Here is a 53,764-nt window from a genome sequence, read left to right as displayed (position 1 = left end):
GTCCTGGCGGGGATTGGGATGATGGTCGCGGTCGCTGGAACCGGGCTGCTCGTGGCGCGCCCAGGCAGGGGCGCGGCGCCCAGGTCTGTCGCCGCCACCGAACCATCGCCCGGACTCGCATTGGCAGCCGACCTCGCATCGCGTCGCCGCGTCAGCCTCATCGCGATCTCCGCCTTCCTCCTTCCGACGGTCGCCGTTCCGTTGCTCATGATCATCGGGCGCGCCTACGCCCCACGATTCGTCACCCTCGCCACGCCCTTTCTCGCCGCGCTCCTTGGCGTGGCGGCGACCGCTGTGCCGCGTCGCGCCGCGGTCGCCGCAGGGGTCGTGATCGCGGGCGTCAGCCTCGCCTTTCTGAGCCCCGCATACGCCGGATACATGCGCAGCGACTACGGCGCCGCGATGGCGGCGCTGAGGGCCCACGTGCAGCCCGACGACGCCATCGTGCTGAACGGCCCGTGGCAAGACCTGCTGTACCGGCGCTACGGGTGGGGACTCCCGGATCGATACATCATCGCGTCGACGGTGCCGCTCATCCCTGCTGAATCAATCGGATGGCTCGAGCGCCTGACGAGCAGCCATTCTCGCCTCTGGGTCGTCGATTCGGCGACGGACGCGGCAGACCCCACCGGCGTTGTGACGGGCTGGCTCGACGCCCATGCATATCCCGCGCCCGTGTTCCAGTTCGAGAAGGCTGTCCTTCGTCCGTACCTCGTGAGCGAAACGGACCCGCTTCGCGAACGCGTCGTCGATGCGTCGACCCTCGATCTGCGAATCCGCTCCGTGGCGAGCGACAGGTGGGCCGCGCGCCCCGGGGACTGGGCGCGTCTCCGAATTCGGGGGACTACGGTGGTTGCTGGGGACGGCGATGCGCTTCAGGGTGCGTCCGATACCGGCGGGGGCGACCGGCTATTCGTCGAGCTGGATGGGCCGGATGGAACGGACGTCTGGCATTGGGATGGACCGCTCGAAGCGCGCGCCGGGGAGACGGAGTATCGCGCGGCCATCGTCGTGCCGGAGGGGGCGGCGACCGGCGCCTACACGCTGAGCGCGGTTGCCTACCAGCAGGGCAGGAGCGGCCAGGTCGTGCGAATCGGGGACAGCGTCGCGCTGACGACCATCGACGTTCGCCGATAGCCCGTGCTCAAATCTCCGTGACGACGGGGAGGATCATCGGTCGTCGCCGCGTGTGGTGGTAGAGGAAGCCGTCGATCACTTCGCGAATCTTCGCGACCAGCACGCTGTGCTCCGGCTCGCCGTGCAGCCGAGCAAGCGCCCGAAGCACTCGCTGGCGCGCTTCGTCAAGCAGCGCGTCCTCGAGTCCCTCCTCGCCGAACACGCCCCGGGTGATGAAGCTCGGCCCAGCCACGACCCGGCCTGTCTCGGAGTCGATGGCGATGGTTACGACCAGGACGCCCTCCGCAGCGAGCTTGTGGCGATCGCGCAGGACCGCGTGGGTAACGCCGAGCGTAAGCCCGTCGACGAGCACCGCGCCGGCGGACACGCTCTCGACTTTGGACGCGCCTGTCTCCCGGAACTCGACGACGTCGCCGATGTCAGTGATGATGACGTGGTCCTGAGGGATCCCCAGCTCGCCGGCAAGGGTTCGAAACTGCATAAGGTTGCGATATTCGCCGTGCAGCGGAACGCAATACCGCGGCTGCACGAGGTGAATCATGTCGCGGATCTCGTCGCGGCTCGCGTGGCCCGAGACGTGAATATTCTCGGTGTCCGTGCCTCTCCGGCGGGTCACGACCTCCGCGCCCCGGCGGTAGAGATTGTTGATCGTCCGCGCCACCGTCGCCTCGTTGCCCGGGATCGGCGTGGCGGAGAGGATCACCGTATCGCCCGCCGCGATCTTGATGTCGCGATGGTCGTCCACGGCCATTCGGGCGAGCGCCGACGCCGGCTCTCCCTGACTTCCCGTGGTGAGGAGCACCGTCTCCGTCGGCGGTAGGTGGCGCACGTCTTTCAGGTCCACCATCACGTCGTGCATCTCGGGCATGTAGCCCATCTCGTGGGCGACCTCGATGTTGCGGATCATGCTTCGTCCCGTTACAGCAACGCGCCGGCCGAGGACGTGCGCGGCGCCCATGACCTGGCGCAGGCGGGTGATGTTGGAGGCGAAGGTGGCGAGAATGACGCGGCCCGGGGCGCGCTCGATGATGCGGGTGAGGGACTCGCCCACGACCCGCTCCGAGCCAGTCCGGCCCGGCTCCTCCACCCGCGTGGTGTCGCACAGTAGGGCCAGAACGCCCTCGCGTCCCAGCTCCGCCAGGCGCTGGGTGTCGGAGGGGTTCTCGTCGAGGGGGGTGGGGTCGAATTTGAAGTCGCCCGTGTGCACGACGACACCGGCTCCACATCGAACTGCCAGCGCCACCGCGTCCGGGACGCTATGGTTCACGTGGATGAACTCGACGGCGAAGGGGCCGAACTGATGGCGCTCGGTTGGCTCGATCTGGTGGTAGATCACGCGGTCGCGGACGCCGTATTCCGCGAGCTTCACGTCGACGAGCCCGAGGGTCAGTGGCGCTCCCGCGAGCACGACCGGGTGGGCGGCGGGGAGCTGCCGGATCAAGAAGGGCAGCGACCCGATGTGGTCCTCGTGGGCGTGCGTCAACACGATGGCGCGCAGGGCGTCCGCGCGCTCGACGACGTATTCGAAGTCCGGAATGACGAGGTCGATCCCCAGCATCTCGTCGTCCGGAAACTTGACCCCCGCGTCGACGAGCAGCAGGCTCCCCTCGTACTCGTAAACGGTTGCGTTCTTTCCGATCTCCCCGACCCCGCCCAGCAGGATCACACGCAGGGGAGATTTCGCCATACCACCTCCACGTCGGCACGACGCCGCCGGTAACCGGGTCGCGATTTTCATCATTGTGCCACATGCTCGCGCAATGCATCGGCCTCCCTTCGCATTAGCAGCCGCGCTCGTACGTGATGGAGATCCTATGGTGACAATTCCTTGACACAACGTGAGAGAAATGCCTAGTATCAGGTCAGGAGCTTGCGATGAAGTGTCCGTATTGTTCCGCGCCGACGACGAAAGTGCTCGATAAGCGCGACTCCGAAGACCTCACGGTTACCCGAAGGCGCCGTCGCTGCGCTACCTGCGGCGCGCGCTTCACGACCTACGAGCGCGCGGAGGTCGCGGGCCTGATTCTCGTGAAGAAGGACGGGCGGCGGGAGGAGTTCAGCCGCGCGAAGCTTCGGGCCGGAATCACCAAGGCCTGCGCCAAGCGGCCGGTCAGCGCCGACGCGATCGAGCAGCTCGTGAACGATATCGAGGCGGCGTTGCGCCAGCGTGAGGGCCACGAAGTCAGCCATGCCGTCGTGGGCGAGCTGGTGATGAACAAGCTTCGCGAGCTGGACAATGTTGCCTATATTCGGTTCGCATCGGTCTACCGAGCGTTCGCCGATCTCTCGTCTTTCGAAGAGGAGATCCAGCGCGCCAAGAGCACGTCGGGATCGGACCCCGTCCCGATGGATCGGGGCACCCCGACTCGTCGGGACGGGCGAAACGGCCGACGACGCGAACCCGTCGGCTGACCTGGGACGCGATTCGTGCGCCTGCTCATGTTCCACGTGGATTCGTTTACCTGTACGGTCACCGAGCGCGGCAGGTCGCCGGTAGCGGAGACGCCGACCTCCCCGAGCTGTCACATCGACGAAGGGCTGCTCGTCCTGGCAAGCGCCGAATCGGCCGATGAAGCGGACCCCGAGGCGGTGGCACGACAAACCGCGAATGAGGTCCACCGACTGGCCAGCCAGCTCAAGGCCACCGAGGTCCTGCTGCTCCCCTTTGCGCATCTCTTTGCCGAGCCATGCGCTCCCGACGCCGCGCTGGCGATGATCGATTCCGTGGCCCGGGAACTGCGGCGCCGCGGGCTCCATGTGGAGCGTCCGCCGTTTGGGTGGTTTCACTCCTGGGACCTCCGCGCCAAGGGCCACCCGCTCTCCCGCGTGGCGCGCTCGGTTCGCGCCCATGAGCCAGGCGGCTCACCGCCCGATCCCGCGGCCGAGCGGAACGACGCGGCCTCGGCGCCGTCGCCGGGGCGTCTGCCATGAGCCTGCCAGCCGAGGAGATCCCGGTGGCTCCGGAGTTGGCACCTGTCGACCCCGCGAAGCCATCTCGACGGGGCGTGTGGTTCCTTCGGGGGGCATTGGCGATCGGGTGCGCCCTGATCATTCTCGGCGTCGCCCTCGCCGTGGTGCGGCTGGCCATTCCCTCCGCGCTCGGCTTGCAGGCGCACCTTGCAGTGCTCTCCATTCCCGCCGTGATCATTGGGGCGGGAGGCGTGTGCGTGGGCATCGGCGGCTTCTTGTTCGGATGGGGTGGAGGCGCACCGCTCCTCCCGATTGGCTCGCATCAGTCTGTCATCGCGACGACGGTGCTCGCTATGGTTGTCGCCTCCCTCATCGCGGTCGGCTACCTCGTCATGCTGCCGGCCGGCTCCAGCAGCATGGCGAACGTCTTCGGCGTGGCCGCGGTGAGCTTTTACGGGACGCTCCTCGCCATGGTGTATCTCCAAGGCGTGCGCACGGGCCTTGTGACGAGGGAGACGCTGGGGCTGACGAGGTCGCAGGTCCTAAACGGCCTCGCCGTGGGATCGGCCGGCGCGGCGATCATTCTCGTGCTGGCCGCGGCCAACGGGCTGGTCCTTCAGAGCCTCGGCGTGTCGCAGCCGCAGGAGGAGAGCTTTCGGTGGCTGCAGGGGCGGCCGCCCGATCAGTACGTCATGGCGGTCTTCGCGGTCGTCATTCTGGCGCCAACCGTCGAAGAGCTCTTCTTCCGCGGGTACGTCTTCAACGCGTATCTTTCTCACAAGGGGCCCATGACGGCGTACCTGACGACGTCCGTCATCTTTTCGCTGGTTCATGCTCTGCCGTCCCTCTTTATCGCGATCTTTGGAACGGCCCTCGTTCTCTCCTACATCTACCGTCGCAGCGGCACGATCGTCGCGCCGATCCTGGCGCACATTCTGAACAATGCCGTCGCGTTCGTGACGCTCGTCGCGGGTTCCCAGCAGTAGATGCGATCGGTGCCCCGAGGCACATCGCCGCGCGGCGGGTTATCTGGCGGACTGCGGTGCGCTCGGGTGACCCTCGCCATATTCGCTGTCGTCGCGATCGTCGTTGGGATGACCGGGTGTTTTCTGGACGGGCCGCCCATCACGGCGCAGATCCTGGAAGATGCCGAGCGGCGCCGGGCCCAGGCGCGACCGCCGACGCAAACACCCACGCCATCGGTCATTCCTGCGTCGCCGACCAGCTCGCCCACGCCCACTCCACACCCCGGGCGGACGTACGCGGTGGTGCGCCGCGTGTGGGATGGGAACACGATCCTGATCGAGGGCGGCTACTCAGTGCGGTACATCGGCGTGAACACGCCGGGCGCCGGTATGTTCAATCGGCCGGTCGAGCCCTTTGGACGCGACGCGGCGGAGCGCAACGTGGAGCTCGTCGAGGGGAAGACCGTGGAGCTGGAGGCCGATGAAACGGACCTGAATCCCGGCGGGATGATGCTGCGCTACGTCTACGTCGACGGCGTGATGGTCAACGAGCTGCTGCTCGAGGAGGGTCTCGCACATCTGGCGCCCCTGGGCCGCAACGTTCGGTATGCTCGCCAGCTCCAGGCGGCGGAGGCAGAGGCGCGCAAGGCCCCGCTGAACGTGTGGACGCTCGTGACCTATACGCCGACCATTACTCCAACGCCGACCATCACCGAAACGCCGACCATCACGCTGACACCCACCATTACGTTGACCCCGACCATCACCAACACCCCGGCGCCGACGCCGACGTTCTTCTTGTTGCCGACGCCGGCCAGGCCGGGGAACCTGCCCGCCAACCCGCCCATCTTTCGCGTCTTCACGCCGGTCCCGGGGCAGCCTCCCCCGCCGCAGCGACCGCCGCCGCGGTAGCGGCCCACCGCGGCTTACTTGTGCGTCATCACGAACACGCCGTCCCAGTCAGCGTGGGGCGGGTTCTCGCGGAGCTGGACGCACCGGTCCACGTAGACTTGTGCTGGCCCGTCGTCCGGGTGCTGCGCGAGGATGTCTCGAAACGCGCCCTCGGCCAGGGAAAACTCCCGCGTCCGATAGAGGGCCATGGCACGGTCCCACGCGCCGAGGACCAGATGGACGCTTGCATCCAACTGGTCCGCAATCCCGAGCAATTCGAAGATCTCGACCGGCTCCATCTTGCCCTTCACCTCGATCAGGTCCAGGAAACGCATGACGAAGCCCCGGTCCGCGACCTGGTCGCGAGTCGATCCGCTCACGATGACGTTGGAGCCGTACTCTTTGTTCGCGCCCTCGAGCCGAGACGCCAGGTTCACCGCGTCGCCGAGCACAGTGAAGTCGAACCGCTCCAGCGATCCCGTGTTGCCGTAGACCATCGGACCGGTGTTGATCCCAACGCCCATCTCCATCTTTGGCACGCCACGGGCGGCCCATTCCTCATGGAGGGTGCGGAGCGCCCGCCGCATTTCGAGCGCCGTCATGCACGCGCGGTATGCATGGTCCGGCTGCTCCGTGGGCGCTCCCCACCACGCCATAATCGCGTCGCCCATGTACTTGTCGAGCACGCCCTCCCACCGATGGACGACGTCCGTCATAACGGTCAGGTATTCGTTCAGAATGTGGACGAGGACTTCTGGTTCGAGCCGCTCGGAGATCGACGTGAATCCCCGAATGTCGGTGAAGAGGACGGTCATCACCCGCTTTTCCCCGCCGAGGTGGAGACGGTCCGGGTCCCTGAGAACCTCGGCCAGGACCGACGGAGAAAGATACTTGCCCATCGCTCCCCGCGTGGCGCGCGCCTCCGCCTGCTCGAAGACCACGCGATAGACCGCCACGGACAGGAATGTCAGGAGAAGCGCGGCCGGCGGGTAGACGAGGTTCGGCATGGCGACGCCGAGCGGGTCATAGCTGATGCCCGCGTAGACGAGCGAGCCGAAGAAATAGCCCAGGCCCAACACGAGCGTTCCGATCGCGCTCAGAACGATGCTTAAGCGGAAGACGACGAGCCCGGTCATCAAGCACATCGCCCACACGATGGCCGTGGTGACACCGATCTGTTGTTCCGTGAAGAACCGGGCGGCGGTGGCGGTCGCGAACGCATTTGCGTGGATCTCGACCCCGGCCATCTTCCCGAAATGCGACGAAGTGGGGACCTGATAGTCATCCGCGAGACCGGTGGCGTCAAGCACGCCGATGAAGACCATCTTGTCGCGAAATACGGCCGGATCAACGCGCCCATTCATCACGTCGACGAACGAGACAACCTTGAAGGTCTGATGCGCAGGGTCGTCCACGTGGGAGGGAGGGCCCGCGTAGCTCACGACCATGTCGAGAAATGGGTCCGTGGGGATGAAGCGATTGAGCGCGTAGATGCCCTGAGCGTCCGTGGCAATTCGATATCCCCGTCCCAGCGTATTGGTGTAGGCCGCCGCGGCCGCGATCCCCAGCGACGGAAAAAGCTCGCCGCTGACCTGGATGAGGGCTGGCGTCTTGCGTACGACGCCGTCCCCATCCGGGATGACGTTGCTGTGCCCGAGCGCGGTGCTGACGTCGACGAAAACGGGGCGCGGCCGCAGGCTGTCGGGGAACGTCGTGGGCGAGCCCGCGTGCACGGTGCGCGCCGTGTTGGGGATGCCGACGATCGGAGAGATGACGCTGCGTACGCCGAGCGGCACGCCGGCGCGCTGGAGATCCTCGGGCGGTGTCTCCAGGAAACGCTTCAACGCGTCCGCGACGAGCTGATCGTCCTCGTTAGGTTCGACAAACCCGATGTCGAAGGCGATCTCGCGCGCAAATCCCTCGCGCAGCCGATCGACGACGTCGGCATAGTACCGACGGGGCCACTCCCCCAGCCGGCCCAGCTCGTGGATCGTGGGGTCGTCGATGGCGACGACGACGACGCGCTGGGACGTGTCTTTCACGCCAGTGGGCAGCCACGTCTGGAAAAAGACGTCGGACGTCGCGGCCTGGAGGGTCGCAAACGCGCCGTTCCAGAGGGCGATGGTGAGCGCGACGGCGACGACGACGGAGACCGACGTGCTGATGACGAGGCGCCGTCGATCGCGTCGGGTCATGGCGCGTCGGGGGCGTCCCGATGATTCGTGCGCGCTCGGAGCAGCGCCGCCAGCTCGGAGAGATCGGCGACGCGAAGGTCGGGGGTGACGTCGTCGGGCGGCGGGGCCGTGCCCGGGTCGACCCAGATGGTGTGAATGCCCGCTGCGCGGCCGGCGCGAATGTCCGACTCGATCTGGTCACCCACCATCGCCGCGCGCTCGGGGCTCGCACCGATCCGATTCAGGGCGACGCGGAGCAGGGTGGGCTGGGGCTTGCCGACGATCGTCGGCTGCACGCCCGTCGTCGTCACCAGAGCGGACACGATTGCTCCTGCGCCCGGCCAGAATCCCGCTTCGACGGGGAGCGCGCGGTCGGCATTCGTCGCGATGAACTGGGCGCCGCGCTGGAGCGCGATCGCCGCTCGGGCGAGATCGGCATACGTCAGATTTCGGTCCAGGCCGACGACCACGTACGTGGGCTGAGCGTCCACGATGGGAAACCCCCGGCTCGCCAGCGCCTGCCGCAGTCCCTCCTCGCCGATGACCAGGACCGTCGAATCGGACGGCGCGATCTCGCGCAGGTGGGCCGCTGTCGCCTCGGAGCTGGTCACGATGTCGTTGGGCTTGGCCGCGATCCCCATCCTCGTGAGCTTGGCGGAGAACTCATCGGTGGTCAGCGTGGCGTTGTTTGTCACGAACACGCGCGCGATGCCGAGCGCGTCGATGGTGGCCAGCGCGTCCGCCGCCCCCGGGAGCGCCATCTCGCCACGATAGACGACTCCGTCGAGGTCGATCAGGAGCGCGGAGATATTTGGTAGCATCCCGGTTCCACTCCAGCGCAGGGATTATTGAGCGTGGCTCGTCCGGCTGTCCATCCATCGGTGAGCCCGTTCAGCCTGCTCTCGTTGGTCGCGCTGCCGGCGCTCGCCCTGGGCGGGTTGCTCCTCGCTCCGGGGAGCGCGGATGCGCGCTTTGCCGCGATTCTGCACGGCATCTGTGCCCAACGCGCGTCCCATTCCATCGTCGCGGGTGGACAGCCGATGGCCCTCGAGGCACGGATGGACGGGATCTTCGTCGGATTCGTGGCTGCCGTCGTGGTCGTATGGCTCGCCGGGGGCGCGCGGCGCACGGCGCTTCCGTCGGGCTGGGCGCTTGCCGTGCTGCTGGCCGGCATCGGCGCTATGGGCGTCGACGGCGCGAACGCACTGATGTTCGACACGGGGGGGCCGTGGCTGTACGCGCCGCGGATCGATTTGCGCCTGGCAACCGGCCTGCTGTGCGGCGTCAGCGTCGCGGCGTTTATCGCCCCCTCGATCAGCCATATGCTGTGGCGGGAGCGCGAGCCGGCGCCGTTCTTCACCTCGTGGCGGGACGTCGCGATGGTCGGCGTCGTCGTCGGGGCGCTCGGATTCGCGACCCTCACGGTGGCGGTCCCCATCACGGTGCTGTCGGCGGTCGCGGTGCTCAGCGTCCTGTTCGCGTTCTGGATCGCGAACGCGCATGTGTGCGTCCTCGCGTGGGCGGGGACGGCCGACGCGGAGGGCTGGCGGGACCTGGCCGGATATGGCGCGATGGGATTCGTCCTGGCCGCGGTGGAGCTCGTCGCGCTCTCAGCGCTCCGCGACTGGATGGAGGCGGCGTTGCACGTCACCTGGGTCGCTTAGCGCGGCTTGAGGGAAAGCAGGAGCCCGAGGGCTGCGATGAGGATCGCCGCGCCAAAGCCCACCGTTTGGACGCCGATACGGATCGCCGCGTCGAAGAAGTAGCCCTCGGGGAAGAGCTGGATCAACCGGTCTCGCGACGGGTCGAGGATCCAGAGGTCGTTCGCGAAGCTCATGAAGTGGAACTGAAGGAACAGTCGGTCAAAGTCCACCACCGCCGCCGCGAAGAGCAAGCCGACCAGCACGACCGACGTTCCGCCGCCGATGGCCAGAGCCCGGAAAAGCGCCGCGGCACCGGTGCGTGGCTCGGCGACGATGATCGCGATCGCGCCCAGGGCGAGCGCGACGAGCGAGACGCCCCAGGCGAGAAACATGCGCTGGATGAGCCGCTGGACGTCCTCCATGTGCTGGATCTCGCGCTCGCCGAAGAGCGGCTCGGGACCACGCGCAGTCTCCACCGTCACGCGCATCGGACCCGGTGGGCCCTGAAAATAGCTCACGAACGCTGACGCGACCTTGCGCAGCTCGCTCTGCGACAGACCGGTCACCCGGGCCACGCCGTACCGGCCGAACTGAGACATGTACAGACCTTCGTCCAGGGCTACTGCTCGCACGCCGTTCGTGACCAGGAACACCGGGATGGCGAGGGCGATGCAGATGGTTGCGACGACCCGAACGACCGCGACGAGCGGCAGGGCGGGCGCTGTGGTCTCCACCGTCAGCGGCGCGTCACGAAGCGGCGGCCTCCGGGCGGGGAAGGGTCGTCGCGCGCTGGGCGCGCCCGAGCAGGAAGAAGATGACAGGCACGCCCACCATGAAGGTGATGAGGCTCACGACCTGCGCCTCCTTCAAGCCAAACAGGAAGTTGGCGTCCAGTCGCAGGAAGGAGATCCAGAAGCGGCCGAACGAATAGAGGCTCGCGTAGGTCCAGAACAGCACCCCGTCGGTCGAGACACGGCGGCGGAGCCACCAGATCAGACCGAACACCGCGAAGTCGTAGAGCATTTCGTAGATCTGCGTCGGGTGGCGTGGTACCCCGAAGTCCGGCACGACGGTATTCGAGTTGGTGTACTGCGTTCCCCAGGGCAGGGATGTCGGCACCCCCTGGTGGTCGCCGTTGAAGAAGCATCCGATGCGCCCGATCGCCTGGCCGGCGATCATGCCCGGCGCTGACGCGTCGGCCAGCTTCCCGATCGGGAGGCGATGGACTTTGGCGTAGACGAGCCCGGCGACGATGCCGCCGAGGAGCCCGCCATAAATTGCCATCCCGCCCTCGTTGATGGCGATGATCTTCGTCGGATTCGCCACGTAGTACGGAAGCATGTCTACCACGTGGAAAAGCCGCGCAAAGACGAACGCGACCGGTACCGCCCACGTCGCCATGTTGACCGCGTCGTCCATGGGGACCCCGCGCCGCGCCGCTTCCTTGGCTCCGACGTAGCAGCCCGCGACGATTCCGAGCCCGATCATCAGCCCGTACCAGCGAAGAACGAGCGGCCCAATCTGGGCGATGATGGGGTCGATGGGAAGAACGAAACCGGTCAACGTGAGTCCTCAGCCTGGCGTATCAAGATTGTACTGAGTCCAGAACGGGTGAGCCACGGGCGCGTGGAGATCGCCGCCAGCGATTTCCGCCGGTCACAGGGCAGACAGGACTTCGACGGCGACTTCACCGGGATCGGCGTCCATGCGCGCGCGGTCGAGATACGCCACGACGCGGTCGATGACGTCCCGCGCGTGCCCTCCGTTGTTGGATACGACCGCCATGCCGAGCACGGCCAGATTCCAGTCGTCCAACGCCTCGATCTCGGCGACCGATACGGGGAACTGATTGCGAATTCGGGTGGTCAGGGACTGAACGATGCCGCGCTTGTCTTTTAAGGAGCGGGCCGCCGGAATGTGCAGCTCTAGGCGAGAAACACCGACGAACACTTCGACCTCCGCGGGCGACCATGATGTATAATCGCGCACATCTGGGCGTGTTTTTGGGGGCGGACGGGTCCCGGTGGGTCTCGCGGTCTTCAAAACCGTTGCGCGGCACTGTAGGGTGTCGCGGGTGGGTTCGACTCCCATACGCCTCCGCCGTTGACGCGGGTTGTTGGCTGCACAGTGGAGTGCAGCATTTTTATCATACGGGCCCGTCCGCGAGATCTCGCTGGAGATCGACAGGCTCGCTGGCCCAGAGTTCCCCGTTCGCAGCGCAGCTTTCGTGGCCGTCGCGAGGAAGCGAGCCAAGGACCTAGCCGAAGGCATATGAACATGGTCGACCGGCCCCATCGGGGCGCCAGGGCCGAAGGAGCGTAGTCGTGGCCAAGCGCGTCATGCATCGTCCGTTCTCGCCACCCCTGTATGACCCGCGCATGGAGCACGACGCCTGTGGCGTGGGCTTCGTCGCGAACATCAGCGGGGAGCGGACGCACGATCTCGTCGAGACCGCCATCCAGTCGGTCGTCAACGTGACGCATCGCGGCGCGGTCTCGGCCGATGGGAAGTCGGGCGACGGCGCCGGCCTCCTTCTGCAAATTCCCCAGCGGCTCTTCGACCGGGAGCTTCACAGCCTCCGGATGCGGCTGCCGCACGGCTGGCGCCTCGGCGTCGGCATGATCTTCCTCCCCCAGTCGAGCCGAAGCCTCGACCGCTCGGTCGCCCTCATCGAGCAGGCTGTGGAGCAGTTCGGGGCGCGGGTGCTCGGTTGGCGGCCGGTTCCCGTCAATCCGGACGCGCTGGGCGAGCAGGCGCGGACCACGATGCCCAACATCCAGCAAATCCTGGTTGGATTGCCTTCGACCCTCGAGGACGACGAGACCGAGCGCCGCCTCTACCTGATCCGCAAGAGCGTCGAGAAGGCGGCGAACGCGGAGGAGATCGATGATCTGTACATCGCCTCGTTCTCTTCCCGCACCGTTGTCTACAAGGGGCTGTTCGTCGCGCCGCAGATGGGTGAGTTCTACCCCGACCTGCACGATCCCGACTTCGAGTCCGCCATCGTGGTCTTCCACCAGCGGTACAGCACCAACACGTTCCCGAACTGGTATCTGGCCCAGCCCTTCCGGATGCTGGCCCACAACGGCGAGATCAATACCCTCTGGGGCAACCGCAACTGGATGCGGGCCCGAGAGGCGGAGCTGAGCTCGGAGGTCTGGGGCGAGCACGTCGAGGTCCTCAAGCCCGTCATCGATGAGACGGCGAGCGATTCCGCCTCCCTCGACAACGCGCTCGAGCTGCTCGTGCAGTCCGGTCGAAGCCCCGCTCACGGGATGATGATGCTGGTGCCAGAGGCCTGGGAGAAGATGCCGGACATGGATCCGGACCTCCGGGCCTTTTACGAGTACCATGCGCTCCTCATGGAGCCGTGGGATGGACCCGCCGCGGTCGCCTTCACCGACGGCATCGTTGCTGGCGCGTGTCTTGACCGCAACGGCCTGCGCCCGTCTCGGTACAAGGTGACGGACTCGGGCCTCGTCGTGAGCGCCTCCGAGGTGGGCGTGTTCGAGATCGATGACGCGCACGTCGTGGAAAAGGGGCGGCTGGCGCCCGGCGAGATGCTCCTCGTCGATACCGAGCACCAGCGTCTCTACCGCAATCGCGACGTCAAGCACCGCGTTGCATCGCAGAACCCGTACGGGTACTGGCTACGCCGAAAGCTGCTCCGGCTCCCCAGCTCCGGGTTCACCATATCCGCGAACGGGTCCGCCGAGGCTCGCCACGATCTCATCCAGATGCAGCGCTCGTTCGGCTACACCAACGAGGATCTGACGCACGTCCTCCAGCCCATGGCTGCCGAGGGGCACGATGCCGTTTGGTCGATGGGGGACGATACGCCGCTCACGGTCCTCTCGCACCACACGCGCCCGTTCTATGCGTACTTCAAGCAGCGGTTCGCCCAGGTGACGAACCCGCCCATCGACTCGCTGCGCGAAGAGCTGGTGATGAGCCTCAACACGTATGCAGGGCCGCGTCTCAGCATATTGGAGGAGACCGAGGAGCACGCGGCCCTGGTGGAGTTTCCGAGCCCGGTACTGATGGAGGGCGAGCTCGAGCGCGTCAAGCACTTGCCGGAGGCGCGGTTGCAGTCGCAGGTTCTGTCGTGCCTGTTCCCGGTGGCCGATGGCAGAGGCGGTCTCGGGCAAGCCGTGGAACGGGTCTGCACAGAGGCGGAGGACGCGATCCGCGCGGGGAAGGCCCTCATCATTCTTTCAGACCGCGGCGTCGATGCCCAGCACGCCCCGATCCCCATGCTTCTGGCCACCAGCGCCGTCCATCAGCACCTGATTCGCGTAGGGCTGCGCATGCGGGCGGACATCGTCGTCGAGACGGGCGACGCCTGGGACATCCACCACTTCGCCTGTCTGACGGGATACGGCGCCAGCGCCGTCGATCCCTACCTCGCATTCGAGACCGTCCGGACGTTCGCGGGCCAGCGAGGCATGGAGTCGCTGGATCCACAACAGGCCGTCGATAACTTTCGCGCCGCCGTAGAGGCCGGGCTCTTGAAGATCATGTCCAAGATGGGGATCTCCGCCCTCTCCGGTTATCGCGGCGCTCAGATTTTTGAGGCGATTGGCCTGAATCACGATCTCGTGGACTCGCGCTTCTTTGGCACCCCGAGCCGACTGGCCGGTGTGGGAATGGAAGAGATCGCCGACGACGTCCTGCGCCGGCATGCCATGGCCTTCGGCGAGCAGAGCGCCCCAACGGGCAAGCGCGGCCTGCCGGACCTGGGGTTCGTTCGGTTCCGTGGAAGCGGCGAATACCACGGATACAACCCCTTCGTCGTGCGGGCGATGCACAAGGCAACCCACGAGGGCGATTACGGGGCGTATCAGGAATTCGTCGCGCTCACCCAGAAGCACGATCCGGCCACGCTGCGGGACCTGATCCGCTTCCGTCCCGCGAAGCCCATCCCGTTGGATGAAGTCGAGCCAATTGAACAGATTTACCGGCGCTTCTATTCGACCGCTATGTCCTTGGGCGCCCTCTCGGTGGAGGCGATCCGAACACTCGCCATCGCCATGAATACCCTGGGGGCCAAGAGCAACAGCGGCGAGGGAGGGGAGGACCCGGACTGGTATCTCCACCCGTACAACGGGGTCCAGACGCACAATCGCATCAAGCAGGTGGCGTCTGCGCGCTTCGGGGTGACCTCGTGGTACCTGTCTCAAGCCCAGGAGATCGAGATCAAGATCGCTCAAGGATCGAAGCCAGGCGAGGGCGGCCAGCTACCCAAGCACAAGGTGAATGGCTTCATCGCGCGACTGCGGCACGCGATCCCGGGCATCCCGCTCATCTCGCCGCCGCCTCACCACGACATCTACAGCATCGAGGATCTGGCCCAGCTCATCTACGACTTGAAGCAGGCCAATCCAAGCGCGTACGTGGGTGTCAAGCTCGTCTCGGAGGCGGGCGTTGGAACGATCGCAGCCGGCGTCACGAAGGCCTACGCGGACTACGTGCTGATCTCGGGTGACTCGGGAGGCACCGGCGCATCGCCGCTCTCGTCAATCAAGAACGCTGGCTGCCCTTGGGAGTTGGGCCTGGCGGAGACGCAACAGGTCCTGGTGCTCAACGACCTGCGCGGGCGCGTCCGTCTTCGGACCGACGGCGGCTTGAAGACCGGGCGTGACGTGGTCATCGCTGCGATGCTGGGCGCCGAGGAATACGGGTTCGGCACTTCCGCGGTCGTTGCGATGGGGTGCGACATGGCCCGCCAGTGCCATCTGAACACCTGCCCGACCGGTATCGCGACGCAGCGCGAGGATCTTCGCGCCAAATTCACCGGCACACCTGAGATGGTCATCAACTACTTCTCCTTCCTCGCAATGGAAGTCCGAGAAATTCTCGCCAGCCTGGGCGCTCGGAGCCTCGACGAGGTCATCGGCCGGGTCGATCTCCTCGAGCAAGTTCACGAGGTGCCGAACGTCCGTGCCGGTGAGCTGGACTTGAGCGCCATCATCGCGGCACCGGATCCGACGGGATCGCGACCGATCAAGCAGATGCAGGACCGCAACGACCCACCGGCGAAGGACCCATTCCACGATCGGATCGTGAGCGATGCCGCCACATCCTGGGAATCGGGTTCACGCCTCGCCCTCTGTTATCCCATCACCAACGCGAACCGGGCCGTGGGCGCACGCCTCTCCCACGAGATCTCGCGTCGGCACGGCGCGGATGGCCTCCCCGACGGTACCCTGGAGGTGCGCCTCAAGGGCAGCGCGGGGCAGAGCTTCGGCGCCTTTTTGACGAAAGGCGTGCGCCTCATACTCGAGGGCGAGGCGAACGACTACGTCGGGAAGGGCATGGGTGGTGGCGAAATCATCCTTTTCCCGCCGCCAGAGGCCAAGTTCCTCGCGCACGAGAACATCATCATGGGCAACACCGTCCTGTACGGCGCAACCGGTGGCAACCTCTTCGCGGCCGGCCGCGCCGGCGAACGGTTCGCCGTGCGCAATAGCGGGGCCACGACGGTGATCGAGGGCGCGGGCGACCACTGCTGCGAGTACATGACAGGCGGAATCGTTGTCGTCCTCGGTCCGGTCGGGAGGAACTTCGCAGCCGGCATGTCCGCCGGCACGGCGTACGTGCTGGACGAAGCGGGAGACTTCCCCGGTAAGGTGAATCCGGAGCTGGTCGAGCTGGAGCGCCTGTGCGAGCACGACCGAATCGAGCGGCCGGACGACGCCGACGCCTTGCGCGCCCTCATCGAGGAACACGTGGCGCTCACGGGCAGCGTCCAGGGGCGACGGGTCCTGGACCACTGGGACGAGTATCTCCCCCGATTTTGGAAGGTCGTGCCTGATCCGCCAACGGTCCAGACCCACACGCCTGCCATGGTCGGGGCGGACACCGGCACCGAAGCCCCGAACTCCGCGCCCCCCGTCCCCACAACGGCCTGAGCTGGCCAGCGCGCGCGTTATTGCGCGCGGCTTCGCACGACCGAGCCCCCTTCGGATCGCGGACGGCGCTCCATCTGGGCGACCGCGACTCGCTTCGCTGGCCAGGACGCCGCGCCGGTAACGCGTCGCGCTGTCTGCGTCGTCGCAGCCCAGTAGGCCAGCATCGGGGCCGTCGCGACGGCTATGGACATTGCGCCCAGCGCGGCCGTACCCGGGAGACCACCACTTACCGGCCTCAGCACAAATTGGACCAGGTACGTGCACATGGCTCCAAACGATAGCGCCGTCGAGAAGGCTCGTGTGCGCGCATTCCCCAGGATGGCAGCGGTCGCGACGGGCCACACCACGTACCAGGGGGAGAAGAAGGGCGAGACGACGACGAAATAGAGAACGAAGATTCGCCAGACAGCGCCCAGCGCTCTGGGTCCCTCCTGCGAGAGAGTGCGGAGCTGGCTGAAATAGTAGCCGGCAAAGCAGACGAGGAGGAGGATCTGGGTCAGCTCGACAGCGCTGGCGCGCCATTCCGGCGCCCGCGCCGTAAGAAGCGCAGCGACGACGGCTGTGGGACTGTGGAAGTATTGCTGCGTCTCCCGGAGGAACCCGGTCGTCGGTCCATTGCGAAACGGGAGCCAGGCGAGGACCGTCAGTCCGAGGACTGGGGCCGCGCTGGTCAGCATCCAGCGCCGGAACCGCCCCCTCGTGAGCGCATCACGTATACCCGCGACGAGAAACGCGGGCACCGCCACCGCCACCGTCGCCTTGACGAGGAACGATACGCAGAGCGCCCAGACCGTCGGAGCGCTCGGCCCCCGCAGCCAGAATCCGACGGCCAGGACCGTCGGAAGGAGCGCAACCGCGTCGTTGTGCCCATTGCCGACGAGCTCGATGAGCACCAGGGGATTCCAGGCAAATGCGCAGCTCGCCACGACTCGCCGACCCGGTCCGAGAGGCGCTGCGGCCCAGGCCACGGCTGGAATCGCGAGGAGATACGCGGCGCTGCTCAGCGCCTTGAACGCGAGAAGGGTTCGGCCGATATCGCCGCCGCCCGCCGAGCCGGTGAAACGCGTCAACCATGGCCAGAGCGGGCCGTACGGCAGCGGGTAGTGTCCCCAGGCCGTGTAGGGGAAAAAAGGGTCGTGGGCCGCTTGCAGCGGAGGTACGACGAAGGGATTCTCGTGGTACACGCTCCAGATCCGGTCGGCTGACATGTAGTAGAAGATGTCGAGCGAGAACAATGGGTAGGTGACGAGCAGCGCCAACGTGGAGAGCGCGCCGGCGCCCAGCACGATCGCCATGCCGCGTCGGTCCGCGCACTGGCGTGCGGTCGCGATGGCCGCGAGGTACAGGGCGAAAAGCACGAGCAAGGTGACGACGAGTCCGAGCGTTGGCCCGAGTGACGGACCAGTAATGCGGGCAAACTGCTGCAGCGGTCGGGCCAAGCCAACGGAGATGGGATAGGGGAGGGCGAACCCGAGCGTGTACGTGGCGGCGGTGGCTGCGCCGAGGAGCGCCAGACGGACGGCGGGCGGCAGGGCCACCCACGGTCGCAGAACGCGGTCAACGTTCAAAGAACCCATCCACGTCTGGATCGGTAGAGCGAACGAATCGGGCGAGGGACGGGTAGCGCTTTCGCACCTCGTCGAGCATCTGGTGGGCGATCTCTCGGTAGGAGAAATGGCCCGCCGGCTTCGATCGCGTTTCGACGATATAGATCAGCTCGGCGAGATCCATCTTGAACAGCGCGCGGCGCCGGTAGCCGAGCGGCAGCGCATACTGACCGATTCCCGGCGCGGCATCCTCGATTCGCGCGGCTACGTCGCCCGCCTCCTCCATGGCGGCGCAATAGTCGTCCGCCACGTCCGCATCCACCACGGCCGCCGGCACATCGTACCCGTACGCTGGCGTGAAATCCTTGACGATCTGGATGCAATTGCGATGCCGGTGCAGATCGCGAAAGGCGCCGTTGTCGATGCAGAGGTCGAAGATGAGCTGATGACCGACCCGAGTCTCGCGGATCGGTTCGTCGTGCGGTCCGCGTGACGCGAAGGCCGTCGCCGCGAGCCCATCGAGGCGCTCGACGGGCCAGGAGCGGATCGCGTTGAGGATCTGCTCGTATGCCAGGTTCGAGGCGCGGTAGAGGAGGGTCGCCGCAAGCTCGGTGCGCAGATCGGACGGCTGTACGAGGGTGACTCCGCGGGTGCCGTCGGGAGCTTCATCGCGCGGGAGGAGAGCGGCTTGCCGCCGGAGCTCGCCATAGGTCGCGGTGACGTAAGGGCTCGCTTCCGTGTAGCGCACGAGGGTGGGGGCCGCGGCCGCGCCGGTCGCCACGATCTCCCGCGCGCGATCGACGAAGTCTGCCGCGTTGGGATCGGGCGTACGCTGGAGAAAGGCCGCGATCTCCGCGTCCAAACGGATCGCTGGCGGGTTGTACGCTGGCTCGCTTGCGGCCGCACGCAGCTCGGCAGCGATCTCTTTTAGCTCACCAAGGGGCAGCGACGCGAGCCGCCGGATCTGGCGCTCGAGGGTCCGCGCGCTACAGATGTAGCCGAGTCCGGTGTACGTGCTCGATGGCAATAGGTACCGGGCTACGTCGAACGCCCGCGCGCGAACGGTGCGCCGATACTCATCGTCGCCCATCTCCTTCGGCCGCTGGTCGGCGTATCGGCGCTCGAAATGCTCGAGGACGGTGCGATGAACCGTCCGGTACGCGGAAAAGAGCCGATCACACGTTTGCGCGAATGCGCCCTCGAGCGGCGAGCCACGGAGCTCGGGCGGCGTGTAATAGCGACGGCGGGTGAAGTCCTGGTACCGCGTGGAGCTTTCCTGCGCGTCGACCAGCTGTTCGTCGAGGATCTCGATTGCCGCGACGATGGACACGTTTTCGGTGATCATCGTGACGTGCGCGAGGTCTGCGATGGACGAGTGCCCATAGGCAAAGTAGAACTGCTCGTAGAATCGGCTCGCGCCCTCCTGCGAAAGCTCGCTCACCCACTCCTGATACGGCCGCGCCGATCTGCTGAACTTGGCGATGGCGTAACCGCCGGGCTCGGGCAGCGTGCCGATGACCGAGAAGATTCGCCGTTCGTCGGACATCCCACGTCCTCATGCGCTCGAATGAGTCGATGATAAGGCACCTGGCTGGCCCACCGGCTTGACCGCGGTGTCCACAGCGGCTACCGGCTGGTCTTTTGGCGACCCCGATCGCAATGTGATCGATTCGTAATCTTGTTCGTTGGGCGCAACGGCTCCTATAATGGCATGCTCGGAGCGCAACGCGATTCGTAACAGATCGTAACAGCGGCTCTGAACGCCGCAACCGCTCGGAGGCAACCTGCTCGCCTCGACCTGTGCGCGCGTCCTCCTCACGTTGTGTTTTCTCGTTTCGGTCACGGCCGGGCCCGTGGAGCTGAGCCAAGCCCAGCAGCTTCACGGCTACGTCACCCCGTCCGAGACCAGGAAGGACGCCGCGGCCCCACCATCGCAATCGTCGCCTACCGCGGCTGCCGGCGCCACCACCGGCGCTGGCACGTCCACTCCACTGCCGACGGGAGACCAGACAGCGGCGTCCGATTCGTCGGGCGCGTCGACCGCGGACGATAGCGGCACCCTGGCTGGAGGGGCGGACGTGACAGCCCAGCGCGTCATTCCCCACGTGAGCGGGCCCCAATACGGCATGAACATCTTCGTGTGGGACAAGCCGCTCACCATCGACCGAGACCTGCGCAAGGTCACCAGCGCGCAGTTTGGCTGGCAGAAGACGCTCTTTCAATGGCGACTCATCGAGCCGGAGCGCGGCGTCTTCGACTGGTCCGCTGCCGATGCCGTCGTGCGCGCGTCGAACGATGCCGGCGTGAGGGTGATCGCGCGGCTGGATTTCCAGCCCGATTGGGCGCGAGCCGATGGCGCGCACAATGGACCGCCGGACAACTACGACGACTTCGGCGACTTCGTTCAGGCGCTGGTCGATCGCTACCAGAGCGGCTCCCCGTACGGCACCATCGATGCGATCGAGGTGTGGAACGAGCCGAATCTCTGGCGCGATTGGGGCGGCGCCTCGATCGGGCCGGGCAGCGCCGCCAATTACGTGCGGCTCCTCTGCACCGCGTATCGGGCGGCGAAGCAGACGTCCGCCGACATCGTGGTGATCAGCGCGGCGCTGACGCCCACGGGTACCTTGAATTCCGAGGCTGCTAATGACGTCGTCTTCACGCAGTGGATGTACGACGCGGGCGCGAAGCCCTGCTTCGACGTGCTGGGGGCCCATGGAGCGGGCTACAAAGCGCCGCCGTGGGTTGGGACCGCCGAGCTGGCGGCCAATCCGCTCTGGGGCGGGGATCAGTCGTTCGGATTTCGCCGCGTCGAGCAGCTCCGCGACGTGATGGTGCGAAATGGCGATGCCGGCAAGCAGATCTGGCTGACCGAGTTCGGATGGTCGAGCGATCCAATCCATCCGAGCTATGCGTGGCACCGAGTCTCCGAACAGGACAAGGCGGACTACGTCGTCGAGGCCTATCGATGGGCCTACCTCCACTGGCAGCCCTGGATCGGGGTTATGGTGCTCTGGAACATCGCGTCGCCGGATTGGAACGAGAGTCGCGAAGAGTACTGGTGGAGCGTCACCGATCCGGACGGGTCGACGCGGCCGGCCTACGACGCCCTCGTCGCCGCCCGAAAGAGCGGCTATCTCCCGGACATCAACTGATCGCCGCGTGAATCGAGCCCTGGCGTCGGTTCCCCGCCTGGTCCTCATCGCTGCCGTTTTCCTCATCCCATACGGCTGTGGCCCCCTCCGGCTGCCCTCGCCGCGGCCCACCGGGGCACCGGAGGCCGCGATCCACGTGTTTCTGTGGGGCAACCCGCAGACGACCGATCGAGATCTGAAGCTGGCCAGGGACGCCGGATTCACCTGGGTGAAGCAGCGCTTCGAGTGGCGCAACATCGAACGGGACGCGAAGGGTCGGTTCGAGTGGAACGAGCCCGACCGGATCGTCAACGCCGTCCGAGCCCAGGGCTTGAAGCTGGTCGCTCGGGTCGACGGACACCCTGGCTGGTCCCGAGCCGACGGCCTTTACCCCGATGACGGCCCGCCCGACCGACTTTCCGACTGGACTGACTATCTCTCCGCGCTCGCTTCGCGGTACAAGGGCCGGATTCAGGCGTATGAGATCTGGAACGAGCCGAACCTCTCCCGCGAATGGGGCGACCGCGAGCCCAGCGCCGACGAATACGTGGCGCTGCTGAAGGCGAGCTACGCGACCATCAAGCGCGCGGACCCCGACGCGCTGGTGGTGACGGCCGGCCTATCACCGACAACGGACAACAGCCCGGCCGCGCACCCCGACGCCATCTATCTCCGCGACATGTACGCCGCTGGGGCCAAGGGATCGTTCGATATTCTGGGCGTTCACGCGGCCGGCTTCAAAGCCCCGCCCGAGACGGATCCGGGCGTTGCGGCGAACGATCCCGCCCTGACCAATCACGATCCGAGCAGCCCTGAGCTTCGGCGCTCATATGTATTCCGGCACGTCGAGGACATGCGCCAGATCATGGTCCAGCAGGGCGACGGCGACCGCCGCATGGCCGTGCTGGAGATGGGATGGGACAGCGATCCGCGCCCGGGATCCCCGTACGCGTGGCACAGCGTCACCGAGCAGCAGAAGGCCGACTACCTCGTCCGCGCCTTCAAATACGCGCGCGCCAACTGGCCCTGGATGGCCTTCATGACCGTGATCTACATGCCCGACCCGACGTGGAAGGGAGATCAGGAGCAGCTTTTCTGGAGCATCTCGAACCAGGACGGAACGCCGCGCGACGCGTACCGCGAGCTGAAGTCGTATCTGACGGCGTCATGACCCGCCGCTCCCGGCGACTTTCACGGACACCTCCGTGGTGACGGGCGCGCCGAACGCGGACTGCGCGACGATGACCAGCGTGTGGTCGCCGGCGCGAATTCCCCGCGGCGTCCATTCGAAGGCAAAGCCGCTGGCCGTCCAGTCGGGGTGCTGGAAGATGCCCGCCACGTCCGGCCGCGTCGTGCCGTAGTCCGCCGCGCCCAGATACCGCCCGCTGCCCGGCCCACCGTCCAGGAAGACGTCTACGGCGGTGATCGACGTTCCGACACCGCGCGGATCGACCGCCCAACCGCCGATGGTCATCGGCTCGCCGTTGGAGATCGTTTCTCCGTCATTCACGGTGTCGATCGACACAACGGGATCGGTTGGAGGGGTCATGGTCGCGTAATGGACGGGCTCGGCGGTCGCCGTCGTCACGGAGCCGACGGCCGGGGTAGGGGTGATGGGAATAGGCGCGGTCGGGGTTGTGAGCTGCAACGACGGCGCCAGGCCGCCCGTCGTTGGCGTTATCGCCGCCCCGCTTCCGGTCGGAAGCGGGGTCGTGGCGAGGGACGTCGGGAGCGCAGGGACGCCGCCCGGGATCGTCATCGCGGTTGGCAGAGATGTGAGCAGCTGGTTGAAGTTGCTCAGGCCCGTCATCGTTGATAGCGCGCCGGCGGGGATCGTCGGCTGGGAGCTGCTCCGCTGGTTCGAAGCGCCGATGAGGGTCGGCGTGGACGCTGCGCCATTCTGCGCTGGCGGCTGCGTGCTGGCGCCGAGAAGGATGGCCGCCGCTGACCCCAGGGCCACGACGCCAACGAGCCAGGGAACGCGCGACGCAAAACGATGCATGGGAACCTCTCCATGGATTGGGGGATTCAGCGCCGTGATGGGCGCTGGAGGAACGGGATGGCGGATGTTCCAGCCGCTGCGGGTGCATGCCGCGGCGACCCATCGCCACTCGGAACGGGTGTCTTTATGCGGCGTGGGCGGAGATAACGTGGTTGCCTTGGGTGAACTCCGGGTTAACAGGAGCCGGACCGTGCATAATAGTGACCACCACCATGATGCGTGACGAAATCCGGACCATCGTCGCCGAGGCCGTGCGGCGCGCTCAGGCGGACGAGCAGCTTCCCGCCGTCGGGGTTCCCGAGATCGCCATCGAGCGGCCGGCCAACCCTGGCCACGGCGACTATGCGTCGTCCCTGGCGCTGCGCATGGCGCGCGCCGCGCGGCTTCCGCCCATGACGATCGCGAGCACGGTTGCCACCCACGTCACGCTGCCGCCATCGGTCGCCTCGGTGCGGGTCGAGCCACCGGGCTTCATGAACTTCTTCCTCTCGTCCGACTGGCTCACCTCCCAGGTCGATGCGATTCTGGCCGAGGGCCCGCGGTACGGGGCCATTGATCTGGGCAGGAAGCAGCGGGTGCTCGTCGAGTACGTGAGCGCCAACCCGACGGGGCCGTTGCACGTGGGGACCGGACGCGGCGCCGCGTTGGGGGACAGCCTCGCGCGTGTCCTCACATGGGCCGGCTACGACGTGAGCCGCGAGTACTACGTGAACGACGCCGGATCGCGCATGGAGGCGTTCAACGGCAGCGTCTTCGCCCGGTACGCGCAACACTTTGGCTTGAACGTTCCCATTCCAGAAGATGGGTACCCTGGCGATTACGTGCGGGATCTGGCCGCGGCCATCGCCAGCACAGACGGGCGACGGTTTCTGGAGATGGAGCGCCAGCAGGCCGAGGCGGAGATCGGGCGGAAGGGAATGGACCTCATCCTGGGCCAGATCCGCGAAGACCTGGAGCGGCTCAACGTTCGGTTCGATCGGTGGTTTTCCGAGCAGTCGCTGTACGACGACGGCGCGGTCGACCGGGCGATCGAGGCGCTACGCGAGCGCGGGTACGTCACCGAGCGCGAGGGAGCCATCTGGTTCACCTCGTCGGCGCTGGGCGACGACAAGGACAACGTGCTGGTCCGCAGCAATGGGCTGCCGACCTACTTCGCCTCCGACGTCGCCTATCACTACGACAAGCTCTTGGGCCGCAAGTTCGATCTGGCCATCGATATTTGGGGCGCCGACCATCAGGGGCACGTTCCGCGGATGAAGGCCGTGGTATCGGCGATTGGCGACGATCCCTCGCGTCTCGTCGTGCTCATCTACCAGCTCGTGAACCTCGTTCGGCAGGGTCGGCCGGTCGCCATGGGGAAGCGCACGGGGACGTTCGTCACGCTGCGGGAAGTGCTCGACGAGGTCGGGCCGGACGCCGTGCGCTTCTTTCTCGTGGGCCGCTCGGCGGACGCGATGATGGATTTCGACCTCGATCTTGCCAAGGCCCAGTCCGACGTCAACCCCGTCTACTATGTGCAGTACGCGCACGCGCGCATCGCGAGCATCATGCGTCGGGCCGCGGATGTCGATTTCGTCGATGGCGACGTGCGCCGCCTCGAGCACCCGGCGGAGCTGGCGCTGATCCGCAAGATGCTCGCCTTCCCGGAGATCGTGGCGGACGCAGCCAGCTCCATGGCACCGCACTCCTTGCCCCATTACGCGCAGGAGCTGGCGACCAGCTTCCACGCCTTTTACGACGAATGCCGAGTGATCGGGGAGGACGAGGCGCTGATGAAGGCGCGCCTGAAGCTGGTCGGCGCCTGTAAGGTGATGTTGGCCACGACGTTGGATCTCATTGGCGTCAGCGCGCCCGACGAGATGTAGGCGTCGTGTACAATTGCGCCCGGAGGGGTCGCATAGTCTGGTCTAGTGCGGCCGACTCGAAATCGGCTGAGCCGCAAGGCTCCGGGGGTTCAAATCCCTCCCCCTCCGCCGGCGCGGCTCGGGCCAGATGAGCCGCACATCGGGGATTAGCGCAGCCTGGTAGCGCGCTTCGTTCGGGACGAAGAGGTCGGCAGTTCAAATCTGCCATCCCCGACCACAGACAAACCGAGTCGCTAGACCGCGCCGGTTTGCTTGCCGCGGCCGCCTTTCGCATCCGGCGCACCTTCATCCACCTCTGGTCGCTCGTTCATCTTCGCCGCGTTCCAGAGCCGGTCCAGCTTCTCGAGGCCCAGCTCTTCCGGGCGCACTCCCGCCTGCCGGCACTGGGCCTCGATCCAAGCGAATCGACGGATGAACTTCTCGTTGGCTTCCTGCAAGGCAAGCTCTGCCGAAAAGCCGAGCCGCCGGCCGAGGTTCACCAGCGCAAAGAGCACGTCGCCCAGCTCCTCCCGCTGGTGGTCGAGCGTCGCGGCGGCCGCGAGCTCGTCGATCTCCTCGTGCGCTTTGGCCGTCACGCCGCTGATGTCCGGCCAATCGAAGCCGACCTCCGCGACGCGCTGCTGAATCGCATCGGCGCGCTCGAGGGCCGGCATCGCCGCCGGGATGCCGTCGAGGATCGAACCTTCCTCTTCGCGAGCGCTAGATCGCGCGCTCATGCGGCTTTCGCCGGCGTTGCGAGAACGTGGCGCGCGATCGCTCGCGTCGGTCATCGCCGCTCCCGTCGCGGTGTGGGTCACGGTAGCTCACTCCAGCTATGATAGTGGCATTCACCAGACGTTCTCGGGAGGCATTCGTGCGTGATTTCGCGCGGCGCGCCCTCGACGTCGCGACCTTGCGAGGCGCGACGTACGCCGACGTGCGCATCGATGAGCGGCGCGTCGAGTCCATCGGCGTCAAGAACGGCGTCGTCGAAGCGCTCCTGTCCGAGGAAGGCCAGGGTTTCGGTGTGCGCGTCCTCGCCGATGGCGCGTGGGGCTTCGCCGCCAGCGCCGTATTGAGCGCGACAGAGGTGGATCGCATCGCCGCGCTGGCCGTGGAGATCGCCCGGGCCAGCGCGCTCGCCAAGCGAAGCGACGTGGATCTCGGCCCGCCGGTCGTCTCCCGCGGCTCCTATCGAACTCCTGTGGAGCAAGACCCCTTCTCCATCCCCGTCGACGCCAAGGTTGCGCTTCTCCTTCAGGCGGATGCCGAGATGCGCCGGGTCGCGGGCGTGTCGGTCGCGGAGGGGTCGCTCGAATGCCAGCGCGTGCGCAAGATCTTCGCGAGCACCGAGGGCAGCGACGTGGAGCAGGAGCTGGTGGAGACGGGCGCCGGCATCGTTGCGATGGCGGTCGGTGATGGCGAGGTGCAGACTCGCTCGTTTCCCAATAGCTTCGGACGGCACCAGGGGTGCGGCGGTTGGGAGCTGGTGCAGCGCATGCGGCTCGTGGAGAACGCCCCTCGCATCGCCGAGGAGGCGGTAGCGCTCCTTTCAGCCCCCCAGTGTCCCTCCGACGTGACCACGGTGATCATCGATCCGACCCAGATGGCGCTCCAAGTCCACGAATCGTGCGGACACGCGGTGGAGCTGGACCGCGTGCTCGGGATGGAAGCGGCCTACGCCGGCACCAGCTTCCTCACTCCCGATCGAATTGGCTTCCAGTATGGCTCCGAGCACGTGACCATCGTCGCGGATGCGACGGTCCCCGGTGGAATGGGTACGTTCGGCTGGGACGACGAGGGTGTCCCGGCCACGGTCACCCCAATCGTCGACCACGGCCGTTTCGTCGATTACCTCACGTCGCGCGAAACGGCGGCGCGCTTCGGGAAGCCGAGCAACGGCACGGTCCGTGCGCAGGACTGGAGCCGTTTGCCCATCATTCGCATGACGAACATCAATCTCCTTCCCGGCCCATGGGCGCTCGACGATTTGATCGCGGACACCGACCGCGGCCTCTACCTGTCGACGAATCGGAGCTGGAGCATCGACGACAAGCGGCTGAACTTCCAATTCGGCACCGAAGCCGCGTGGGAGATCGTGGGGGGAAAGCTGGGACGACTGTACCGAAACGCCACCTACGGCGGTATCACCCCAGAGTTCTGGCGCTCGTGCGACGCGGTGTGCCGCGAATGGCAGATGTGGGGCGTGACGAACTGCGGCAAGGGTCAGCCCTCCCAGGCCATGCACGTCGGGCACGGGGCCGCCGCCTCGCGATTCCGGGGCGTTCGGGTGGGAATCGCGTGAGCACACGGATGGACTGGAATGCTTGGTGAGGACCGCCTCCAACGGATAGCAGCCTCGGCCATCGATTCGTCGGCGGCGAATGAGACCGAAGTCGTCATCACTTCCCAGGAGAGCGCCCTCACCCGCTTCGCCAATTCGACCGTTCACCAGAACGTTTGGGACTCAACGGTGGAGATTCGGGTGCGCGCCATCGTCGGCTTGCGAACCGGCGTCGCATCCACAAACCAGCTCGACGATCGCGCGATCGTCGCGACGGTGGCTCGCGCGGTGGACGCGGCGCGCTTTGCCCCGGAGGATCCGGAGTTCCGCGGACTCCCCAAACCGCGGCCGATCCCTCCCGCTCTTGCCTTTTCGTCGGCGACCGCGGACTACTCGCCCGAGCGCCGCGCCCGTGATGTGAAGGCGATCTGCGATTGCGCCCTGGCACACGGGCTGAACGCGTCCGGCGCGTGGAGCACTGAGACGATGGAGATCGCGGTGGCGAATTCCCACGGCGTGTGGGCCTATGCGCCACGCACCCACGCGTCCCTGAAATCGGTGATCATGGGAGAGGACAGCTCGGGATACGCGGAGCGAACGGGGGTCGATGCGAGCGCCATCGACGTCGATGCTGTCGCGCAGGAGGCTGTTGCGAAGGCGCTTCAGAGCCGCGCCCCAGTCCCGCTCGATCCGGGCGCGTACCGCGTCGTGCTGGAGCCTTACGCGGTCGGCACAATGATCGATTACCTCGCGTACATGGGCCTGGGCGCCCTGGCGGTCCAGGAGGGCCGCAGCTTCATGAACGGCCACTTCGGCGAGCGGATCGTGGGCGAGAACATTAGCCTGTGGGATGACGGCATCGACCCGACGGGCGTCCCGATCCCCTTCGATTTCGAGGGCGTCCCCAAGAGGCGCGTGGACTTTTTCGAGCGGGGGATCGCGCGGGGTGTCGTATACGACACGTACACCGCGGGCAAGGAGGGCAAAGAGTCCACGGGGCACGCCCTCCCTGCGCCCAACACGTACGGACCTGTCCCGCTCAATATGTTCCTCGCGACAGGGGACGCGGACCAGGCGTCGCTGCTCCGAGGGATCGACCGGGGCATCTGGGTCACGCGATTCCACTACGTCAATGTCGTGCACCCGACTCGGACCATCCTGACGGGGATGACGCGCGACGGCACCTTCCTCATCGAGAATGGGGAGATCTCGCAACCCATCCGCAATCTTCGCTTCACGCAGAGCGTCCTCGCGGCCTTGTCATGCGTGGAGACGATCGGCCGCGAAGCGGTGATGCTGCAGGATGAGGCGGGCGGCACGCGGGTGCCCGCGCTTCGGATCGCGGAGTTCCACTTCTCAAGTGCGACACAGTTTTGACGACGGCGCGCCAACGTCTCGCCGCGCAAGGTACGCTTGACGCCATGGATCGCTCTGCCCTGGAAGAGCGACTCGGCGTTCGGTTTCGGGACGGCTCGCTCCTCGATCTGGCACTGACCCACAAGTCCGCTGTAAACGAGGGGCTGAGCGCCGCCGACAACGAGCGCCTCGAGTTCCTGGGCGACGCCGTGCTTGGCGCGGCCGTGGCTGATCTCCTCTACCGTTCGTTCCCGGAGGAGCCGGAAGGCTCGCTGACCAACATGCGCGCCACGCTGGTCCGGCAGTCCAGTCTCGCGGCCTGGGGGCGGAGCCTGGGCCTGGCGGCCCACATCAGGATGGGACGTGGTGAGGAGGAGCGAGGGGGGCGGGAGCGCGACGCCCTGCTCGCCAGCGTGCTGGAGGCGGTGATCGGCGCCGTCTACGTCGATCTGGGCTACGCGGCTGCCGTGGCGGTGATCCGTCCGTTCGTGGAACGGGCGATTCCGGGACTCTCACCGTCTCGGCGCGCTCTCGATCCCAAGTCCGAGCTGCAATTTCGGATTCAAGCGCGCCGGGGCGCCCTCCCCGCCTACGTCGTTTTGCAGGTGGAAGGGCCGGAGCACCGACCGCGGTTCACCGTCCAGGTCTCCACCGACGATGGAATTTCCGCTATTGGCTCGGGCTCGTCCAAGCAAGCGGCCGAGCAGCAGGCCGCCGCGCGAGCGCTCGAGATGCTGGAAGAATCCGCGTCGTGACCTCCCTCTCCTTTGCGGGTTCCAGGTCCGTGCTCGGAAGTCGTTCGTGTTCCTGAAGCAGCTGGAGATGACCGGCTTCAAGAGCTTCGCGCAGACCGTGCGCATCGAGCTGGGCCCCGGTCTGACCGCGATCGTCGGGCCGAACGGAAGCGGGAAGAGCAACATCGTAGACGCAGTCCGCTGGGTTCTTGGCGAGCAGAGCGCGCGAGCCATCAGGGGAACCAAGAGCGAGGACGTCATCTTTGCCGGCAGCGCGATGCGCCGCCCGCTTGGGATGGCCGAGGTTACCCTGGTCCTCGACAATACCGACCGCCGCGTGGCGATCGACCTCGCCGAGATCTCGGCTGCTCGACGGCTTTATCGCTCCGGCGAAACCGAGTACCTGTTGAACCGCCGGCGGACGCGGCTTCGCGACGTGCTGGACGTCGCGGGTCAGGCCGGACTAGGACCGGACTCCTATTGCGTGGTGGGCCAGGGCGCCATCGACCAGCTCGCGCTTCAGCGGCCGCAGGAGCGCCGGGCCCTCATCGCCGACGCCGCGGACATCCGGCGCTTTGAAGCGCGGCTAGCGGAGATCGAGAGCGATCTCCTCCAAACGCAGCAGAACGCGCTTCGCATCTCCGCCGTCACGGCCGAAGTTCGGCCGCAGCTCGACCGTTTGCGGGTGCAAGCGGACCGGGCCCAGCGGCATCGCGACGTTCGGGACGAGGTGGAGCAGCTCGCCGTCGCATGGTACGGGCGCGCGCTGCCCGAGGGCAGAGAGCGGCTGGCGGAGGCAGAGCGCCGCGGTCGCGCGCTCAGCGCGCGGGCCGAGGAGCTGCGTGCGACCCTGGGCGAGATCGATCGACGACGCGCGGCCCTTCACGGCGAGGCGGCGGCCGCTCGTCAACGCATGGCAGCGGCCAGCGTCGCGCTTCAGGACCATCGCGCCCGACGAGAGAAGGAGCGCCTGGAGCGGGCGGCCGTGGCCGAGCGGCTCCAGAGCGTGGAGACTCGGTCCAGTGCGCTCCGCCTCGAGCTGGCCGACGCGGAAGCGGAGCACGCCGCCGCGAAGGCTGCCTTGGAGCGCAGCAGCGCCTCGCTGAAAGACTCGCAGACGGCGACGCCAGTGGCGGCCGACGACCACGATGTGCGCGAGGCCCGCGCCTACCTCGATGAGGCTCGCTCCCTTGCATCCAGGGTGCAGGCGGCCGCGCAGCGCAGCCAAGCTGCGCTGGTGGCGATCGAACGGGAAGACTTCCAGCTTCGTGCGCGACTCGAAGGCCTGGCGGCATCGGCGGGACAGCGCGCCGAAGCGGAGGAGCGACAGGCTGCGCTCATCGCGGCCATCGGCGAGGCGGACGCGCGCAGGCAGGCGTTGGAGCTTGACCTGGCGGCCGTCGAAGAGAGGATCGCCCGCGCTCGGATCGACGCTGCGCGCGATGCCGCGAAGCGCGAGAGCGCCGGCGCGGCCCTCCGAGAGGCGCGGCGGGCGCTCGACGGCCTGTTGGGGGAAGAGCGGGCCATTGCAGGCCTCAACACGGCGCCGCGCGGATCCAGCGCCCGTCTGCTCTCTGCCGTCGTCGACGTGCCGCTCCGGTATCGCCGCGCCATCGCGGCGGCCCTCGGGACCGCTGCTCAGTACCAGGTGGTCGCTGCGAAGGACACGGCCTGGTTCGTCGATGACGGGCAGCGCGGACCCGACGTCGAACCGGTCCTGGTGCCGGATTCTGCGACGAACGAGCCAGCCGATGGGGATGACTTCCGAGCCTGGGTGGCGCGCATCATTGGCGACGCGCAGCCGTACGAGCTCGCGATTGACCTCGTCACGGCGCGCGGCGCGAATGCGTTCGTCCGGCGGTATCTGGGCACGACGATCGTCGTTGCTTCCCTTGCGGAAGCTCGGTCTGTGGCCCAGCGCCTGCGCGAGGCGGTCTCAGCGGGAGCGCCTCGCGTGCCGTTCCACGTCGCGAGTGCGGACGGGCACTGTCTCGGCGCGGACGGCGAGCACCGCGTCGGCCTGCGCGCCGCCGACGATCGCGCCGTAGAGCTGGAGGAGCGCAAGTCCGCGCTGGCCATCCGGATCGCGGATGCCCGCCGACAGGTGGCTGCTCTGGAGGAGGAGTTTCGCGCGACCTCGGAGGCCGGCGCCGCCACCCGAGAGGCGATGGGCACGGAGGAAGCGGAGCGCGTTCGGATAGTGGCCCGGGTGAAGGAGATCGAAGGAGGGTTGACGAGCCTGCGTGGGCAGCTGGACGCCGAGAGCAAACGGCTGGCCCGCCTCGATCCGTCGGGCGCATCTGCGGAGATCGAGGGGCGCATCGCGGCGAACGCGAAGCGGGCGGCGGCCACTCGGGCCGAGCTGGAAGGGATCCTCGCCGATCTTCGGGATCGCGAGGCGGCGGTGGGTCGCGCTGAAGAAGGACTTCGCGCGGCGATGGATCGCCACGCGACCGCGTCCGTGGAGCGAGCCCTCGCGGAGGAACGCCTGGCCCGCATGGTCGACGCCGTGCAGCGGGATTCGCGCGAGGTCGATCGACTGGCAGCGCGCATCCAGACGCTGCAGTCGGAATTGACCCGACTTGATCGCGAGGGCGAAGTGCTCCGCCTGCGCCTTGACGGCCTCAACGATTCCATTGCCGCGTGGGATGCGAAGGTGGCCGCGGAGGAAGCCAACCTGGCGGCGGAGTCCCAGGCCGCAGCCGCGAACGTGGAGGCTGCCGAAGCAACCGCCCGCGAATTCGAATCGGTGCAGACAGAGCTTGCAGATGCCCGCGCCGAGCAGGCCAGCGCTGGCGCAGATGCGGAGCACGCGCGGGGAATCGTTGCTCGGCTCGAGGCAGAGGCGAGCGGCGTCGCGGAGGCGCTCGGAGTCGACGCGGTCGCCGTCCTGCAGGGGACGTCACGGCGGCCTGACCTCGGCGCGCTCGACTCGGACACGCTCGAACGGCGCCTGCTGCGCGCGCAACGCGAGCTCCGCAGCATCGGGTCGGTGGACTACGGCGTGCTGGCCGAGTATGCCGTCGTGCGGGATCGCTATCAGTTCCTGACCGAGCAGCTCGAGGATCTCAATCGGGCGGAAGCGGCTATTCGTGAGGGGATGGCGGAAGCCCGCCAGCAGATGCGGGACCGCTTCGCGCGCGCGTTCGACGAGACGAACCTGCGGTTCAAAGAGATGTTTCGTGAGCTGTTCCGCGGTGGCGACGCCGAGCTGCTCTTGATTGGCGACCCGGAGAGCACGCAGTGCGGCATCGACATCGCCGCGCAGCCGCCGGGAAAGCGCCAGCACCGAATGGCCACGCTGTCCGGGGGCGAGCGCTCCCTCGTTGGGGCCGCGCTCCTCCTGGCCCTTATCAGCGTCAACCCGAGCCCATTCTGTATGCTTGATGAAGTCGATGCCGCGCTGGATGAGACCAATGTGCAGCGGTTCGTCTCGTCGATCCGCGACATGTCACAGTCCACGCAATTCATCCTCGTCACACACAACCGCGCGACGATGGAGATGGCGGACGCCCTCTACGGGGTTACGATGACCCCGGGCGCGATCTCGCAAGTGGTTTCGATTCGGCTCGAAGCCGCGATCCCATAGGGCGCGCATGCACAATGGCGGCCGCGGGTCGGCTCTCCGGCGGGGCGACCGGCAGTGGCGCGCGAGGAGACCGTGTTTCGCAGAATTTTTCGCAGGGAAGAGAAGGATCCGAAGCTCGAGGCGGGCGTCCGAAAGACGCGGTCCAGCTTTTTCGGGCGCATCGCCGTCCTCCTTCGGCGCACCGAGGTCACGGAGGACGTTTGGGATGAGCTGGAGGAGCTGCTCATCGGAGCTGATGTCGGTGCGGCCACGACCGACGTTCTCCTCCAGGAGATGCGGGGCCGATTCCGACGGGGCGAGTTCCGCACGGGGGACCAGCTCAACGAAGCGCTCCAGGAGCGGCTCGTCGAGCTGCTCCGAACGGACACCGCCAGCCTGCCCCTCCTGAGCGAGGGGCTCACCGTCGTCCTGATGATCGGTGTGAATGGCGTCGGCAAGACGACGACGATCGCGAAGCTCGGGCACTACTGGCGCGGCGAGGGTCGCCGCGTCATGCTCGCGGCAGGCGACACCTTTCGCGCTGCCGGGATCGAGCAGCTCGAGGTGTGGGCCGACCGGATTCAGATTCCATGTGTCGGGGCGCAGCCCGGCGCTGACCCGGCCGCCGTGGTGTACGACGGCATCGCCGCGGCCACGGCCCGGGGTTTCGACACCTTGATTGTGGATACGGCGGGTCGACTCCATACGAAGACGAATCTCATGGAGGAGCTGAAGAAGGTGCGTCGCGTGGTGGATCGTCACAACGTGCCTGCGCGCTCGCTCCTGGTCCTCGACGCGACCACAGGCCAGAATGCCGTATTGCAGGCGCGAGCATTCGCCCAGGCGGCCGGGCTGGACGGAATCGTGGTCACGAAGCTGGACGGGACCGCCAAAGGGGGCGTGTTGTTCTCAATCGTTCGCGAGCTGGGCGCGCCCGTTCGCTTCATCGGAACGGGCGAGCGCGTCGACGATCTGAGCCCCTTTGACCCAGAGGCGTTCGTCGCATCGCTCTTCGCGGTCGACGCGGTGGATGTGGACCAGTGACGCCGCGTCGCCTCGGACCCGCGTGGGAGGCACACAATGTTTGACAGCCTGTCTGAGAAGCTCCAGGCCGTATTCGATCAGCTCGGACGGAAGGGCAAGCTCGGCGAGAAAGACGTCGACGAGGCGCTGAGGCAGGTCCGACTGGCGCTCCTCGAAGCCGACGTGAACTTTCGGGTCGTGCGGGACTTCGTGGCCCGCGTGAAGGAGCGCGCCATCGGCGCCGAGGTGCTCCAGAGCCTGTCCCCGGCTCAGCAGGTCGTCAAGATCGTGCACGAGCAGCTGATCGAGCTGCTGGGTGAGCCCGCGCGCCTCTCTCACGCTTCGGCGCCTCCGACCGTCATCATGCTCGTTGGCCTGCAGGGATCGGGAAAGACCACGACCGCTGCGAAGCTCGCGGTCCTGCTCCGCAAACAGGGGAACCAGCCGCTGCTCGTCGCAGCGGATCCCTATCGTCCCGCCGCCATCAGCCAGCTTCAGATTCTCGGCAAGCAGACCGAAATTCCCGTCTTCACACAGGCTGGCGCGTCCCCGCCCGACGTCTGCACGGCCGCGCTCCGCGAGGCGCGGAGTCTCGGCCAGAACCCGGTCATCCTCGATACGGCAGGGCGGCTGCACGTGGACGACGAGCTGATGGACGAGCTGGCGGAGATCAAGCGGCGCACTCCGCCCACCGAGGTACTCCTCGTCGCCGACGCGATGACCGGCCAGGACGCGGTCAAGGTTGCGGAGGAGTTTCAGCAACGGGTCGGACTTACCGGCCTGATCCTCACGAAGCTCGACGGGGACACGCGCGGCGGTGCCGCGCTCTCGGTCCGCCAGGTAACGGGCGTGCCGATCAAGTTCGTGGGCGTCGGCGAGCGGACGGATGCGCTCGAGCAATTCCACCCGGACCGCATGGCGTCGCGGATTCTCGGCATGGGCGACGTGCTTTCCCTCATCGAGCGGGCGCAGGAAACATTCGACCAGCAACGCGTCCAAGAGCTGCAAAAGAAGATGCGGGCGGCCACCTTCGACCTCGAAGATTTCCTGGAGCAAATGCGCCAGCTGAAGCGAATGGGACCGCTCAGCCAAATCATGGAGATGATTCCCGGCATGTCTCGCCTCATGAAGCAGGCCGGGGACGCCTCGTTGAACGAGTCCGACTTGAAGCAGATCGAGGCGATCATCCTCTCGATGACGCCGGACGAACGGCATCATCCAGAGATCATCGGCGGCAGCCGGCGCCGCCGCATCGCTCGCGGGAGCGGAATGACGCCCGCGGACGTGAACCAGCTCCTTGGACAGTTCCGCCAGGCGCAGCAGATGATGAAGGCGATGGCCGGGGGGAAGCTCCCGAAGAACATCGCCGGACTCTTTCGATAGCGAACGAATTCTGATATAGTTCACCGGTCTCCACACAGTCCGCTTCACGTCGCCGGGTTTGTCCCTCTTACCCTGGCGGTGCGCGCCCTGTGCAGCGATCTGACTGACGCGCTCCCTGATTGCGTATGCCCATGCCGCGGCCTGCGCGGAATGGAGTCGCCTCCTGGGTCGTGGTTCGGCAGGGTGGCCGAATCCCGAGGTCCCACGAGGCGCTGGACGGGAAATATGGTGTTGGTGCATCGCGAGGACTCAATGGATGAGTCCGGTCTTCACTGGGACGACATCGGCGCGCTCCACGACCGCGCGCTCCTCGACGAATCCGATGATTCCCTCCACGACGGCCCCGCGCGAGCGGTCGCCAGTGAGACAGCGGCCGAAGGTGACTTCGTCGCCGGCGAGGCGCCGGCCGCGATCTACCTGCGGGATATCAGTCGCGTCAAGCTGCTGACGGCCGACCAGGAGGTTGAGTACGCGAAGGCGATTGAACAGGGGAGGCTGGCGCAAGCGGCACTCCAGAATCCCGGCCGCGCGCTCGACTCCGACGCGACTCTCGCGCTGGTCGAGCAGATTCACGCCGGGGACAGCGCCCGCAGAAAGCTGACGGAAGCGAACCTTCGGCTCGTGGTCAGCGTCGCTCGCAAGTACATGGGCCGCGGCCTGCCCCTCCAGGACTTGATTCAGGAGGGGAACATCGGGCTTTCACGGGCGGTCGAAAAGTTCGACTACACGAAAGGCTATCGGTTCAGCACGTACGCCTACTGGTGGATTCGCCAGGCCGTCACCCGCGCAATCGCCGATCAGGCGCGGACGATTCGCGTTCCGGTCCACATGATTGAGCTGATCGGTGACGTCTACCGCCAGTCACGCGAGCTGCAGCAGGAGATCGGGCGAGAGCCGACGCCCGACGAGATCGCGAAGGCGATGGATACCACGCCGGAACGCGTGCGCCAGATCATTCGCGCGGCGCGCCAGCCGATCTCTCTCGAAACGCCCGTGGGCGAAGAGGACGAGAGCACCCTCTCGGACTTCATCGCGGATCGCGGCGCGTCGCCACCGTCCGAAGTCGCGGCGCAAGAGATGCTGCGGTACCACGTCGAGTGTGTGTTCCAGCAGCTCACGGACCGCGAGCGCATCGTGCTCAAGATGCGATTCGGCCTGATCGACGGTCGAGACCGCACCCTGGGAGAGATCGGGGAAGAGCTCGGCGTGAGCCGAGAGCGGGTCCGCCAGATCGAAGCGGAGGCGCTGCAAAAGCTCCGTCAGCCGGAGCTGCGAATGCAGCTGAAAGAGTACCTGGAGTAGCGTCAGCGGCGCTCCTTCAGGTCCAGGAATTGCAGGACGTGGACTCGGGCGATGATCCCCACCAGCTTCCCGTCCACCACCACGGGCAATTGGTTCAGGTGCTTCTCCGCCATGTGCCGAATCGCGGTCTCGACGCTGTCGTTCGGCGCTACCGTGACGAGCTGTGAGAGCGGCGTCATCACCTCGCCGGCAGCCCGCGTCGGCCAGTCGGTCCGGGAGACGCGGGCGATGTCCGAATAGGCGACGAGCCCTGCCAGTACGTCGCCATCGCGCACGACGGCGACGGCGCGCTCGCCGTTTGGGACGAAGTGGGTGGACATGATCTCGTCCAGTCGGGTCCACGGCGCCACGGTGGGTGGCTGGCTCAACATCAGGTCGGACACCTTTACGCCCGCGAAGCGTCCCTGAAGCACGAGCTGGCGATAGGCCGAGCGCGCACTGCTGTTCAGGAACCAGGCCACCACGATGGCGAGGAACGCTACCCCGCGAGTGTCATAGCCGAGGATGGCGGGAACCGGATTGCGCGCGGTGTCCAACGAAAGGATGAAAAGGATGATGCCGGTCGCGAGCAGGCCCCCCGCGATGATCTGTCCCACCATCCCCGCGCCGCGTGTCGCTCGCCGGTAGTCCCCCAGTTGCTGCCAGAGGAAGCCGCGCAACGCGCGCCCGCCATCCAGCGGAAGGGTGGGCACGAGGTTGAACACGCCGAGCCAGATGTTGAGAAGCAGCACGGACTCCAGAAACAGCAGCAAGGGCTGGCTTGGGTTCGGTATCGTCGTGCGGGCGCCGGCGGCGAGTCCCGCGAGGACGAGGCTGACGATCGGACCCGAGAGCGCGATCAGCAGCTCATCGAGGGGGCGTTCGCGCTCCGATCGAATGTCCGACGAGCCGCCGAACATTACGAAGGTGATGGACTCGACGGGCACGCCGCGCAATCGCGCCACGAGCGAGTGCCCCAGCTCATGGGCCAGCGTCGAAAGGAACAGAAAAAGCGTTGAGATGAACCCAACGGACCAATACGTCGGCACGCGCTCGCGGGGCAGCATCGCCGGAAAGTAGACGGCCGCCAGGACGAGCACGAGGAGCGCGAAGGCGATTGCTGCCGACACGTGGATGCGAATGGAGATCCCGCGGACGCTGGCTATATCGTAGGTCCTCGCCACGCAGGGCCTCGCTCGGGATGGTGGGTGACCGGGCGTCGGAGCGGAAGGTCAACTGGCATTGTACTCGCATCGCGCCATTGTGAGGATAGAACGGGAACGCACGGCCGATTCGGCTATAATCCGGGCACATTCGGCCAATTTCCCGATGCGAGGAAAGGGGACGCGTCGCCGCGCGACGGGTCCGGTGGTGTTGATGCTGCGAATACGGCTGCGTCGGACGGGCGCAAAGAAACAGCCGCGGTATCGCGTCGTCGTCGCGGATTCGCGGGCGCCACGTGACGGCGCATTTATCGAAAATATTGGGTACTACGATCCTCTGACGGAACCGAGTACCGTGCACATCGATCGCGAGAGCGCGCTCGACTGGCTCGCCAAGGGAGCGAGGCCGTCGGAGCGCGTCGAGCGCCTCTTCCGCCGAGAGGGCATCGTCGAAATCTCGACCGAGCCAACGCCGGAGCACGCGGATGCAGCCGAGCCCGCAGCCGAGTAACTCGAACCGAGAGTTCATCGAATTCGTGGCCCGTCTCCTCGCGCGCAATCCCGACGACGTGCAGGTCACCGAGACCGTGGAAGACAACGTTGTCGCCTACCATCTGAGCCTTGCGCCAGAGGACGTTGGACGGGTGATTGGCCGCGAGGGACGAATCGTCCGAGCGATCCGTTCTCTCCTCCGTTCAGCGGCTGTGCGCCAGGGCGTTCGCGTATCCCTCGAAGTGGGCTGAGACGTGAGGCTGCGATTCCCCGCGGTGCTGTGACGCGCAGCCTGGTTTCAGGAAGGGCCGCGCGCAGCGCGGTCCCAAACGGGGATTCCGGTCCCGACGAAGACACCGGGTACCTCACCATTGCACGCGTCACCGGACCGCACGGTATCCACGGTGAAGTGCGTTGCGCGATTCTCACCGACTTCCCCGATCGTTTTCGAACGACGCGGCAGGTGTTTCTCGGAGACCGGAAGACCCCGCGATCGGTCGAGCGCTGGCGACTCGTACGGGGGGCGGTAATCCTGAAGCTCTCGGATGTCGAGACGCGTGCGGACGCGGAACGTCTTCAGGGGTCGCACCTGTTCGTACCGCTCGACGACGCCGTTCGGCTCGACGCCGACTCCTACTTCTGGTATCAGATCATCGGCCTCGACGTCCGCACGGTCGACGGTGAGGCCCTCGGCAAGGTTGTGGACATCCTCGAGACCGGCAGCAACGACGTCTACGTGGTTCGCTCCGCCGATGGGCAGGTGCTGATTCCAGCGATCCATGAAGTCGTTCGGTCCATCGACGTGGACGCCGGAGTGATGACGGTGCGGCTCCTCGATGGGTTGCGGTGAGATCTTCAATCCGTCAGCTCGCGTGTGAGCTGTAGAGGAGCGTGCTTGGTGCGCACCCGACTCACGTCGACCGACGCGGTGCCTCTGAAGCGCATGGACTTCGGCGAAGCTGACCGCATCATCACCATGTTGACTCCGGGAATGGGAAAGCTTCGGGTGCTGGCGAAGGGCGTCCGGCGCACCACCAGCCGAATGTCCGGGCACCTCGAGCCATTTGTGCATACCCATGTGCTGCTGGCGCGGGGGCGAGACCTCGCGGTGGTCACGCAGGCGTCGATGACCGATCCGTTCTGGCGGTTGCGAAGCGACGTCATCGCTACGTCGCATGCATACCACCTGGTCGAGCTGATCGACGCGTTTCTCGAGGACCACGACGCGCATCCGGAGGTGTTTACGCTGCTTCTGGGCGCGCTGCAGGCCCTCGACGATGGCGCTATCGCCCCGCAACTCGTGGCTCGCCACTTCGAGCTGCACTTGCTCGACGCGGTGGGGTTTCGCCCGGAGCTCTCGATCTGCCTGGGGTGCAATGATTCGATTCAGCCAGTCCAGAACGGGTACTCAGCGGTTCGGGGCGGCGTCTTTTGCCCGAGCTGCGCCGGGAGCGAAGTGTCCACGATCCCCATATCTGTCGACGCGCTGAAGCTGCTGCGGTATCTCCAGCGGACGCCGCGCGCCGACCAGATCGCACTGCAATCCGTGGGCGAGGCCGGAAGCCCCGCAGAACGCCTCCTCCGCGCGCACATCGAGCACGTCTCGGAGCGGAGACTCCGCGCGGCCGAGTTCGTGCGGGTGGTGGCCGAAACGGCCGCGGGGTACCGAGCATGACAGATCTTACGGAGCTGACGCGCCCGGAGCCTGTGCGGGCTATGTACCTCCGATGGCGACCAAAATTCTTCCGAGAGGTCGTTGGGCAGGAGGCCGTGGTTCGGACGCTCAGGAACGCCGTGGCCCGGTCGGCCGTTGCGCACGGATACCTGCTCTGTGGACCGCGGGGAACGGGAAAGACCACGCTCGCGCGCATCTTGTTCAAAGCGCTCAATTGCGCACAGCCGCTCGACGGGGAGCCATGTGGTGAATGCCACTCGTGTGTCACGTGCGACGCGGGGCGCGCGATCGATCTGACCGAGATCGACGCGGCGTCCAACCGCGGGATCGACGACATTCGCGCCTTGCGCGAGCGGGTGCGATTCGCGCCGGCGGAGGCGAGCTGGAAGGTCTACATCGTCGATGAGGCGCACCAGCTCACGGCGCCCGCGTGGGATGCGTTTCTCAAGACACTCGAGGAGCCGCCACCGCACACCGTATTCGTGCTGGCGACGACTGCCGCCCACAAGGTCCCCGCCACGATCGTCTCGCGCTGTCAGCGGTTTGACCTCGGGAGGATCCCGCAGCCCATCATCGCCGACCAGCTGGCGCGGGTCGCGGTGATGGAGGGGATCGCGCTCGAGCGTGGGGTGGCGGAGCGCGTGGCTCGGCTGGCGGACGGCGGCCTGCGCGACGCGCTGGGCATGCTCGAACAGGTCGCGGTGTTTGGGGGAAGCCCGGTGACCCTCGAGGCGGCGCGCCGCGTGCTCGGCCTCGTGCGCGGCGACGCAATTCGCTCGTTCCTCGACGGGCTCGCGTATGGCGACACGCGCAGGGCGCTGGAGGTCCTCGAGGGGATTGCCGAGGAGGGGGCCGATCTCCACCAGTTCCTCAACGAGGTCCTTTTTGAGCTACGCTGCGCCCTGCTTATGCGCGCGGGCGCGGAATCGGCGCTCCTGATGGACCTCGGTTCGGAGGAGCGGGATTGGCTCCGCGAGATCACCGGCCGATGGGCCCCCGGTCACATCGCGGAGATCCTGACGCGCTTCGCCGACGCCGAGACCGCCGGCGCGAACGAGCGCCAGCTCCTTGTCCGGTTGGAGCTGGCGGCGGCGGCCCTTGCCATTCAAAAGGAACCGACGGTCGCGCCCGCTGGGGGTGGATCGCCGAGCCTGGCCGCACCCAGCCTCGCGACCAAGACGTCGATGGAGACCCCACCGGCGACCCCCATCGCCGCCGAGGTGGGGCCGGCGCCGTTGGCCGCCAAGCCGGAGCGGGCCACGGCCGGTGAGCCCCACCATGTGCACGAAGGCGGCGCCGACTATGCGGACCCCTTGCCGCATCAGAACCATTCCGGAGCGGTGGCGGAGCCAGCATCGCCACCCGCGCCGTCCCTGGCGGCGGTCCAGGCTCGGTGGTCCAGCCTCCTCGATCGCTTTCAGGGGAACCTGTTCGCCAAGACGCTCGTGGCGCGCCTCACGCCAAGTCAGCTCGACAACGGCGTCGTGGTGCTGGAAGGAAAACTCACCGCGATCGATCGGCAACGGCTGGAAGCGAGCGCACGAAAGCACGTCGAGGAGATGCTGCTCGAGGAGTTCAAGACACCCCTATCGGTGCGCATTGCTGAATCCGCGCCGAATCCCCGCGAGGGGGCTGAGACGGACAATGATTCGATCGCGGAGTACGCCTCAAAGTTGTTCGGGGGCCGCTTGCTCGAGATTTCACCCGACCCTCAGTCAATGGGCGCGCTTCAGGAATAGGCGCTCGCGGGCAGTATGATGGTGGGGAACGGCTAGACCAGAGGAGATAAGGAATGTTCAACCAGAATCTCATGCGGCAGATGCAGAGCCGACTGGTTAAGCTGCAGGAGGAGCTCGCCGCGGAGACGGTGGAGGCAAGCGCTGGCGGCGGGGTTGTGAAAGCGACTGCCTCGGGCCAACAAAAGCTCATTTCTGTCGAGATCGATCCGTCCGTTATCGACGCGGACGACGTTGAAATGCTCCAGGATCTGGTCGTGGTCGCGGTCAACGACGCGCTGGGAAAGGCCCAGGAGTTGGCCGCCAAGCGTTTGTCGGGTTTGACCGGGGGAATGAAAATACCCGGGCTCTTTTGATGCACGGTCCAGTCCGACCGGTCGCGCGCCTCATCGATGCCTTCGCCCGCCTTCCAGGAATCGGGCCGAAATCTGCCCAGCGATTGACGTACTTCCTGCTGCGGGCGCCCTCCGACGTGTCCGTTGAGCTCGCGGAAGCGCTGGCGGAGCTTCGGAGCTCCGTCACGTTCTGCTCCGTCTGTTTCAACATCGCGGATGCCGACCCGTGCGCCATCTGTTCCGACCCTGCACGAGACCGGTCGACTGTCTGCGTCGTGGAGGAGCCGCTCGACGTGCTGGCTCTGGAACGGACCCGCGGCTTTCGCGGCGTCTACCACGTCCTCCACGGGGCCCTGTCGCCAATGGAAGGCATCGGCCCGGAAGACCTGAAAGTCGCGCAGCTCATGAGCCGAATCCGCGAGGAAACAGTAGCCGAGGTGATTCTCGCGACGAATCCGAACGTGGAGGGAGACACGACTGCCCAATATCTGACGCATCTGATTCGTCCGTTCGGCGTGCGCGTGAGCCGGATTGCGCGCGGCCTGCCGATTGGCGGTGATCTCGAGTATGCCGACGAGGTAACGCTGGCGCAGGCGCTCGAAAACCGCCGGCCAGTGCCATAAGAGCGGTCGCTAAAGACCGCTGCTGCGGGGCCCTTCGCTCAAAATCGTGGAGTATACTCTCGGCGTAGCCGTCGCGGCTGAACAGGTAGGGGGTCCCCATGGACGAGCTTGATTCGTCCCAACGACCAGGGCCACCGTCTGCCGAACCAGAAGCCGACCAGGAGCTCATGGACCTTCTGGCGTCTACCCCACCACGGTTTCGCACGTTGCGGCGCGGCGAGGTTGTGGAGGGGGTCGTCGTCCAGATCACCCGCGACGAGATTCTCGTCGACATCGGCACGAAAGCTGAAGCGGTCATTCCCGCGTCAGAAGCCGGTGTCCCCCCCGGAGAGCTCGAAAGCGCCGCGACGGTCGGCGAACCCATCGTGGCCATGGTCGTCGAGCCGGAGGACCGCGAAGGCCACGCGCTCCTCTCCCTCGCGCGCGCCCAGTCGGAGCGGGGCTGGCGCAACCTCCAGCACGCCTCCGAACAGGGGGAGACGGTCGAGGGCGAAGTCGTGGACTACAACCGCGGCGGTTTGATCGTCCGGGTCGATGGACTCCGTGGATTCGTTCCGCTCTCGCAAGTCGTGGACCTCCGCCAGGCAGCGCCTGACGAAGCCGTGGAGGCGCGGCTTGAGCGAATGAAGAACCGCGTGCTGGCCCTGAAGGTCATCGAGATTAACCGCCGACGGAATCGACTCATCCTGTCCGAGCGCGCGGCCGAGCAGGAACGGCGGTCGAGGCAGCGGGACCACCTTATCGAAGAGCTGCACGAGGGGCAGGTGCGGACAGGGCGGGTGAGCAGCATCTGCGACTTCGGGGCGTTCGTCGACCTGGGCGGCGCGGACGGGCTGGTGCACCTCACCGAGCTGTCGTGGACGCCGGTGAGCCATCCGAGCCAGGTGGTGCAAACAGGAGACACCGTCGACGTGCTGGTCCTGGGTGTCGACCGCGAGAACAAGAAGATTGCCTTGAGCCTGAAACGGCTGCGCAGTGAGCCATGGCAGGACATCGCCGAGAAGTACCACGTCGGCCAGACGGTCACAGCGCGCGTCACGAAGCTGGCAACGTTCGGAGCTTTCGCCGAGATCGAGCCCGGGCTCGAGGGTCTCATCCACATCTCAGAGTTGTCCAACGAACGGATCCAGCACCCGAAGGATGTCGTACACGAGGGAGAGATCGTTCCGGTCAAGATTATCCGCATTGAGCCCGACCGGCGCCGCCTGGGTCTCAGCCTACGACAGGCTCGGGCGGAGGCGGAAGAGGCTGAGGTGGCCGGGCTGCCGATGGTGTATGGTGCTTCTGAGACCGAGGAAGCGCGCGAGGCAGGTGGATGGATGGGCGGCGCCAGAGTGATTCGAAGCGACCACAACGGCGCCTCGGATGACGCTGGTGGCAATGAGCATCGCCAGGGGAAGGGTGAAGGGTAGGCGAACTTTCTGACAACAGCCCGGCGCCGGCCACGCGGTGTGGGGCCGTATAATCTTGAAGCGCTGGGCAGACATCCTCGTTCGCTGCACCTCGCGCATCGGAGACGAACGAATGGCAGAACGATTTGACAAATTCACTGAACGCGCGCGCAAGGTTCTTCAGTTAGCCCAAGAAGAGGCGCAGCGATTCAACCACAATTACATTGGAACTGAGCATCTGCTTCTCGGTCTCGTCCGCGAGGGTGAGGGAGTCGCCGCCAAGGTGCTTGCGAACCTTGGGGTTGACCTCAACAAGGTGCGCAGCGCGGTTGAGTTCATCATCGGCCGCGGCGAGCGGACCGTCACGGGCGACATCGGCCTCACACCCAGGGCCAAGAAGGTGATCGAGCTATCCGTCGAGGAAGCGCGCCGGCTCAACCACAATTACATCGGCACCGAGCACCTGCTTCTTGGCCTCGTCCGCGAAGGCGAGGGCATCGCCGCGGGCGTGCTGGAGAGCCTGGGTGTCAGCCTTGACAAGGTCCGCCAGCAAGTCAACTACGTCCTCAACCAGTCCAGCACATACTCGCAGCAGGAATCGCGGCACTCGTCCAAGACGCCGGTGATCGACCAGCTTGGCATGGACCTGACCGCGGCCGCCCGCGCCAACAAGCTGGACCCCTGCATCGGCCGTGAAAAAGAGCTGGAGCGGGTGATCCAGATCCTCTCTCGGAGAACCAAAAACAATCCGGCGCTCGTGGGTGAACCAGGCGTCGGCAAGACCGCGATCGTCGAGGGCCTCGCGCAGCGAATCGCCTCGGGCGACGCCCCCGAGACGCTCATGGGGAAGCGGTTGCTGACCCTCGACATCGGCTCGTTGGTCGCTGGCACGAAATACCGCGGCGAGTTCGAGGAGCGGTTGAAGAAGATCATCGAAGAGGTGCGCAGCTCTGGCAACTGCGTGCTCTTCATCGACGAGCTGCACACGCTGGTCGGCGCGGGCGCCGCAGAGGGCGCCGTTGACGCGGCGAACATTCTGAAGCCCTCGCTGGCACGCGGCGAGCTGCAGTGCATCGGCGCGACGACCCTCGACGAATATCGCAAGTACATCGAAAAAGACGCCGCGCTCGAGCGCCGGTTCCAGCCCGTGCTCGTGGAGGAGCCCACGATCGAAGAGACGATCCAGATCCTCCAGGGGATCAAGGATCGCTACGAAGCGCACCACAAGCTGGAGATCAGCGACGAGTCGATCAAGGCGGCCGCCGATCTCGCGGCGCGATATGTGCCCGATCGATTCCTGCCGGACAAGGCGATCGACCTGGTCGATGAGGCGGCGTCGCGCGTGCGAATGCAACGCGCCACGACGCCACCATCCCTGAAAGACGCCCTTCGCGGGCTGGAGTCCGTCCAGAGCGAGAAAGACGCGGCGATTGGGGCTCAGCAGTATGAGCTGGCCGCTGAGCTGCGCGATCGCGAGTCGAAGCTTCGCGACAAGATCGAGAAGCTCGAGGCTGGCTGGCAAACCCAGCAGGGCGTGGACCGCCCGGTGGTCGGCCCCGAAGACATCGCGCAGGTCGTCTCCATGTGGACGGGCATCCCGGTGATGCGCATCGCCGAGGAGGAGTCCGCGCGACTGCTGAAAATGGAAGAGGCGCTTCGCGAGCGCGTCATTGGGCAGGACGAGGCGATCACGGTCGTGTCGCGGGCTGTGCGCCGCGCCCGAGCAGGCCTCAAGGATCCGCGTCGGCCCATCGGCTCCTTCATCTTCCTCGGGCCCACCGGCGTTGGCAAGACGGAGCTGGCCAGGGCGCTCGCGGAGTTTATGTTCGGGAGCGAGGAGTCGCTCATTCGCATCGACATGTCGGAGTTTATGGAGCGCCACTCCGTAGCGCGGCTCGTCGGTGCGCCCCCGGGCTACGTCGGCTACGAAGAGGGTGGGCAGCTCACCGAGGCAGTGCGACGGAAGAGCTACTCGGTCATCCTGCTCGACGAGATCGAGAAGGCGCACCCCGAAGTCTTCAACATCCTCCTGCAGATCCTCGACGACGGACGTCTGACGGACGCCAAGGGGCGAAAGGTCGACTTCCGCAACACGATCATCATCATGACCTCCAACGTCGGGACCGAGGCGATCCGCAAGGACTCGCGTCTCGGCTTTGCAACGACGGCCGATGAGGAAGAGGCCAAAGCGCGCGAGTACGATCGCATGAAGGACCGGGTGCTCGGCGAGCTGAAGAACATCTTCCGCCCCGAGTTCCTGAACCGGATCGACGCGACGATCGCCTTCCACTCGCTGGACAAAGAGCAGATTCGGGCAATCGTCGACCTCATGCTGAAGCGAGTTCGCATGGAGCTGGTCGAGCAGGAGATCAGCCTCGAGGTGAGCCTGGAGGCGAAGGACTTCCTGGTCGAGAAGGGGTTCGACACGACGTTTGGCGCACGTCCGCTGCGGCGGGCGATCCAAAATCACATCGAGGACCCCATCGCGGAGGGGGTGCTCGAGGGACGGTTCCGACGCGGAGAGACCATCCACGTCGACGTTCAGAATGGCGAGCTGGTGATGACCACCAGCCCGGCCGAGGCGCTCGTCGAGACCGCATAAGGGCGCGAAACAGCGGGGACAGCGGGCCGACTGATTCCAGTCGGCCCGCTGTCCCTTTGCGGACGCCATGACGAAATCGAGAACCACATACCTGTGCTCCGCCTGCGGGGCACGCCAGCCGCGCTGGCTCGGACAGTGCCCGAGCTGCGGAACCTGGAATTCCCTCGAAGAGGCCCTTGAGCGGCCGAATGCTTCGCGCGGGAGCGCCCGTCCGTCGGCGCTGCGCGTTTCGCGACTCGACGACGTTCGGGCCGAGCAGGTCGCTCGGCTACAAACTCCGATATCGGAGTGGGATCGGGTCCTCGGCGGCGGCATCGTTCCCGGTTCGGTCGTGCTCGTCGGAGGAGACCCTGGGGTCGGCAAATCGACCCTGCTCATGCAGATCGCTGATGCCGTCGCGGCCCGGGCGCCAGTCCTGTACGTCTCCGGTGAAGAGTCGCTCCCGCAGATCGCGATCCGTGCGCGCAGGCTTGGCCTGAGCAACACCGAATTTCGGCTTGCCGCCGAAAACGATGTGACGAGCATTGTGGACCACGTTCGCGCAGAGGCTCCCAGACTCGTCGTCGTGGATTCCATCCAAAGCGTGTACGATCCGGCGGGCGAGTCCCCGCCCGGCAGCGTTACACAGCTGCGCGAGTGCACCCTCCGGTTGCACGAAGTGGCCAAAGCCACCGACACGGCGATCCTGTTGATCGGCCACGTGACCAAGGAAGGGACCCTGGCTGGCCCGAAACTGCTGGAGCACATGGTCGACGTGGTGCTCTATCTCGAGGGCGAGCGGCTCCAGGCGTATCGGCTCCTCCGTGGCGTGAAGAACCGCTTTGGAGCGACCAACGAGGTTGGCGTGTTCGAGATGCGCGACGCCGGGCTCGCGGAGGTGCGCAACCCATCCGCCGCGTTCCTCACCGACCGCGTGCGGGGCGGGAGCGGCTCCGCCATCGTCGTCGTGCTCGAGGGGACCAGACCCATGCTGGCTGAGGTCCAGGCACTCGTCCATCGGTCGGCGCTCGCGGTGCCTCGGCGGATGGCCAACGGGATCGATTTCAATCGGGTCATCCTGTTGTGCGCTGTGCTCGCGAAGCGGGGCGGCGTGGCCGTCCACGAGTGCGATGTTCACGTGAACGTCGTCGGGGGCCTGCGCATCGAAGAGACCGCCGCCGATCTAGGAACGGCGCTTGCGATCCTGTCATCCTTGCGGGACGTGCCCATCGATCCGGAGACCGTTGCCATCGGCGAAGTCGGCCTCGCCGGCGAGCTCCGAACGGTCTCGCAGCTCGGGCTTCGACTGCGCGAGGCAGCGAAGCTCGGATTCCGGTCGGCCATCGTACCCAAGCGAAAGGAAGGCGCGCGCGAAACGCCCGCTGGGATGCGAACGATCGAGGCGTCGACGCTGCGGGAGGCATCGGCCCTCATAGGCGTACAATAGCCCCAGGCCGGAGCTCCGTTACCAATGGTCATGATTGGCCCCCACGCGGTGGTGATTTCCGTAACCCCACGTGCCATTTCGTTCAGTCAGGTTGGCCTCTACGACGCAGCCGTCACCAATTCGGTATGGTGAGGAGATCGAGCGCAGGATGAACGTCGAGATCGTCCTGAGGATCATTGGCGGCATTCTGGCCGGCATCGCCGCTTTTCAGCTACTCGCGAACCTCGTCGATCTCTCCCGGTGGACGACCATCGGCGTCTGGCTGGTCTTCGGCGGGTGTTACCTGAGCTTCAGCGTGGGCTATCTCCTCACGCCATACGTGACGACTCGACCCTTCTTTTGGCTGCGCTACCGCATTTACCACGCGTCGGCGGGCGACGTCCTGCTGGGCGGTGTGGGGCTAACGTTCGGCCTGTTGAGCGGCGCGCTCATGTCGTTCCCCCTCTCGTTTCTGCCGGGCCTGTACGGGCGTGTGCTCCCCGTCATTGCCACCGCCGTGCTGGCGTACTTTGGGGTCATGGCCATGCTCGCCCACGAGCAGGGAATCCTCGCAACGCTTGGGATCGGCGCGCGCGCGGGACGCGGCGCGGCGCGGATGGAGGGCAGGTGCCTGTTGCTCGATACGTCGGCCATCATCGACGGGCGTATTGCCGATATTGCGCGAACCGGCTTCCTGGGTGGAACGCTGATCGTCCCGCGCTTCGTGCTCGAGGAGATCCAACACATCGCGGATTCCCCCGACGCGATGCGGCGGAATCGCGGACGCCGGGGGCTCGACGTCCTCGGGACGCTGCAGAAGGAGGCGACAACGCCGGTCGAGATCACTGATGAAGACGTCGAGAATGCCATCGGGGTGGATGCGAAGCTCGTGCGCCTCGCGCAAGAGCATGGCTACTCCATCATCACCAACGATTACAATTTGAACCACGTTGCTCAGCTCCAGGGCATCGAGGTCCTGAACGTCAACGTCCTGGCCAACGCGGTACGCTCGGTGATCCTCCAGGGCGAGGAGATTTCCATCCGCTTGATCCAGGAGGGCAAAGAACCGAGCCAGGGCGTCGGCTATCTCGAAGACGGCACGATGGTCGTCGTCGAGAACGGCCGCCAGTTCATGGGCCAGACCGTCGACGTCGTTGCGACCAAAGTGCTGCAAACCGCGGCCGGGCGGATGGTCTTCGCCCGAGTGAAACCTCCATCGGACGTCGCCAGGGCCTAAGCGTGGCTGCCAATCGCGAAGGCCCGGTCGCCGGAATCGTGCTGGCTGGTGGCTCGTCCGTGCGAATGGGCGCGGACAAGCTGTGGGAAGCGCTCGGAGATCGACCGGTCATTGAATGGTCGATCAGGGCTTTCGCCGGCTGCTCGTCCGTGGATGTGATCGTCGTTGTTTCCGCGAGCGGGTCCGAGCGACGAATGAACGACCTGGTAGCCGTCGCGGCGCCCGGCGCCCGCGTTGTGAAAGGGGGCGCCGAGCGGCAGGACTCGGTGCGCGCGGGCCTTGACGCCTGCCCCGAGGCGACGTGGGTCGTGGTCCACGATGGCGCGCGGCCGCTCGTCACGTGTGAGATGATCGAACGCGGTCTGGCGGCTGCCGTGCCGACCGGCGCTGCTATCGCCGCGGTGCCCGTCGTCGACACGATCAAGCTGGTCGAAGGCGATGTGATCAGGGGGACACCGCCGAGGGAGGCGCTGTGGGCGGCCCAGACACCGCAAGTCTTTCGTCGGCTCCTGCTTTTGGAGGCGCACGATCGGGCCACGGGAGTCGTCAGCGATGACGCTGCCCTGGTCGAGGCGCTCGGCGTGGCGGTGCGAGTCTTCCCGGGGGCCTATGGTAATATCAAGATCACGACCCCCGTCGACCTGCGCATTGCGGAGTCGCTCCTGGCGGCGTCCTCGTCAGGCCGTCCGACGCCGGGAGATGAAGCCAAAAGATGACGGTGGCAAACTCCTCGACAAGCTCGCCCACGAAGCCCGGGTTCCGCGTCGGTGTGGGCCACGACCTCCACCCGCTCGCCTCAGGTCGCCCGCTCGTATTGGGCGGGGTGACGATACCCTATCCTCGCGGCCTCGACGGTCACTCCGACGGTGACGTGCTCGCCCATGCCGTGGCGGATGCCCTCATCGGCGCTGCGGGACGTGGGGATATCGGGACCTGGTTTCCGGACACCGACGAGCGGTTTCGCGGAGCCGATAGCCTGCTGCTCCTAGCGCAGGTCGCCTCGGCGCTCGCGGACGACGGCTGGCGAGTCGGGAACGTCGACGCGTCCATCGTGGCACAGCGTCCACGCCTCGGGCCTCACCTCCATCAGATGCGCGAGAACCTGGCACGGGCGCTCTCCGTTGAGCCCGAATCCGTGAATGTAAAGGCCACGTCTCCCGAGTACGTTGGTTCGCTCGGGCGCGAGGATGCCATCGCCGCCTTCGCGACCGCCCTGATCGAGCGCGGCAGGTAGCCATGTTCGACACCCTGCGAGCAGACTTCCAGGCCGTGTTCGAGCGGGACCCAGCGGCGCGAAGCGCCATGGAGGTCGTGCTCGCGTATCCCGGATTTCACGCCATCATCAGCCATCGCATTGCGCACTGGCTCTGGAATCTGCGGGTTCCGGTTGCGCCTCGCGTCCTCTCCCACGTCGCCCGCTTCTTCACGGGCATCGAGATCCACCCCGGCGCCACGATCGGCAAGGGATTCTTTATCGACCACGGCATGGGAGTCGTCATCGGCGAGACGACCCAGATTGGCGACGGTGTGACGCTGTATCAAGGGGTCACACTCGGCGGTACGGGGAAGGAGCGTGGCAAGCGGCACCCGACGATCGGAAACAACGTCCTCATCAGCGTGGGCGCCAAGGTCCTCGGCGCCATCGAGGTCGGCGACAACGTGAAGATTGGCGCCGGGTCGGTCGTGCTTCGATCGGTCCCGCCTAATTCGACCGTCGTTGGGGTTCCCGGGTGGGTCGTCGCTACCCACCCACCGGATACGGACATCCACGAGCGCGTGGAAGTGCTGCCAGACCCCGAAGGCGAAACGATCCACGCTCTCCAGGAGCGGGTCGTGTTGCTGGAAGCCCGCCTTTCGGCCCTCAGTGCCCAGCTCGCCGACGATTCGGTGGAGGAGCCGCCCGGGGTGGCTCGCCCCGTCGGCGCTTAGCGCCGTCCCGTCCCTGAGTCCGTCGCCGTAGTCGCACAGGAGTGGGGGATTTGGCCCTCCGGATATCGAATACGCTCACCGGCGCGAAGGACGTCTTCGAGCCCATCGGCGATCCGGTTCGAATGTACGTGTGCGGCATGACTCCCAAGTTTCACCCGCACGTCGGACACGCTCGCCTCTTCGTCTCCGCGGACATCATCCGCCGCACGCTGGAATGGCGCGGATATCGCGTGCGCCACGTCCAGAATTTCACGGACATCGACGACAAGATCATCGCGCGCGCCCAGTCAGAGGGACTCACGGCGTCACAGGTGGCGCGGAACTATACCGACGCCTACTTCGACGTCATGGCTCGGCTACACGTGAAGCCTGCCGATGTATACCCGTCGGTGACTGGTTTCATGCCTCAGATCATCGAGTACGTGGAGGGCCTCATCGACCGGGGTTTCGCCTACGAGGTAGATGGCGACGTGTACTTCGAAGTGGACCGCTTCCGGGACTACGGCAAGCTGTCCGGACGGACCGAAGAAAGCGGCATGGTCGGCGTGCGGAAGGAGCTGGAGCCCGGAAAGCGCGATCCGCGGGACTTCGCTCTCTGGAAGCGTGCGAAACCGGGGGAGCCGTCGTGGCCAAGTCCCTGGGGAGAGGGTCGACCGGGGTGGCACATCGAGTGCTCGACGATGGTGCGCGAGACGCTGGGCGATCAGATCGATATCCACTGCGGAGGCCAGGACCTCATCTTTCCGCATCACGAGAACGAGATAGCCCAGAGCGAGTCCTACACCGGATGCGTGCCCTTCGCCCGCTACTGGCCCCACGTGGGCCTCGTCATGACGGGTAGCGAGAAGATGTCACACTCCCTCATGAATTTCACCACGGTCGCGGATGTGCTCCAGCAATACGAGCCCGCGGCGCTTCGGCTGGCTCTCCTCCAAGTGCACTACCGTGCTCCCATGGTCTTTTCCGAGGAGGGCATCGCGGGCGCATCCCGAAGCCTTCGGACGCTGCGCGCGGCGTACGGCGCGCAGCCGGAGCCTCCGGTCCCACCGACGTCGGCATCGCATGAGATGCTGACGCGATTCGGCGCCTACATGGACGACGACTTCAATACGCCCGGCGCGCTTGGCGTGTTGTTTGACACAGCCCACGAGATCAACCGACTCGGCGGAAAGGGAAGCGAGGCGGCGGCGCTCCGGGCCGCGTTCCGCACGATGGTGGACGTGCTGGGGATCCCATTGACGCGGGACGAGGCGCTTGCGCCGTCGAATGTCGATCCTTTTATCGACCTCCTCGTCGAGATCCGCGGGCAGCTTCGCGCCGACCGTCAGTGGGGGATGGCCGATCGCATTCGCAATCGGCTGAAAGAGCTGGGTGTCGCGCTCGAGGACACGCCGGACGGAACGGAGTGGCGCTTCGAGTCACCGCCCGGCGATCGATAGGGCATTGCGGCATGGCTGAGCTTCTCGCTGGACGGAACGCGGTCGCGGAAGCTCTTCGGGCGCACCGGCGCGTCCAGCGGATTTTCGTCGAGGCGGGCGTCAGGGATTCCGAACCCGCGATCCGAGAAGCCCTGCGCGCCGCCGAGACCGTCGGCATCCCCATCGTCCGTGTGCCGCGAACCCGCTTGGACTCGATTCATCCGCGCCATCAAGGAATCGCGGCCGAGCTGGACGAGTTCGCATACGCAGAGGTGGCCGACGTTTTGCAGCGCGCGAAGGCGGCAGGCTCCAATGCGCTCGTCCTGGCGCTCGACCAGGTCCAAGATCCACAAAACGTTGGCTCGCTGCTCCGAACCGCCCTCGCGGTGGGCGTCACGGCGGTCGTGATTCCCTCGCACCGCGCAGCGGGGATCAGTCCGGCCGTCGTCCGCGCCTCGGCGGGGGCAGTGGAGCACCTGGCGGTTTGCCAGGCTCCCAATCTCGCGCGCGCCCTGCGCCAGCTCAAGGAAGTCGGCCTGTGGATTGTGGGCCTCGATGCGCATGGGCCCAGCGTGTACGATGAGGTCGACCTCAGCGGCCCGGTCGCGGTCGTCGTGGGGGCGGAAGGGAGCGGCCTTCGCCGACTCGTTCGCGAGGAATGCGACTTCGTGGTCCGCTTACCGATGGCAGAGCCCGTCGAGTCGCTCAACGTGGCGGTCGCCGGGTCCATCCTGCTCTACCACCTCTTTCGGCGTCGAGCGACATCGGCGGGCAGTCGCGCTTAGCAATTCGCTTCGCGAGACCCGTACTTTCTTCCTACGGCGCTCGGATGGTGGTCCCGCCTATCATCCCAACCGCATCTCGGAGTGGGGGTGGGGCGAATGCCAGCGCATCGTCGGTTGTCGGCTTGTCTCTGCGCGGTGGGGCATCGATGGCTCCCACGTGTCCCCAGGCGGTCCTCGGCCCAGGGA

The 53,764-nt window shown here is 66.4% G+C and carries 44 protein-coding genes and 3 tRNA genes; 36 read left to right on the top strand and 11 right to left on the bottom strand.

The genetic code is table 11. The annotated features are described in order from the left end of the window. The coding region (locus VFC51_01045; protein ID HZT05591.1) for a hypothetical protein at positions 1–1,137 on the top strand (1,137 nt) is incomplete at its 5' end. A gap of 7 nt (positions 1,138–1,144) precedes the next feature. On the opposite strand, the gene VFC51_01040 is transcribed toward VFC51_01045, so the two are convergent. Then, positions 1,145–2,824 (bottom strand): ribonuclease J, encoded by a 1,680-nt coding sequence (locus VFC51_01040; protein HZT05590.1) that lies wholly within the window; start codon positions 2,822–2,824, stop codon positions 1,145–1,147. 188 nt (positions 2,825–3,012) lie between these two features. On the opposite strand from VFC51_01040, the gene nrdR reads away from it, so the two are divergent. The 4 genes from nrdR to VFC51_01020 all read left to right on the top strand — a co-directional run bounded on the left by nrdR (position 3,013) and on the right by VFC51_01020 (position 5,924). Then, positions 3,013–3,549, top strand: a complete 537-nt coding sequence (gene nrdR / locus VFC51_01035) for a transcriptional regulator NrdR (GenBank protein HZT05589.1) — start codon at positions 3,013–3,015, stop codon at positions 3,547–3,549. 15 nt (positions 3,550–3,564) lie between these two features. Next, positions 3,565–4,068, top strand: coding sequence for a threonyl-tRNA synthetase editing domain-containing protein (locus tag VFC51_01030; GenBank protein HZT05588.1), 504 nt, complete (start codon positions 3,565–3,567; stop codon positions 4,066–4,068). Then, a complete protein-coding gene (locus VFC51_01025; GenBank protein HZT05587.1) occupies positions 4,065–5,033 on the top strand; it encodes a type II CAAX endopeptidase family protein in 969 nt (322 codons plus the stop codon). The genes VFC51_01030 and VFC51_01025 overlap by 4 nt, the downstream gene beginning before the upstream one ends. 66 nt (positions 5,034–5,099) lie before the next feature. Then, a complete protein-coding gene (locus VFC51_01020) occupies positions 5,100–5,924 on the top strand; it encodes a thermonuclease family protein (protein HZT05586.1) in 825 nt (274 codons plus the stop codon). Positions 5,925–5,938: 14 nt separating this feature from the next. On the opposite strand, the gene VFC51_01015 is transcribed toward VFC51_01020, so the two are convergent. Both VFC51_01015 and VFC51_01010 read right to left on the bottom strand, forming a co-directional pair. Next, positions 5,939–8,098, bottom strand: coding sequence for an adenylate/guanylate cyclase domain-containing protein (locus VFC51_01015; GenBank protein ID HZT05585.1), 2,160 nt, complete (start codon positions 8,096–8,098; stop codon positions 5,939–5,941). Further along, positions 8,095–8,898 carry an HAD-IIA family hydrolase gene (locus VFC51_01010; protein ID HZT05584.1) on the bottom strand — a complete coding sequence of 268 codons (804 nt, stop codon included), beginning with the start codon at positions 8,896–8,898 and terminating at the stop codon, positions 8,095–8,097. Before VFC51_01010 ends, VFC51_01015 begins: the two co-directional genes overlap by 4 nt. A gap of 33 nt (positions 8,899–8,931) precedes the next feature. Here VFC51_01010 and VFC51_01005 point away from each other — a divergent pair, with 33 nt between their 5' ends. Continuing rightward, positions 8,932–9,741, top strand: a complete 810-nt coding sequence (locus VFC51_01005; GenBank protein HZT05583.1) for a DUF2085 domain-containing protein — start codon at positions 8,932–8,934, stop codon at positions 9,739–9,741. On the opposite strand, the gene VFC51_01000 is transcribed toward VFC51_01005, so the two are convergent. From VFC51_01000 to VFC51_00990, 3 genes are all read right to left on the bottom strand, one after another. Beyond that, positions 9,738–10,454 (bottom strand): TIGR01906 family membrane protein, encoded by a 717-nt coding sequence (locus tag VFC51_01000; protein HZT05582.1) that lies wholly within the window; start codon positions 10,452–10,454, stop codon positions 9,738–9,740. The genes VFC51_01005 and VFC51_01000 overlap by 4 nt on opposite strands. A gap of 13 nt (positions 10,455–10,467) precedes the next feature. Further along, entirely contained in the window at positions 10,468–11,283 is an 816-nt protein-coding gene (lgt, locus tag VFC51_00995) for a prolipoprotein diacylglyceryl transferase (protein ID HZT05581.1), read from the bottom strand. A 93-nt stretch (positions 11,284–11,376) separates the two neighbouring features. Further along, the gene (locus VFC51_00990; protein HZT05580.1) at positions 11,377–11,670 is read right to left on the bottom strand and encodes a DUF503 domain-containing protein; all 294 of its coding nucleotides are present in this window, start codon (positions 11,668–11,670) and stop codon (positions 11,377–11,379) included. A gap of 55 nt (positions 11,671–11,725) precedes the next feature. On the opposite strand from VFC51_00990, the gene VFC51_00985 reads away from it, so the two are divergent. Both VFC51_00985 and gltB read left to right on the top strand, forming a co-directional pair. After that, positions 11,726–11,820, top strand: a tRNA-Sec gene (locus VFC51_00985). A 224-nt stretch (positions 11,821–12,044) separates the two neighbouring features. Further along, the gene (gene gltB / locus VFC51_00980) at positions 12,045–16,631 is read left to right on the top strand and encodes a glutamate synthase large subunit (GenBank protein HZT05579.1); all 4,587 of its coding nucleotides are present in this window, start codon (positions 12,045–12,047) and stop codon (positions 16,629–16,631) included. Between the two features lie 17 nt (positions 16,632–16,648). Here gltB and VFC51_00975 read toward each other — a convergent pair whose 3' ends face one another. Continuing rightward, complete coding sequence (locus tag VFC51_00975) at positions 16,649–18,199, bottom strand: hypothetical protein (protein ID HZT05578.1); 1,551 nt, start codon at positions 18,197–18,199, stop codon at positions 16,649–16,651. Next, positions 18,189–19,724: an FAD-dependent thymidylate synthase gene (locus tag VFC51_00970; GenBank protein HZT05577.1), complete on the bottom strand. Its 1,536-nt coding sequence runs from the start codon at positions 19,722–19,724 to the stop codon at positions 18,189–18,191. The genes VFC51_00975 and VFC51_00970 overlap by 11 nt, the downstream gene beginning before the upstream one ends. A gap of 307 nt (positions 19,725–20,031) precedes the next feature. Here VFC51_00970 and VFC51_00965 point away from each other — a divergent pair, with 307 nt between their 5' ends. Then, the gene (locus VFC51_00965; GenBank protein HZT05576.1) at positions 20,032–21,333 is read left to right on the top strand and encodes a beta-galactosidase; all 1,302 of its coding nucleotides are present in this window, start codon (positions 20,032–20,034) and stop codon (positions 21,331–21,333) included. Positions 21,334–21,340: 7 nt separating this feature from the next. Further along, a complete protein-coding gene (locus tag VFC51_00960) occupies positions 21,341–22,483 on the top strand; it encodes a cellulase family glycosylhydrolase (GenBank protein HZT05575.1) in 1,143 nt (380 codons plus the stop codon). On the opposite strand, the gene VFC51_00955 is transcribed toward VFC51_00960, so the two are convergent. After that, positions 22,478–23,314: an Ig-like domain-containing protein gene (locus VFC51_00955; GenBank protein ID HZT05574.1), complete on the bottom strand. Its 837-nt coding sequence runs from the start codon at positions 23,312–23,314 to the stop codon at positions 22,478–22,480. The genes VFC51_00960 and VFC51_00955 overlap by 6 nt on opposite strands. Positions 23,315–23,526: 212 nt before the next feature. On the opposite strand from VFC51_00955, the gene argS reads away from it, so the two are divergent. From argS to VFC51_00940, 3 genes are all read left to right on the top strand, one after another. Next, a complete protein-coding gene (gene argS / locus VFC51_00950; protein HZT05573.1) occupies positions 23,527–25,179 on the top strand; it encodes an arginine--tRNA ligase in 1,653 nt (550 codons plus the stop codon). Between the two features lie 21 nt (positions 25,180–25,200). Continuing rightward, positions 25,201–25,287, top strand: a tRNA-Ser gene (locus tag VFC51_00945). Positions 25,288–25,319: 32 nt separating this feature from the next. Beyond that, positions 25,320–25,396 (top strand) — tRNA-Pro (locus tag VFC51_00940). Positions 25,397–25,412: 16 nt separating this feature from the next. On the opposite strand, the gene VFC51_00935 is transcribed toward VFC51_00940, so the two are convergent. Further along, on the bottom strand, positions 25,413–25,895 hold the full coding sequence (locus tag VFC51_00935) for a MazG nucleotide pyrophosphohydrolase domain-containing protein (protein ID HZT05572.1): 483 nt from the start codon (positions 25,893–25,895) through the stop codon (positions 25,413–25,415). Between the two features lie 137 nt (positions 25,896–26,032). Here VFC51_00935 and VFC51_00930 point away from each other — a divergent pair, with 137 nt between their 5' ends. The 7 genes from VFC51_00930 to VFC51_00900 all read left to right on the top strand — a co-directional run bounded on the left by VFC51_00930 (position 26,033) and on the right by VFC51_00900 (position 36,808). Beyond that, entirely contained in the window at positions 26,033–27,463 is a 1,431-nt protein-coding gene (locus VFC51_00930) for a TldD/PmbA family protein (protein ID HZT05571.1), read from the top strand. A gap of 18 nt (positions 27,464–27,481) precedes the next feature. Then, entirely contained in the window at positions 27,482–28,819 is a 1,338-nt protein-coding gene (locus tag VFC51_00925; GenBank protein HZT05570.1) for a TldD/PmbA family protein, read from the top strand. Between the two features lie 44 nt (positions 28,820–28,863). After that, positions 28,864–29,553: a ribonuclease III gene (gene rnc / locus VFC51_00920; protein ID HZT05569.1), complete on the top strand. Its 690-nt coding sequence runs from the start codon at positions 28,864–28,866 to the stop codon at positions 29,551–29,553. 46 nt (positions 29,554–29,599) lie between these two features. Next, positions 29,600–33,121 (top strand): chromosome segregation protein SMC, encoded by a 3,522-nt coding sequence (gene smc, locus VFC51_00915; protein HZT05568.1) that lies wholly within the window; start codon positions 29,600–29,602, stop codon positions 33,119–33,121. 72 nt (positions 33,122–33,193) lie between these two features. Further along, complete coding sequence (ftsY, locus tag VFC51_00910) at positions 33,194–34,144, top strand: signal recognition particle-docking protein FtsY (GenBank protein HZT05567.1); 951 nt, start codon at positions 33,194–33,196, stop codon at positions 34,142–34,144. Positions 34,145–34,180: 36 nt separating this feature from the next. Further along, on the top strand, positions 34,181–35,506 hold the full coding sequence (gene ffh, locus VFC51_00905; protein HZT05566.1) for a signal recognition particle protein: 1,326 nt from the start codon (positions 34,181–34,183) through the stop codon (positions 35,504–35,506). A 252-nt stretch (positions 35,507–35,758) separates the two neighbouring features. Further along, entirely contained in the window at positions 35,759–36,808 is a 1,050-nt protein-coding gene (locus tag VFC51_00900) for a sigma-70 family RNA polymerase sigma factor (protein ID HZT05565.1), read from the top strand. A 2-nt stretch (positions 36,809–36,810) separates the two neighbouring features. On the opposite strand, the gene VFC51_00895 is transcribed toward VFC51_00900, so the two are convergent. Continuing rightward, a complete protein-coding gene (locus VFC51_00895) occupies positions 36,811–37,971 on the bottom strand; it encodes a site-2 protease family protein (GenBank protein ID HZT05564.1) in 1,161 nt (386 codons plus the stop codon). A 193-nt stretch (positions 37,972–38,164) separates the two neighbouring features. Here VFC51_00895 and rpsP point away from each other — a divergent pair, with 193 nt between their 5' ends. From rpsP to rlmB, 16 genes are all read left to right on the top strand, one after another. Beyond that, positions 38,165–38,461 carry a 30S ribosomal protein S16 gene (gene rpsP, locus VFC51_00890; GenBank protein HZT05563.1) on the top strand — a complete coding sequence of 99 codons (297 nt, stop codon included), beginning with the start codon at positions 38,165–38,167 and terminating at the stop codon, positions 38,459–38,461. Then, positions 38,436–38,693, top strand: a complete 258-nt coding sequence (locus VFC51_00885; protein HZT05562.1) for a KH domain-containing protein — start codon at positions 38,436–38,438, stop codon at positions 38,691–38,693. Before rpsP ends, VFC51_00885 begins: the two co-directional genes overlap by 26 nt. 29 nt (positions 38,694–38,722) lie before the next feature. After that, positions 38,723–39,292, top strand: coding sequence for a ribosome maturation factor RimM (gene rimM, locus VFC51_00880; GenBank protein ID HZT05561.1), 570 nt, complete (start codon positions 38,723–38,725; stop codon positions 39,290–39,292). 48 nt (positions 39,293–39,340) lie between these two features. Next, positions 39,341–40,117 carry a DNA repair protein RecO gene (gene recO, locus VFC51_00875; GenBank protein HZT05560.1) on the top strand — a complete coding sequence of 259 codons (777 nt, stop codon included), beginning with the start codon at positions 39,341–39,343 and terminating at the stop codon, positions 40,115–40,117. Then, positions 40,114–41,856, top strand: a complete 1,743-nt coding sequence (gene dnaX, locus VFC51_00870) for a DNA polymerase III subunit gamma/tau (protein ID HZT05559.1) — start codon at positions 40,114–40,116, stop codon at positions 41,854–41,856. The genes recO and dnaX overlap by 4 nt, the downstream gene beginning before the upstream one ends. Positions 41,857–41,909: 53 nt before the next feature. Further along, positions 41,910–42,209 (top strand): YbaB/EbfC family nucleoid-associated protein, encoded by a 300-nt coding sequence (locus VFC51_00865; GenBank protein ID HZT05558.1) that lies wholly within the window; start codon positions 41,910–41,912, stop codon positions 42,207–42,209. Next, entirely contained in the window at positions 42,209–42,811 is a 603-nt protein-coding gene (gene recR, locus VFC51_00860) for a recombination mediator RecR (GenBank protein HZT05557.1), read from the top strand. Before VFC51_00865 ends, recR begins: the two co-directional genes overlap by 1 nt. A gap of 98 nt (positions 42,812–42,909) precedes the next feature. Further along, a complete protein-coding gene (locus tag VFC51_00855; GenBank protein HZT05556.1) occupies positions 42,910–44,223 on the top strand; it encodes a S1 RNA-binding domain-containing protein in 1,314 nt (437 codons plus the stop codon). Positions 44,224–44,335: 112 nt separating this feature from the next. Then, positions 44,336–46,804, top strand: a complete 2,469-nt coding sequence (locus VFC51_00850; protein ID HZT05555.1) for an ATP-dependent Clp protease ATP-binding subunit — start codon at positions 44,336–44,338, stop codon at positions 46,802–46,804. A 67-nt stretch (positions 46,805–46,871) separates the two neighbouring features. Further along, entirely contained in the window at positions 46,872–48,230 is a 1,359-nt protein-coding gene (gene radA, locus VFC51_00845) for a DNA repair protein RadA (GenBank protein HZT05554.1), read from the top strand. A 148-nt stretch (positions 48,231–48,378) separates the two neighbouring features. Next, the gene (locus VFC51_00840) at positions 48,379–49,446 is read left to right on the top strand and encodes a PIN domain-containing protein (GenBank protein ID HZT05553.1); all 1,068 of its coding nucleotides are present in this window, start codon (positions 48,379–48,381) and stop codon (positions 49,444–49,446) included. A 2-nt stretch (positions 49,447–49,448) separates the two neighbouring features. Beyond that, complete coding sequence (gene ispD / locus VFC51_00835) at positions 49,449–50,162, top strand: 2-C-methyl-D-erythritol 4-phosphate cytidylyltransferase (protein ID HZT05552.1); 714 nt, start codon at positions 49,449–49,451, stop codon at positions 50,160–50,162. Next, a complete protein-coding gene (gene ispF / locus VFC51_00830) occupies positions 50,159–50,680 on the top strand; it encodes a 2-C-methyl-D-erythritol 2,4-cyclodiphosphate synthase (protein ID HZT05551.1) in 522 nt (173 codons plus the stop codon). The genes ispD and ispF overlap by 4 nt, the downstream gene beginning before the upstream one ends. Before the next feature lie 2 nt (positions 50,681–50,682). Next, positions 50,683–51,375: a serine O-acetyltransferase gene (gene cysE, locus VFC51_00825; protein ID HZT05550.1), complete on the top strand. Its 693-nt coding sequence runs from the start codon at positions 50,683–50,685 to the stop codon at positions 51,373–51,375. Between the two features lie 50 nt (positions 51,376–51,425). Beyond that, entirely contained in the window at positions 51,426–52,814 is a 1,389-nt protein-coding gene (gene cysS, locus VFC51_00820) for a cysteine--tRNA ligase (protein ID HZT05549.1), read from the top strand. An 11-nt stretch (positions 52,815–52,825) separates the two neighbouring features. After that, positions 52,826–53,578 carry a 23S rRNA (guanosine(2251)-2'-O)-methyltransferase RlmB gene (rlmB, locus tag VFC51_00815; GenBank protein ID HZT05548.1) on the top strand — a complete coding sequence of 251 codons (753 nt, stop codon included), beginning with the start codon at positions 52,826–52,828 and terminating at the stop codon, positions 53,576–53,578. The last annotated feature ends 186 nt before the right edge of the window (positions 53,579–53,764 follow it).

The organism is Chloroflexota bacterium (assembly GCA_035652535.1).
Taxonomy (GTDB): domain Bacteria; phylum Chloroflexota; class UBA6077; order UBA6077; family SHYK01; genus DASRDP01.
Note: the sequence above shows the minus strand (reverse complement) of the source record. Positions and strands in the feature narration are given on the sequence as shown.

Bases quoted from the DNA above. Each gene is read 5' to 3' on its own strand.
- VFC51_00855 (HZT05556.1), top strand. From the start codon at position 42,910: ATGGACGAGCTTGATTCGTCCCAACGACCAGGGCCACCGTCTGCCGAA.
- cysE (HZT05550.1), top strand. From the start codon at position 50,683: ATGTTCGACACCCTGCGAGCAGACTTCCAGGCCGTGTTCGAGCGGGAC.
- nrdR (HZT05589.1), top strand. From the start codon at position 3,013: ATGAAGTGTCCGTATTGTTCCGCGCCGACGACGAAAGTGCTCGATAAG.
- ffh (HZT05566.1), top strand. From the start codon at position 34,181: ATGTTTGACAGCCTGTCTGAGAAGCTCCAGGCCGTATTCGATCAGCTC.
- ispF (HZT05551.1), top strand. From the start codon at position 50,159: ATGACGGTGGCAAACTCCTCGACAAGCTCGCCCACGAAGCCCGGGTTC.
- VFC51_00840 (HZT05553.1), top strand. From the start codon at position 48,379: ATGAACGTCGAGATCGTCCTGAGGATCATTGGCGGCATTCTGGCCGGC.
- VFC51_00955 (HZT05574.1), bottom strand. From the start codon at position 23,314: ATGCATCGTTTTGCGTCGCGCGTTCCCTGGCTCGTTGGCGTCGTGGCC.
- dnaX (HZT05559.1), top strand. From the start codon at position 40,114: ATGACAGATCTTACGGAGCTGACGCGCCCGGAGCCTGTGCGGGCTATG.
- rnc (HZT05569.1), top strand. From the start codon at position 28,864: ATGGATCGCTCTGCCCTGGAAGAGCGACTCGGCGTTCGGTTTCGGGAC.
- VFC51_00885 (HZT05562.1), top strand. From the start codon at position 38,436: ATGCAGCCGAGCCCGCAGCCGAGTAACTCGAACCGAGAGTTCATCGAA.
- VFC51_00865 (HZT05558.1), top strand. From the start codon at position 41,910: ATGTTCAACCAGAATCTCATGCGGCAGATGCAGAGCCGACTGGTTAAG.
- VFC51_00900 (HZT05565.1), top strand. From the start codon at position 35,759: ATGGATGAGTCCGGTCTTCACTGGGACGACATCGGCGCGCTCCACGAC.
- rpsP (HZT05563.1), top strand. From the start codon at position 38,165: ATGCTGCGAATACGGCTGCGTCGGACGGGCGCAAAGAAACAGCCGCGG.
- VFC51_00925 (HZT05570.1), top strand. From the start codon at position 27,482: ATGCTTGGTGAGGACCGCCTCCAACGGATAGCAGCCTCGGCCATCGAT.
- recR (HZT05557.1), top strand. From the start codon at position 42,209: ATGCACGGTCCAGTCCGACCGGTCGCGCGCCTCATCGATGCCTTCGCC.
- VFC51_01040 (HZT05590.1), bottom strand. From the start codon at position 2,824: ATGGCGAAATCTCCCCTGCGTGTGATCCTGCTGGGCGGGGTCGGGGAG.
- VFC51_01010 (HZT05584.1), bottom strand. From the start codon at position 8,898: ATGCTACCAAATATCTCCGCGCTCCTGATCGACCTCGACGGAGTCGTC.
- VFC51_00970 (HZT05577.1), bottom strand. From the start codon at position 19,724: ATGTCCGACGAACGGCGAATCTTCTCGGTCATCGGCACGCTGCCCGAG.
- argS (HZT05573.1), top strand. From the start codon at position 23,527: ATGATGCGTGACGAAATCCGGACCATCGTCGCCGAGGCCGTGCGGCGC.
- VFC51_01015 (HZT05585.1), bottom strand. From the start codon at position 8,098: ATGACCCGACGCGATCGACGGCGCCTCGTCATCAGCACGTCGGTCTCC.
- rlmB (HZT05548.1), top strand. From the start codon at position 52,826: ATGGCTGAGCTTCTCGCTGGACGGAACGCGGTCGCGGAAGCTCTTCGG.
- VFC51_00850 (HZT05555.1), top strand. From the start codon at position 44,336: ATGGCAGAACGATTTGACAAATTCACTGAACGCGCGCGCAAGGTTCTT.
- VFC51_00935 (HZT05572.1), bottom strand. From the start codon at position 25,895: ATGAGCGCGCGATCTAGCGCTCGCGAAGAGGAAGGTTCGATCCTCGAC.
- VFC51_01025 (HZT05587.1), top strand. From the start codon at position 4,065: ATGAGCCTGCCAGCCGAGGAGATCCCGGTGGCTCCGGAGTTGGCACCT.
- radA (HZT05554.1), top strand. From the start codon at position 46,872: ATGACGAAATCGAGAACCACATACCTGTGCTCCGCCTGCGGGGCACGC.